Below are 57,161 nucleotides of genomic sequence, written 5' to 3' on the forward strand. Positions count from 1 at the left end.
CGCTGTTCGGGAGCGTGCTGGAGCTGCTTCCGCCCGTGCTGCTGCTGAAGCCGACGGCGGACGGTGAGTGGCTTGAAGCGATCCTGCGTCGCATGGTCAGCGAGTCCGCGCTTGAGCGTCCCGGCCAACGCGTCGCGCTCTCACGATTGACGGAAGTGCTCTTTGTCGAGGTGTTGCGAAACTGGATCAAGTCTCTCGGTCCCGGAGAAGGCGGATGGCTCGGGGCGATATCGGACCCGCATATCGGGCCCGCACTCAAGCTGATCCACGAAAACCCGGAGCGGCCCTGGGCGCTGAGCGACCTCGGCCAGCACGTGGGGCTCGGCCGCTCGGCATTCTCGGCCCGTTTCACCAGGCTCGTCGGCCAGTCCATGCATCGCTATGTCATCGGGCGACGGATGGCAGAAGCGGCGTTCCTGCTCGAAACCAGCGACGAGCCGATCGCACGAATTGCGAGCCGGGTCGGTTACGAGACGGCGGCGGCGTTTTCGAAGCTGTTCCAACGGCATCACGGACTGTCGCCTGGCCGGTACCGAGCGGCTCGACGATCTGACGGCGGAGGAAGGCAAGGGGACGTTCGGGAAGCAGAAGTTGCCGAATGACCCTGCCCCTGGTGTGATGGGCGCGGTCGCGCGCGGCACGCTGAACAACGGCGGCAAGGTCGGCGCGATCATTCCGAGATTTCTCACAAACTGGGAAACGACGATCGATGCGCTGAAGATGGCGCGTCCGATGGCGGTGTTTCGTCGATCATCGACACGATGTAGATGTCGGTGTCCTCAGACGTCATGGTGCCGAGGCACGCGTTCTAGCCACCCTTCACTGCGCCCGCGGTGAGACCGGCGACGATCTGCCGCTGCGCCAGCACCGTGAGCAGCAGCACTGGCGCGGTCACGATCAATGCCGCGGCGGCGAGTGGGCCCCAGCTCAGCTGGTCGAACGAGATCATGTTGTAGACCGCGACCGGCAGCGTGCGGGTCTCGCGCCCGGCCAGCACGATGCCGAACACGAAGTTGTTCCAGGAGAAGATCACCGCGAGGATGAAGGCGACCGCGAGTCCCGGCTTGGCGATCGGCAGCGCGACGTGGCGGAACACCTGCCAGCGCGTGGCGCCGTCGATCAGCGCGGCTTCCTCGAGCTCCAGCGGCGTGGTCTCGAAATAGCCGATCATGATCCAGATCACGATCGGCACCGTGACCACGAGATGGATGATGATCTGCGGCACCAGCGTGCCGAGCAGGCCGAGCCACTGGAACAGCAGGAACAGCGGGATCAGATAGGACAGGCCCGGCGTAATGCGCGCGATCAGGATCACGATCGCCGATTTGTGCGCGGCCATCCGCGCGATGCCGTAGCCGGCGGGCACGCCGACCAGCATTGCAAGACCCGTCGCGCTTCCGGTGACGATCAGGCTGTTCATGAAATAGGTCAGGAAGCGGTTCGAGGCGAACACGTCGGCATAGTTCTTCCAGGCGATGTTCTCCGGGATGAACACCGGCGGATAGGACGCGTTGTCGATCTCGAATTTCAGCGACAGCGAAGCCATCCAGAGGAAGAACAGGATCGCCGGCGAGACGATCACGAGCACGCTCAGCCACAGCCCGATCCGGCCCAGGATCTGACGCACGCTCATGCGCCGCTCCCGAGCTCTGATGTCCACAGCATGCGCTTGCGCAAATAAAGCAGCAGCGCCGCGAGCGCGACGATCAAGAGGAAGAATACGACTGCGATCGCGGAGCCGTAGCCGAGGTCGTAATAGACGAAGGCGACGCTGTAGAGATAGACGTTGATGGTCTCCGACGCCGAGCCGGGGCCGCCCTGCGTGATCGCGAAGATGATGTCAAAACTCTTCACCGCGTCGATCATGCGGATCATGCCGGCGATGAACAGGAACGGCATGATCAGCGGCAGGGTGATGAAGCGGAAGACCTGCCAGAAACTGGCGCCGTCGATCTGCGCGCTCTCATAGGGTTCGGTCGGGATCGCCGCGAGGCCGCCGAGCACGATCAGCATCACCAGCGGCGTCCATTGCCAGGTCTCGACCAGCACCAGCGAGGGGATCACGGTCGCCGGGTTGAACACCCAGAGCTGCGGCGGAATGCCGACCAGCGACAGCAGATAATTCAGCACGCCGAGCTGCGGGTGGAACATCATGGTCCAGACCAGCGCGATCGCCACGGGAGTGGCCATCATCGGCATGATGAAGATGCCGCGCCAGAAGCCGCGCGCGGCGAATTTCTGATGAAACACGATCGCCGCCAGCGTGCCGAACACCAGCGGCAGCAGCACCGACAGCGCGGTGTAGACCAGCGTGTGCCCGACCGCCTCGACGAAGCGCGGATCGGTCGGCAACCGCAGATAATTGGCGAGGCCTACGAAGGTGGTCGGCGAGCCCACCTTCCATTCCTGGAAACTCATCCAGATCGTGAACGCCCAGGGAAAGATGATCACCGCCAGCACCACGACCAGCGCCGGGATCACGAACGGCCAGTACGATGGCGGCCGCCATTCACGTTCCGGCGCGGAGCCCTGCACCGCGGCCGGAGTATCCTGCGTCACCACGCTCACGCTTTTTCACTGCGCTCCAGGATCGGGCGGAACTGGTCGTGCGCCTTCTTCATCTCGGTGGCGGGATCGGCGCCGGACAGCGTCGCGGTCAGCGCCGCGCCGACGATGTCGCGATATTCGGCGACCGGGATCACGACCGGCAGGCCGAGCTTCGAGATCTTCGAGGAATCGATCACCGATTGCAGCCATTCCTTGGTCTTGACGCCCTTGGCGACTTCGGGGTCGTCGACGATGGAGCTGCGGAACGGCACGCCGCCGCCGGCCTGGATCAGGCGCGTGCCCTGGCCGCGCGAGGCCACCCACTGGCAGAGCAGGTAGGCGGCTTCCTTGTTCTTGCTGGCAGCCGCGATGCCGATGCCGTCGCCATAGGTCGAGGAGAAATGGCCCTTGGGGCCACCTGGCACCACGGTGTAGCCGACCTTGCCGGGCACACGCGAGGCGGTCGGATCTTCGATCGGCGGCGCCCAGCCGGTGGCGTCGATCCACATCGCGGCGCGGCCTTGCGTGAAGGAGGCCATCGACTCCATCCAGTTGAAGCCGGCGACGCCGGGAGGCGCCGACTTTGTCAGCAGGCGCTGGTACAGCTTGGTCGCTTCGATGCCCTCGGGGCCGTCGGACAGGATGTTGCCCTTGGCGTCGAGGAATTCGCCGCCATAGTTCAGGTAGAAGTTGCTCCACATCGCCATGTTGGCGTTGCGCAGGCCGCGGCCGACGAAGCCGTAGATGCCGTCCTTCGGGTCGGTCAGCTTCTCGGCAGCGACCGCCATCTCGTCGAGCGTCTTCGGCACCTCGACGCCCTTCTTCTGGAACAGCTCCTTGTTGTAATAGAGGATGAAGTAATCGACCGACCACGGCAGCGACAGCATCTGCCCCTTGTCGTTACGCGCATATTGCAGGCCGGCCGCCGAGAAATCGCTCTCGACCAGGTCCGACGGCGTCAGGCTGGGATCCTTCAGATAGCCGGACATGTCGGCGAGCCAGCCGGCTTTCTCGAACTGCCGCTTCTGCACGTGGTAGCTGATGTGAACGAGGTCGAAGCTCGGCTTGCCCGACGACAGCTCGATCACGCATTTCTGGCGCTGCTGCTGCTCGGGGATCTGCTCGGACTCGACCTGAATGCCGGAGAGCTGGGTGAATTCCTTGATGTATTTTTGCAGATTGTCGCCGCGCGGCCCCTTGGCCAGGATCACCTCGAGCGTGGTACCGGAATATTTCTTCCAGTTCACCTCGGCGTAGGCCGGAAATCCGCTCAGCGACAACGCGCCGGCGGCGGCCGTGCCGGCCAGCATCTGGCGGCGCGAGATCAGGTGATGCGTCATGGTTCTCTCCCCTGGGACGGTTCTTGTTTGGGAGAGATACTAACCTGTGAGGCTGGTCTGCCTAGCCCCCATGCGCGGCGGCGCCGCATGGCGCAGCGCCGCGCATGGTAGATCCGCTATGCCTTGACGAAGGCGAGCAGGGTGCCGTTGGCCGCCGCCGGTGGCACGCAGATGTTGCCGCCGCTCTTCACGCCGGTTGCACCGAGCGCCTTCTCCGTCGCGGCGAGATCGGCTGCGATCACGAGACCGGCGCCGCCGCGATCGGGCAGGCCGTCCAGCGCCACGCCGGGATAACGCTTGCCGAGTTGCGCCCTGGTCAGGAATACGAAGTCGGCGCGGTCGCCGCCCGACGGCACCGCGGTCGCGCCGTCGGCCTCGGTCCTGGTCGCGATGTCGATCATCTCAGAGAGGTGCGCCGCATCGGTGGCCGGGTCCGGCGAGACGATCAGCACCTGCTCGAGCCGTTTTGCCCCATTGGCGTGGGTCATCAATTCGGGGATCCACACCGTCTCGCGGGTCTTGTGCTGGCAGGCGAAGATGCGGACGCCGCCCGGCGCCTCCGCGGTCGGCCACATGAAGGTGCGGAATTTCGCCGCGGAGACCGTGCCGCCGGGGAGCGTCACCGGGCGCTCGAAATCGGTCGGGCCGATTGGCGTGTAGCCGCGGGCGCGGATCTCTTCGGCGCCGGCCGCCGAATCGACCGCGGTGAACGCGATCCGCTCGATGCCCTCGCCGCGGCTCTCCAGCAGCGCGCGGGTCGGCGCGTTGTGCTCGGTCGGCGCCAGCACGCCGAGCAGCTCCATATAATCGGGGTCGAACATGATCGTATAATTGCCCGTTCCCATATGCGCGCTGTGGGTGCCGCGCGGCGAGAGGATGAAGCCGAGCCGCCGGTAGGTCTCGGCCGCCCTGTCGAGATCCTTCACCACGACCACGGCGTGATCGATGCCAATGATGTTCTTGAGTGCCACGTGTTGTCTTCCCCGGCTGGACTGCGGCGAAAGCTAGCCGGAACGAGCGCGGCGCCGCAACAAGAGGATGGCGCTCGCGGCGGCGCCATGCGCGAGACAGATGTGTCGGTGCGGCGCAACTGATTCGCTTTGGTGGCCGGTTTTTCGCCGCTCGGAGGCGCGCAAACCCTGTAAATTCAGGGGTCGCAAGCGACTTGACTTGGAAAAACCCTGAAAAAATCGCTGATTCGGAGGCTTTCCACAGCGATATTGCTGTGGGGAGTGCAGAAAACCCTGTTTTTTTCGGCGTTTTCAGCCATATCGTGACCGCTCCAGAATCAATGGAGCAACCATGGCTACCCAATTGTCGAAGTCGCAAGTGATCGAGAAGATCGCGACCACCACCGAACTCTCCAAGCGTGACGTCAAGAACGTCTTGGACTCACTGGTCGATGTCGGCCACAAGGAGCTGAAGAAGAGCGGGGTGTTCCTCGTCCCCGGCTTCGCCAAGTTCGTCGTGGTCAAGAAGCCTGCGACCAAGGCGCGCAAGGGCACCAACCCCTTCACCGGCGAAGAGATGATGTTCAAGGCCAAGCCGGCCCGGAAGATCGTCCGCGCCCGGCCGGTCAAGGCCGCCAAGGACGCGGTCTAAGACGAAAGAAAAGGCCTCCGGTGACGGAGGCCTTTTGCTTTCGGGCCTGCGAGTCTCCGCCTTGGATTGCTATACCACCGGCGATCGGCCGCCATCGACGTTGATGGCGGTGCCGGTGATGTAGGAGCCCTGCTCGGAGGCGAGGAAGCAGGCGAGGTTGGCGAACTCCTCCGCCGTGCCGATCCGGCCCATTGGCGTGCCCTTGGCCAGGCTCTTCGCGAATTCCTCGAAATCCGTGTTCGGCGATTGCGAGGCGTGGCGCTTGACCCACTGATCGCTCATGATCAGGCCGACCAAGAGCGCATTCACCAGGATGTTGTGCTCGCCGCCTTCATTGGCCATCACCTTGGTCAGCGCCATGCCGGCGGCGCGCGACACCGAGGTCGGTGCGGAATTGCCGGCCGGCGCCTTGGCAAAGGTGTTGAGCACGTTGATGATGCGGCCCCATTTGCGCGCCTTCATGCCGCCCCAGACCAGCCGGCTGAACCGGATCGCCGCGAACAGCTTCAGGTCGAGATCCTCCTGCCAGGCCTCGTCGCTGATGCTCTCGAAGGCCAGCGTCCGCGCCGTGCCGGCATTGTTGACGAGCACATCGATCTTGCCGAGATCGGCGATGATCCTGTCGTGTGTGGCCTTGATGTCGGCCGCCTTCGAGACGTCGCAGACATAGTCGCGCACCACCAGCCCGTCTTTGGCGAGCGCCTCGCGCGCCGCGGCGAGATCAGCGGCACCGCGGGCGAGGATCGCCACTTTGGCGCCGGACTCCGCAAACCGCCGCGCCACCGCGATCCCGATGCCCTTGCTGCCGCCGGTGACCACCGCGACGCGGTCCTTCATTGATAGTTGCATTGTCGTGCTCCCTGGCAAGGTCCCTGGGAGAGAAAGCTATCAAACCGAGAGAATGACCAACAAGGTCATGCAAAGCAGGTGTGCTGTGACAATCAGTGAGAGGTGGAGCGGACCGGACATCAGATGTCTCCGTATGGCGCAGTGAGGTGAGCAGCGCTTTTCGGCTCCCTCACCCTGAAAGGGGGAGGGTGGGGTGGGGGTTGCTCTCCACGAACGCCGGCGTTTGTGGAGGCAGGATCCCCACCCGGTCTGCGCTTGCGCGCAGTCCGACCTCCCCTTTTCAAGGGGAGGTGGAGACCGCCGCTAGTTCAAGCTCGCGCCGGCGGCAAAGCTGCGGTCGACGGCCTTGCCGACATCGAGCGCAATATCTCCGAATGCACAGGTAAGATGAGCACTGCTGTTCGGCTCCCTCACCCTGAAAGGGGGAGGGTGGGGTGGGGGGTTGCTCTCCGCGAACGCTGGCGTTTGTAGAGGCAGGATCCCCACCCGGTCTGCGCTTGCGCGCCGTCCGACCTCCCCTTTTCAAGGGGAGGTGAAGAAAGCGCGCGCCTAGTTCAAGCTCGCGCTGGCGGCAAAGCTGCGGTCGACGGCCTTGCCGACATCGAGCGTCTTGGAAAGAATCCCGTACCGCGCGGCGCGATCCGACGCCGCTTGCACTTCCTTCACCACGGCCTCATCGATCGCGATCGGGCTGGTCTTCTGCGCGGTATACGCCGCGAGCAGCACGTCCTCCGGCAGTTTGGTCAGCTCCGCCGTGCTCTTGGCATACTCCGCGAGATGGTCGAGCGACCACAGCCGCGCCCTGTTCAGCCGCTGCACCAGATCCTGCACCGCCGCGCGCTTGGTCGCGATCGCGTTGTCGGAGGCGACGATGAAGGTGATGGTCGGCGTCAGGCCCTCGCCATCGGCGACGACACGGGCCTTGTCCTTCAGCGTCGCGTAGGAGACGTAGGGCTCCCACACCGCCCAGCCGTCGATCGAGCCGGCGACCAGCGCGATCTTGGCGTCGACCGGGCCGAGCGGCGCGAAGGTCGCGTCCTCGACCCTGTTGCCGGTCTTCTCCAGCGTCGCGTCGATCAGGAACTGGCCCCAGCCGCCGCGGGTGCCGGCGAGCCGCTTGCCCTTCAGATCATCAGCGGTCTTGATCGGCGAATCCGCGCGCACCAGGATCGCCTGGGTCTTGGGGTCGGCACGCGTTCCGCCGATCGCCTTGATCGGCGCGCCGGCGGCGTAGACCGAGAGGAACGCGAGATCGCCGGTATAGCCGACATCGAGCGCGCCGGCGTTGAGCGCCTCGAGGATCGGTGCCGCCGCCGGGAATTCCGACCATTCGATCTTGTAAGGCAGGTCCTTGGCAAGCCCGGAGATCTCCAGCAGCGAGCGGTTGCCGCCCTTCTGGTCGCCGACTTTCAGCACGATCGCGTCAGCGGCGAAGGCCGCGGCCGATGTCGACAGTGTGATCGCCGCCGCAATCAGCACGGCGGCGGTGCGGCGGGTGAGGGAGTGAGAACTTGGGCGGGTGAGTTTGCGCATATCCGTTTCTTTCTGATTCATTCGCTGCTCGGCGGGAAGCGCGTCAGCGTTCGACAAGGTTGATGAGCAGATTGTGCGCCGTCAACGAAACGGAAAACTGAATTGTTGCGCTGCGCGGCAAGGATCGCCTCGTTGCGCATGGTGTTCGTAGAACGCCTCACGCGCACACTGGCGAAACGCTCAAACGTGATGCAATCGATGCCGCTGCGGCGTGTCCCGTTGCAGAAATCACGGCGAAAATCCTTTCATCGTCGCGCGTTGCGATCGTGGAGATATCAGCTGCCTCGCCGACAACATTCGAAATTCCATTTCATTGACGATGAACTTATCGCGCCGCATCATTTGCGCGTTGCCGAGAGAGCAATAGCGCCGGAGAGATCGGCTTTTTCTAGACCATGAGCTTCGAACGACGGGGCGTGCAGACGGCGACGTCTGCGCGCAGGGCGCGGAGCGTTGCCGAAATGCAGGAGTGATTGATGTCGCGAAATAACAAGACGGTGATGGATCGCCGCACCTTGCTGCGCGCGGGTGCCGCCGCAGCCCTTGCCGCGCCGATCGGGACGATGGGTGCGCAAGCTTTCTCGCCCCGTGCGGTGCGGCCTGCGATCGACCTCACGGAATTCCCGATCTGCAAGACGGCCTCCGACGCGTCGCCATTGTCGGGGGCGCCGCGCAAGCTGAAGCTGTCGTGGAACGCCGGCGCGGTCTGCCTCGCGCCGCTGCCGGTCGCGATCGACTACGGCTTCTTCCAGAAGCAGAACCTCGACGTCGAGCTCGTCAACTATTCCGGCTCGACTGACCAGCTCTTGGAGGCGATCGCCACCGGCAAGAGCGACGCCGGTCTCGGCATGGCGCTGCGCTGGCTCAAGCCGCTGGAGCAGGGTTTCGACGTCAAGATCGCCGCCGGCACCCATGGCGGCTGCATGCGGGTCTTGACCCGCGGCGATTCCGGCGTCGGCAAGCTCGCCGACCTCAAGGGCAAGGTCGTTGCGGTCGGCGACCTCGCCGGTCCCGACAAGAACTTCTTCTCGATCCAGCTTGCCAAGCTCGGCATCGACCCGGTGAGGGATGTCGACTGGCGCGCCTATCCCGGCAATCTGCTCAACGTCGCGGTCGAGAAGGGCGAGGTGCAGGCCTTCCTGTCGTCGGATCCGCTGGCCTATCTCTGGCTCAAGGATATCAAATACAAGGAGGTCGCCTCCAATCTCGACGGCGAGTACCGTGACAAGAGCTGCTGCATCGTCGGTCTGCGCGGCAGTTTGGTACGGGAAGAACCCAACGTCGCGCGCGCCATCACCCAGGCGCTGCTCGATGCCGCGATGTTCACCGCGCAGAATCCGGACAAGGCGGCGAAATCGTTCCAGCCCTATGCGCCGAAGGCGGCGAGCCTCGCCGATCTCGAGGCGATGGCGCGCTACCACACCCATCACCATCATCCGACCGGCGAGGTGCTCAAGCGCGAGCTGAAGGCTTACGCCGACGATCTGAAATCGGTTCAGGTGTTCAAGCAGAGCACCGATACGGCCAAATTCGCGGAGCGGATCTATGTCGACGTATTCAGTGTCTGACACGGCGGCCGCGCCGCGCGCCGCCTTCATCGTCTCGAACATTTCCGGCAGCTACGGTGTCGGCCTCGCGGCGAGCCTCACCTGGCTCGCTTTCGGGCTGTCATGCCTGTACTGGCCTGATCTCGGCGACTGGTCGCGCACCTCCTCGCTCGGCATCGGCGCCATCGTCGTCGCCGCCTTCATCCTGTTCGGCACGTTTGGCGCCGACTATCTCGGCAGCGCCGGCGAGGCGTTGCGCAAGCGCGCGCCGTGGCTTACTGCGCTCGGCGTCGTCTTCACATTGTGGGAAGTCGCCACCGCAAAATTTGCCTGGCTGCCGTTGCCGTTCTTTCCGCCGCCGCAGGCGATCCTCGAGGTCTACACCGACGATCTGCCGAAACTGCTCGATAGCGTGTTCGCCTCGATCAAGCTGCAGCTCGGCGGCTATATCGTCGGCGCGGCCGTCGGCTTCCTGACCGGTGTCTCGATCGGCTGGTCGCAAAGGATCGGCTACTGGGTGCATCCGGTGCTGCGCTTCATCGGCCCGTTGCCGGCGACCGCCTGGCTGCCGATCGCCTTCTTCAGCTTTCCGTCGAGCTGGAGCGCCTCGACCTTCCTGATCGCGCTCGCCACCGGCTTCCCGGTGACGGTATTGACCTGGTCGGGCGTCGCAAGCGTCAGCAGTGCCTATTACGACGTCGCGCGCACGCTCGGTGCAAAACCGTCGTTCCTGGTGCTGAAGGTCGCGATCCCCGCAGCGCTGCCGCATGTGTTCGTCGGCTTGTTCATGGGGCTTGGCTCGTCGTTTGCCGTGCTCGTCGTCGCCGAGATGATCGGCGTCAAGGCCGGGCTCGGCTGGTATTTGCAATGGGCGCAGGGCTGGGCGGCCTATGCCAACATGTACGCGGCGCTGATCGTGATGTCGCTGCTCTGCTCCGGCGCGATCACGCTGCTGTTCCGCACCCGCGACCGCCTGCTGGTCTGGCAGAAAGGCGTCGTCAAATGGTAGCGCAAGCCGCCGCTGAAGCGATTGCCTATCCGGCGGTCGGCGCCGAGCTCGATGTCGAGGGCGTCAGCCACGCCTTCGATATCGACGGCGTGGCCTTGCCGGTGCTCGACAATGTCAATCTCGCGATCGCGCCGGGCGAATTCGTTGCGCTGCTCGGCCCGTCCGGCTGCGGCAAGTCGACCTTGCTGCGGCTGGTCGCTGGGCTGGAGAAGCCGCGTGCCGGTACGTTGCGCGAGGATGACGTCCGCATCGCCGGCCCGCATCCGTCGCGTGTCGTCGTGTTCCAGGATCCGACCTTGTTTCCATGGCGTTCGGTCTGGGACAATGTCGCGCTCGGGCTGGAGGCGCAGGGCATCCTGAAGGCGCAGCGCCATCGGGTCGATGACGTCATCGAGCTGGTCGGTTTGTCCTCGTTCCGCAACGCTTATCCGCACCAGCTCTCCGGCGGCATGGCGCAGCGCGTGGCGCTGGCCCGCGCGCTGGTCAACGATCCCAAGATCCTGGTGCTCGATGAGCCGCTCGGCAAGCTCGACTCGCTGACGCGGATCGCGATGCAGGCCGAACTCGTGGCGCTGTGGCAGCGCAAGGGCTTTACCACGCTGCTCGTCACCCACGACGTCGAGGAGGCGCTGGTGCTCGCCAACCGCGTCATCGTGCTGTCGGATCGCCCGGCGCGGATCAAGGCTGACATCGCGGTGGCGCGGCCGTATCCGCGACATCGCGGCGATCCCCATCTGGCCGAACTGCGCAAGCAGATCCTCAGCCTGCTCGGACTGGAGGCGACATGGTGACGACCTTGGCCAAGGAGCTGCCGCAGGCCTACGAGCCCGAGCATATCGCGCGCGCCTTGCAGCTTGCCGACGCGATTGCCGCGCGGGCGCCCGCGTATGACCGCGACGCCAGCTTCCCGTTCGAGAACTTTGCCGATCTCTCGCGCGAGGGCCTGCTGGCCTTGACCGTCCCGGCGGCGCTCGGTGGCGTCGGGGTTGGCGCCCGCGATGCCGCGCGCGTGCTCGGCATCATCGGCAAGGCCGATCCGTCGACCGCGCTGGTGCTGTCGATGCACTACATCCAGCATCTGGTGATGGCGCGCTCTACGCGCTGGCCCGGCCGTCTCTCGCGCAAGCTCGCCAGGGAGGCGGTCGAGGGCGTGTCGCTGATCAACGCGTTGCGGGTCGAGCCGGAGCTCGGCTCGCCTGCGCGCGGCGGCTTGCCGGCGACGACGGCGCGGCGTACCGAGACCGGCTGGCGGCTCTCGGGAAAGAAGATCTATTCGACCGGCGCGCCGATCCTGAAATGGTACGCGGTCTGGGCCAAGACCGATGAGGCCGAGACGCGTGTCGGATTGTTTCTGGTGCCGGCCGGATTGCCGGGTACCCGGATCGAGGAAAGCTGGGATCACCTCGGCCTGCGCGCCAGCGGCAGCCACACCGTGATCTTCGACGACGTCGTGTTTCCGCTGGATTACGAGATCGACGTCCGCAAGCCCGACGACTGGGCGGTTCCGGATTTCACCCAGGCCACCGTGCACGCGATCTTCGTCGCCGCGATCTATGACGGCATCGCCCGCGCCGCCCGCGACTGGCTGGTCGGCTTCCTCAGGGAGCGCGTGCCCGCCAATCTCGGCGCGCCGCTCGCGACCCTGCCGCGCATGCAGGAAGTGGTCGGCGGCATCGAGGCGCGGTTAGCCGTCAATGCCCGGCTGATCGAGAGCTTTGCCGCCGATTTCGATAACGGCTTCCAGCTCTCGGCGATCGAGTCTAACATCATCAAGCTGACGGTGACCAATAATTCCGTCAAAGCGGTGGAGGACGCCTTGCAGCTGACCAGCAATCACGGTCTGTCGCGAACCAATCCGCTGGAGCGGCATTATCGCGACGTGCTGTGCGGCCGCGTCCACACCCCGCAAGACGATTCCACCCGTATCTCCGCCGGACGTCTGGCGCTGGGCGTCTGAAAAAAACAGTCAACAAACCGGAGCTTTCTGTCATGTCCGTCGAGTTCATCGGCTTCGTCACCAACAACAATTCCTCCGAGATCATCGTGCGCTCGGGTCCGATCCTCAATCCGCCCTATATCGAGACGGTCGCGAAAGCCCATGAGCTCGCCGGCTTCGACCGCGCGCTGCTGGCGTTCCATTCGACGACGCCCGACGCACTGCAGGTCGCGCAGCATGTGCTGACCATCACCAAGACGCTGAAGGTGATGATCGCACAGCGCCCGGGCTTCACGGCGCCGACGCTCTTGGCGAGGCAACTCGCGACGCTCGACCAGTTCTATGGCGGCCGCGTCTCGCTGCATGTCATCACCGGGGGCAACGCCATCGAGCTGCGCCAGGACGGCAACACACTCGACGACAAGGACGAGCGCTACGCCCGCACCGACGAGTTCCTCGACGTGGTGAGGCTGGAATGGACCAGCGAGAAGCCGTTCAACTACAGCGGAAAATACTACAACGTCGAGAACGGTTTCTCGCAGGTGAAGCCGCTGCAGAAGGGCGGCATCTACACCTTCGTCGGCGGTGGCTCGGACGCTGCGATCGAGGTCGCCGGCAAGCATGCCGATACGTTCGCGCTGTGGGGCGAATCCTACGCCCAGGTGCGCGACGTCACCGCACGGGTGCGTGCCGCCGCGGCCAAGCACGGCCGGCCGACGCCGCGCTTCAGCCTCTCGGTGCGGCCGATCCTCGCGGATACCGAGGAGAAGGCCTGGAAGAAGGCCGACGCCATCCTCGAGCGCGCCACCGCGTTGCAGGACCAGACCGGTTATCGCCGCCCCAATCACGCCACCGACGGCGCCAAGCGGCTGCTCGCGCTCGCCGACCAGGGGGCGCGCATCGACAAGCGGCTGTGGACCGAGATCGCGAAATTGACCGGCGCCAACAGCAACACCACGGCACTGGTCGGCACGCCCGAGCAGGTCGCCGAAGTGTTCGCCGACTATTACGACCTCGGCGTCAGCCATTTCCTGATCCGCGGCTTCGATCCACTGGTCGACGCCATCGACTATGGCCGTGAGCTGATCCCGCTGACGCGCAAGCTGATCGCGGCGCGCGACGAGCAGCGCGGGATTGCGGCAGAATGATCCGTCCTCTCGTCGCGGCGGCGCTCGCGCTCGCCGACGAACACAGGACCATCGACCTCTACGACCGGCAGAAGATCAACGCGGCTGATATCGTGGACAGGTCGTTTGGCGCAGCGGTCGAGACGGGCGCCGGGCTGTAGGCATTTTTTGCAAGCGTCGTCCTGGCGAAAGCCAGGACCCATTACCCCGGATGGCGGTTGTTGTACGACGCTGGGGGCCGCGATTCCGCTCACCACCAAATTCGGTGGTAATGGGTCCTGGCTTTCGCCAGGACGACGGGTGTAAAAGATTTCGGAATAATGGAAGAATACCTCTGATTTGCCCGACGTGTCAAGTTGCCGTGTCGAACGGTGTCGGTAGCACACGATATGTCCGGTTTACGTAGCACACGATCTGTCCGGTAATTCTCGTGCCCTTTGGAGGGGCATGTGATGCGCCGGACGGAAGCCCTTCAGGGTGTGCGCATGATCAAGTTTCTGGACATTTTGGGCCGGTACGAGGCTTTGGAGTTCAACCAGTTGGAAGCAGCGGAGCTTTTGGGTGTCGGTGAACGGACGTTTCGGCGGTGGTGTCAGCGCTACGAAGAGGACGGCGAGGCGGGGTTGCTGGATCGTCGGCTCGGCAAGGCTTCCGGCCGGCGGGTTCCGGTTGACTGTGCAGACGAGGTGGAAGCGCTTTATCGCACGCGCTACGCCGGCTTCACGGCGAAGCATTTTCACGAGCATCTGGTGAAGGATCATCGCTTCAATTGGAGCTACACCTGGACCAAGACCTTCCTGCAGTCGAAGGGGCTTCTGAAGAAGGCCCGCCGCCGCGGCGCACACCGACGCAAGCGTCCGCGCCGGCCGTTACCGGGGATGCTTCTGCATCAGGACGGATCGCGGCATCAATGGCTCGAAGGGCAGCCGATGTTCGATCTGATCGTGACCCTGGATGACGCGACGAGCGCAATCTATTCGGCGTTCCTCGTCGAGGAAGAAGGTACCGGCTCGACCTTCCGCGCGCTGGAGGAAGTGTTTGGCCGGCATGGCCTGCCATTGAGCCTCTACACCGATCGGGGCTCGCATTACTTTCAGACGGCGACGGCTGGCGGCGCGGTCGATCGCGTGGCGCTGACCCAGGTCGGCCGGGCGCTGGCACATCTGGGTGTCGAACATATCGCGGCTTATTCGCCGCAAGCGCGGGGCCGTTCCGAGCGTGTCTTTCAGACGCTGCAAGACCGGCTGACCAAGGAGCTGGCATTGGCCGGGATCGCCACGGTGGAGGCCGCCAATTTATTTATTCGCGAGGTCTACCTGCCGGCCCACAACGCCCGTTTTGCCGTCAAGCCCGAGCAGGACGGCAGCGCTTTCGTCGCGATTGCGGGTATCGATCTCGGCGAGATTCTTTGCGTGCAGGAGGAGAGGCAGGTCGGCAACGACAATTGCGTGTCGTTCAACCGCTTGAAGTTGCAGATCCCGGAGAGTCCTTTGCGCGCGCATTTCGTCAAGGCGCGGGTCAAGGTCCGTCAGTACCACGACGGCACCCACGCCATCTTCCACGGCCCGCGTTGTCTCGGTCGCTATGACCGCAGCGGCGCGGCCGTGGACATACCGATTGCCGCTTAAATCCGCTCGGCGGCGAGCCTGTGGACGGCATGGACAAGTCTGCGACTTGCCCACCCCGCCCACAGGAGAACAAAAGCAGACGAAGCGGACATTTGATGTGCTACCAAAACCGGCCAACTCAATTAGCTATCGACAGTTGCCGTGTCGAACGGCGGCGGCGGCACCTTTGCATGGGGTTGTTTTCGACATTTTGGCAGCGCCGCCGTCTTGTTGCCGCTAACGAAGCCGTGATCCCAAAATATCCGTTCACTCGGCGTCGGGCGCCGGCAAGGATTTTCTTCGTTTCCGGCCCGCGGAAGCCACAACATTGCTATTTTTGCCGCGCCCTTGCCGACCTCTCCCGCACCGCCAGATCAAATAAACCAACAATCGAGTCCGGGAGATCACCGTGGGCCTTCAAGAAACTCGCATCGAGTCGCTGCCGTTCGTTACCGCCGAACTCAATTACCTCGCACCGACGCCGGGCAAGCCCCGGACCTACGCTTTCGATCCGCCGCCCGGCGAACCCAGATCCACCGCGCTGCCCGAACCGCACAATGTCCCGATCTTCGACGGCCGCCTGATCGCGGACGGCTTCTCGCTGGATCGCGAGGGCTTTGCGCTGGTCAAGCATCCGACCGCGGTCAGGGATTTCTACGACGACAATGAAGTCCGCAAGGTCTACTACCCGGCGGTCGAGGCCTTCCTGAAGGCGACGCTGAAGGCCGACCGGGTCTTCATCTTCGATCACACCGTGCGCAAGCGCGTCGAGGGTGCGGCGGATATCCGCGGCGCCGGTCCGCGCCAGCCCGCGACCCGGGTCCACGTCGACCAGACCGCGGTCTCCGGCCATAACCGCGTGTTCGAGCATCTGCCCGGTGAGGCCGAGCAGTTGATCAAGGGCCGCGTCCAGGTGATCAATCTGTGGCGGCCGATCCGCGGGCCGTTGCGCGATTCACCACTGGCGATGGCCGACGGCACGACGGTGGCACCCGAGGATCTGATCGCCTCCGATTTGATCTATCGGAACCGCAGCGGCGAGACCTATTCGGTGAAGTACAATCCGAACCATCGCTGGTTCTACATCCCCGAGATGATGCCGGACGAGGCGATCCTGTTGAAGTGCTACGACTCGGCGACCGACGGCCGCACCCGCTTCGGACCGCATACGGCGTTCATCGATCCGACCACGCCGGCCGACGCCGCCCCGCGCGAAAGCATCGAGCTGCGCACGCTGGTGTTCCACAAGCAATAGACGCCACCTCACCCCGCACCAATGATCGTCATGCCCGGGGCAAGCCCGGCCATGACGGGGCGGGCTGCTCTGCGCGCATCAGCGCTGGTTGGCACCGTCCGCCCGATAGTGCTACGCCCTCCCCAAAGACGCTCGGGGGAGAGGCGATTCGTGGACGGCGTGGCGGCGACGGAAGAAGCGGGGCTCGGTTTCCGCGCCCTGGTTCTTGCACTCCTGGCATTGGCTTGCGGCCACATGCTGTCGACACTGCTGCGGACCATCCCGGCGATCAGCCTCGATCTGATGGCGCGAGATTTCGGCACTTCGCCGCAGGCGCTCGCAAGCCTCACCTCGATCTATCATTTCTCCTTTGCCGCTTCGCAGGTGCCGGTCGGCGCGGCGATGGATCGCTTTGGCGTGCGTCCGGTGTCGCTGAGCCTGTTGGCCGGAACCGTGGGCGGGACGCTGGTCTCGGCGCTTGCCACAGGTCCGGCAAGCTTTGTGTTCGGGCAACTCCTGCTCGGTGTCGCTACCTCCGGCATGCTGATGTGCCCGATGACGCTGGCGGCCAAGCAGATGTCGGCCGCAAAATTCGGCCTGTGGTCCGGCCTGATCCTGTCGATCGGCAATATCGGCATGCTGCTGTCGGCGAGCCCGCTCGCCTTCGTGGTCGATCAGTTCGGCTGGCGCGCCGGGTTCTGGGTCTCGGCCGGATTCGGCGTCGCGGTGCTGTTCGCGGTATTCGCGCTGGTGCCGCGGCAACCGGCCGCGCATGCCGACGATTCCTCGCCACTGCAGCAGATGGGTGAGGTGCTGCGGCTCGGCCTGTCGCGCGGCCTGCGCGGGCTGATCGCGCTGTCGCTGGTCTCGCTCGGCGCCTCGCTGGTGTTGCGCGGCCTCTGGGGCGGGCCGTGGCTGATGGACGTCAAATCGCTGAGCCGCATCGAGGCCGGCAATGTCCTCGGCGTGTTCACACTGGCGCAGATCATCGGCCCGATCTGCGTCGGCATGCTCGATCGCAGGTTCGGACATCGCCGCACCATGGTGGCGGTCGCGCATATGCTTGCCGCGCTGCTGCTCGCGCTGATGGCAGCCGGAGCGCCGCATTTCCCGGTCTCGAACCTGTTCGGCGTCGCCGTGATGCCGTCGCAATACGACCTTCTGCTGCTGATCCTGATTGGCCTTGCCACCTCGGCGCAACCGCTGATCTTCGGCATGACGCGGCAACTGGTCGATGCCCAGAACACCGGCAAGGCGCTGTCGGCCGTCAACCTCGCCTTCTTCCTCGGCGCCGCGCTGATGCAGTCGACCACCGCCGGCGTCGCGGCGCTGTTCGGCCTGCCCGCCGTGCTGCTGTTCATGGCGGCTGCGCTGCTGATCGGGACCGCGCTGTTCCTGATCTATACGCGAAGCTAGATGGTCCGCGCCTGCTTGCGGATCTCGTTGGCCAGCGGTCTCAGGGAGTCCGCGGCCTTCGGTCCCACAAGGCTATAGCCCATGCCGCCATCGGCCCAGGCGAAACCCGCGACACCGCCGCTCGTATGCGGCGCCATCGGCGCGTTCTGATCCGTCGCCATCGGGCGCGTCAGCATCACCAGCCGGTCGCCATGGTCGTCGTCATACATGAACATCGCCGCGGGGCCGTGCGCGGTCGGCACCACGCGACCGCCCATGAAGCGGTAGCCGGACTGCGACAGGTCCGGCAGCTTGACCGGCTGACGCAGCCGGCTCGAGACCCACGCGGCGAGCTCGGTCGAGTCGCGCAGCTCGACCGGGCGGCTGCGATCGGAAGCGTAGACATGGTAGGAATCGCTTGCTTCCTGCGCGAGCGCGGCCAGTCCGCCGGCCGGTGGCAGCGTTTCACCGCGGATCACCCATCCACTGACGCCGCCGATCGCGAGCATCAGCATCGCCGCGATCGCCCAGCGGATTGAGGAGGGGCGCCGGCGCCGGCTCTCGATGATCCTGGACAGGTTGAGCTGCGGCGGCAGCGGCTCTTCCGCGATCGGCGCCAACGCCGAACGCAACAGGCGACGCTGCTCGGAATAATCGGCGATGCGCTTTGCGACATCCGGATGGCCCTCGAGATAGGCAGCGACCTCGGCCTCGCGTTCTGGCTCGAGGGCCCGATCGACGTAGGCGTGCAGATCGTCTTCCGCGATCGGGCGATTGCTCATGAATTGCTCCGCAACTGCACGACATTGCTTGGCTGGATTCCGGCGGACCTTTCGAGCTCCTGCTGCAATCTCTCGCGCGCCCGCGACAAGCGCGACATCACGGTGCCGACGGGAATGTTGAGGACGTTGGCCGCCTCGGCATAGCTCAGGTCCTCGACGGCAACCAGCAGCAGCACCGCGCGCTGCTCGTCGGGCAGCCTGGAAAGCTTCCCCATCACGTCCTGATACATCAGCTTCTGTTCCTGCTCCGCATTCTGCCCGATCGCGTGTTCGGGCGCCTCGTCGATGGTGACATGCTGGCCACGCGTTGCCGCGCGGCGGAACTGGTTGACCGCGAGATTGTGCAGGATCGCAAACAGCCACGGCCGTGGATTGCCGTCCTCGCGCCGCTGGTGCCAATGCCCAACGGCGCGCTCGAGGCAGTCCTGCACCAGATCGTCGGCGGCCGCGTGGTTGCGGACCAGCGCGCGCGCATAGCGGCGCAACGCTGGAATCACCGGCTCGATCTGGCGCAGCATGTCGCTCATGGGGCCTGAACCTGGACGACCGCGCCGAGCTTCGATGGCTCTCCGGCCGCGATCACGAGATAGCGCTTTTCGGCCTTCACCGAGCTTTGCACGATCTGCCGGATCGGACCAGCGGCGTTGACGATCGCAGACCCCGCAGGGTTGGTCATGAACGCCGCGAGCGGCTCCACCATGCCGCCGCCGTCGGCATGCTCGGCGAGCCCCAGCACGTAGCGCTGCTTCGGCTCGAGGCCGGTGACGGAGGCCTGCACGATCTGGATCAGGCCCTGGTCGAACAGCGAGACGCTGGTCGGCGACGTCGCGCCCTTGACCTCCTGTTTCGGCGCGAGCGCGAGGTGCGCGACCTGGCCGGCGACGCCGAGGCTTTGCAGGTTCGTCCGGTCGTCCGGATTGGGCGCGGCCTCAGGCACATAGGCGATCGCCTGCGGCGCCTGGCCGATCGGGATGTTTGATATCACCTTGTTGGTCGCGGTGTCGATCGCAGCCAGCGCGTCGGCATTCTCGAGGCCGACATAGATCCGTGTGCCGTCGCCGGACGGCCAGATGCCGTGCGGGAGATTGCCCACGGGAATGGTGGCGACTTGCGAGAAGTCGTCGGTCCTGAACACCTTGACCTGGTTGGTGCCGCCGATCGTCACATAGGCGAAGGTGCCCTTGGGGGTCCTCGCGAAGTTGACGTGGTTGGTGATCGGCCCGGTGTCGATGGTCTTGATCGGATTGAACGGCGGCTTGGCGTTGAACACCTGGGTCTTGCCGATATCCTTCAGCGTGAACCAGACCTGCTCGCCATCGGGCGTCGCCGCGATGTTCGGGCAGAACGGGCTTTCCTGCTTCACCTTTGCGACGATCTGGTGGTCGGCAACCGAGACGACATCGGTCTCCGGATTGAACGACGAGCAGATGTAGCCGTATTTGCCGTCGGGTGAGAAGATCTGCATGCCCGGCCCGGGTGGCACCTCGATGCGTGTCGTTTCCTTGAAGCTCTGCGCGTCGATCACCGAGATGTAGTTCTCGCCGCGCACGGTGACCCAGACCTCCTTGCCGTCGGGGGTGAAGAACGCCTCATGCGGCGAACGCCCGACATAGGTGACGTGCTTGACCGTGTTGGTCGTCGTATCGATGAAGCTCACCGAGTTCGAGCCGATCGAGACGATGGCAAGGGTGCGGTGGTCGGGGGAATAGCCCATGCCGTGCACCAGCACCTGGCCCTTGTAGAGCGGGCTGAAATTGCCCGGCTGCGGGTCGCCGAGCCTGATCACGCCGAGCAGTTTGTTGTCGACGGGATCGGTGACCGACACCGTGTTCGAGAACTGCTCCGCGGCATAGACGCGGTCGTGATGGCTGATCGGGATATCGGCCGCGGATGCGGCGCCGGGCGCCTGTCCGGCGAAGGCGGTGGTCGACATCGCGACCACGGTCGAGGCCAACAGGGCCTTACGGAATTGACGGTTCATCACTTGCTCTCCTGCATCTTCATCTCGTGGGACATGTTCATGTGATCGTGCGCGGGCGGTGCCGCCGGAGCGGCTTGCGTCGGGGCCGGCGCGGAGGCGGTGACCGGCTCGCCGATCGCGAGCTTCATGGCGTCGATCTCCTGCTGCTGCTCGACGATGATCTCCTGCGCGATGCGGCGCAGCTGCTCGTTCTTGCCGTAGCGCAGCTCGATCACGGCCATGTCGATCGCGCCCTGATGGTGCGGCGTCATCATCGCGACGAAATCGCGATCGACGTCGCCGACAGGCTTCGCGGCCATGTCGTTCATCATCTTGGTCATCGCGGTTTCGTTCTCGGCGAGGAAGGCGCTTTCCTCGGCGGAAGTCGGCGCGTTTTGAGCCGGATGATGCTCGTCATGTGCCAGCACCACCGAGGGTGCGGCAAAGGCGAGCAGCACGCGCATGCCGAGCAGCGCGAGGCCGGGTCGGATCAATCGAAAATTCATTGTGTCCACCTGGTCGAAGGGAGCCGGCCCGGGGCCGGCTTGCATGGGTGGGACGCAGTGAGGCGTGTTCTATTCCGTCGCGGTGATCACGACTTGCTGATCGATGGAATCGCCGGCTCGGGCTGATACGGGCCGGTTTGCGATCCGGAGACCTCTGGCTATAAAAGAAGAATCCCGGTTCCGATCGGCCGCATCGCGGCCGCCACCCTGCGCGATCGACGCGCCAACAAGGCAAAAATGTCCCCCAGGATCGATCCGATCACCCGTTCCGTCGTCCAGCATCGCCTGACGTCGATCGTGCGGGAAATGGGCGAAGCCATGCTTCGCACCTCCTATTCGCAAATCCTCAACTCCAGCCGCGATTTTTCGCTCGGCATCTGCGACACAAGCGGACGGCTGATCGCGCAGGCCGATCACATCCCGGTCCATGTCGGCGCGCTGCCTTGGGCAACACTGGCGGTCGAGGAGCGGTTCAAGGATGTTGCGCCGGGCGACGTCATCCTGCTCAACGATCCCTATCAGGGTGGCAGCCATCTGCCTGACCTGACCGCGTTCGTGCCTGTGTTCGACGGCGGCAAGCGGCTGCTCTGGACCATCGTGCGCGCACATCAGAGCGACATCGGCGGCGCCACCCACGGCGCCTACAATCCCGCCGCCACCGAGATCTATCAGGAAGGCATCCGCATTCCGCCGATTAAATTGTATGAAGCGGGCAAGCCGCGCGAAGACCTGCTCGACCTGTTGGCGCTGAACATCCGCAACCCCCGGGAATTCCGCGGCGACCTCGCGGCGATGCTTGGCGCCGCGCATCTCGGCGAGCGGCGGGTGTCGAAATTATTCAGCGAGTTCGGCGCCGAGACCGTCGAGGCCGCGATCGAGGCGATTCTCGACGCCACCGAGCAGCAGACCCGCGCCGTGGTCTCGACCTGGAAGGACGGTGTGTTCCATGGCGAGGCGCTGCTCGATGATGACGGCCACGGCCGCACCGACATCAAGATCGCGGCCAAGGTGACCAAGAAGGGCAGTGACATCGAGGTCGATCTCACTGGCTCCGATCCGCAGTCGACCAGTTTTGTCAATTCATCGCATGCCAACATGCAGGCCGCGGTCGCGATGGCATTCGCCTATCTGATCGACGCCGACATCCCGAAGAACACCGGCGCGCTGCGGCCGCTGAAGGTGGTGGCCAAGCAAGGCACCATCGTCTGGGCCGATCCCGGCCGCCCCGTGACGCTGTGCACCAGCCATCCCTCCAACGAGATCGTCGAAGCGATCATCAAGGCGATGTCGGCATCGTGCCCGGATCGCGTGATGGGCGGCTGGGGCCGTCGCTTCCGCATCGCGATCCAGGGCGAGGACCCGCGCAACGGCCGCAACTTCATCTGGCACATGTTCCAGGCGCGGCCCGGCGGCGGCGCCTCGCCGGGAGGTGATGGCTATTCGTCGATCGGCGAATGGCACTCGGTCGGCGGGCTCAAATTCGGCAGCATCGAGGTCGCCGAGGTGCGCTTTCCCCTGTATTTCCGCCAGCATGAATTCCGCCCGAATTCCGGCGGCGATGGCCAGCATCGCGGCGGCCTCGGCGTCGCGCTCGACATGATGCTGGAGACGGCGAAGCCGGCGAAAGGCAACACCGCCGGCGACGGCGCGCGGCACGGCCCCTGCGGCATGCTCGGCGGAAAAGATGGCGAGCCGCATCACTATCGGCTGCTGTCGGAAGGCCGCGCGCCGCGGGTGCTGAAGACCAAGGAGGTCGGCATCGAGCTCCGCCCCGGCGACTGCCTGGAAGTTCGTTCTTCCGGCGGCGGCGGCTGGGGACCGCCTGAGAAACGTTCCGCGGAGGCGCGCTCGCGCGACGTAGCGCAGGGTCTGGTTTCGAAAGCGGTATAGGGCAGCATGTACACGATTGGCGTAGACGTCGGCGGCACCTACACCGACCTGGTTGCCACGGATCAATCCGGGCGTACCGTGTTCGCGAAATCACCCTCCACGCCGGCCGATCAGTCGATCGGCGTGATGGCGGGATTGGAGGAACTGGCGCGCCGTCTCGGCGTGACGCGCGCCGCGATGCTGGCCGCGACCGATCGGCTGGTGCACGGCACGACGGTTGCGACCAACGCGCTCTTGGAGCGCAAGGGTGCAAGAGTCGCGCTGCTCACCACCGAAGGCCATCGCGACGTGGTCGAGATGCGCGAGGGACTGAAGCCGGATCGCTACGATCTGCGCACGCCGCCGCCGGAGCCGCTGGTGCCGCGCGAGCGCCGTTTTGGTGTCCGCGAGCGGCTGAAGGCCGACGGCAGCGCGGCCATTCCGCTCGATGATGGCGCGCTCGGCGATCTCATCGCCGAGGTGAGGCGGTCCGGCGCGAGTTCGATCGCGGTCTGCTTCCTGCACGCCTATCTCAATCCGGCGCACGAGATGGCCGCAGTCGAACGGCTGACGAAGGAGCTGCCTGAAGTCAGCATCTCGCGCTCCAGTGACGTGCTGCCGCAGATCAAGGAATATGAACGGGTCTCGACCACGATCGTGAACGCCTATGTTCAGCCTACGGTGCAGCGCTATCTCACCAATCTGGAGATGAGCCTCACTGAGGCCGGCTTTGCCGGCTCGCTGTTCGTCGTGCTGTCGCATGGCGGCATGGCACCGGTGGAGGAGGCCTCGCGGCTTGCCGCGGGCACGGTGCTATCGGGGCCGGCCGGCGGCATTTCCGGGAGCCGCCGCTGCGCGGATCTCCTCGGCATTCCCGATCTGGTGCCGTTCGACATGGGCGGCACCTCGACCGACATTTCCCTCATTGCCGACGGCCAGGCCTCGCTCTCCGCCGATGGCATGCTGGCCGGCCAGCGCATCGCGTTGCGCAGCCTCGATATCGCCAGCATCGCTGCCGGCGGCGGCTCGATCGCCAGTGTCGATGGCGGCCGCACGCTGCGGGTGGGACCGGAAAGCGCGGGCTCGGTGCCGGGCCCCGCCTGCTACGGCAATGGCGGCCTGGCTGCCACCGTCACCGACGCCAATGTCGTGCTCGGCTATCTCGATGCGAGTGCCTTCATGGGCGGCGCGCGGCCGCTCGATCGTGCGGCGTCGGAAGCCGCGGTTGATCGGATCGCGCAAGCGCTCGAGCTGTCGCGGATCGAGGCAGCCGCCGGCATCTACAAGATGATCAACCTGAAGATGGCCGACGGCATCCGCCTGATGACATTGCGCCGCGGCGTCGATCCGCGAAAGTTCGCGCTGCTGAGCTTTGGCGGCGCCGCCGGCATGCACGCCGCCGAAGTCGCGCGCGAGCTCGAGATCAGGCGCATCATCGTGCCGACGGTCGCCTCGGTGCTGTCGGCCTGGGGCATGCTGACCAGCGACCTGCGCTACGAGGTCAGCCGCACCCATTATGGTGCGGGCCGGATTTCCGCCGACGAGGTCCGGACGCTGTTCGCGGCCCTGGAGGAACAGGCCGCCGGCCGGCTGCGGTCCTGGTTCAAGGGCGAACTCGCGATCGAGCGTTCGGCCGAGATGCGCTATGGCGAGCAGGTGTTCGAGATCGACGTGCCGCTCGGCGACCTCGATCTCGGCGCCGCAGATCTGGTCGCGCAAATCGAGGACCGCTTCCATCGCCGTCACGAGGAGTTGTACACCTATGCCTCGCGCGGGCAGGAGGTGGTGTTCGTCAACGCCCGCGTCGCCGCGGTCGGCAAGGTTGCCCCGCAGGGCAGCGATGTCGGTGCGGTCACGTCGACCGCCCCATGCGCGCCGCGCGGCAAGCGGCAGGCCTGGCTCGGTGCCTGGCGCGAGGTGCCGGTCTATGCGCTCGACGATCTCAGGCCGGGCCATACGCTCGCCGGTCCTGCGATCATCGAAGCGGAGACCACGACGGTGCTGGTCGACACTGGCGACCGGGTCACGGTCAATCCGCTGGGCTGGCTCGACATAACATTGCGCTGAGGCGGAACTCTGCCATCAACATTTCATTTTTCCGGCGTTGCCTTGGGCGATAAGGTCGGATCGCGCGGGAGGAGCGCCGGCACGCGCCGGCGTTTGTGGCGATGTTGATGCAAACAAGACAACAAACGACGCTTTCGATCATCCTCGTCTTCGCCGCGCTGCTGGCAGCTGCGCCTTTGCGCGCGCAACAGGCCGCGGAGGCCGCCACCGGCGAAATCCGTGTCGGCAATGTCATGCCCTACACCGGTCCGCTCGCGGCATTCGCGACCATCGGGCGTGCGGAAGCCGCCTATTTCGACATGATCAACGAGCGCGGCGGCATCAATGGCCGCAAGATCAAGTTCGTCTCGGTCGATGACAGCTCCAATCCGAACACCGCGATGGAGCAGACCCGCGATCTCGTCGAGAAGCAGAACGTGGCGCTGATGTTCGGCTCGTTCGGCACGCCGAGCAATCTCGCCGTGCGAAAATACCTCAACGAGAAGAAGATCCCGCAGCTGTTCGTCGCCTCCGGCGACGAGGAGTGGGCACATCCGAAGACCTACCCCTGGACCATGGGCTGGCAACCGACCTTCCGCGCCGAGGGGCGGATCTACGCCAACTACATCCAGGCCGCCTATCCCGGCCGCAAGATCGCGGTGCTCTGGCAGAACGACCAGTTCGGCCGCGACCTGTTCCGCGGATTGCAGGAAGGGCTCGGCGACACCGCCGGCATGATCGTCGCCGATCTCGCCTTCGACGCCTCCGAGACCAGGATCGAGAACGAGCTCAGCATCCTGAAGAACTCCGGCGCCGAGATACTGGTGTTCGACGGCGCGCCGGCGATCGCGGCGCGCGCGATCCGCGTCGTCGCCGAGATGGACTGGCACCCGGTGTTCATCCTCGACAATGCGTCGGCCTCGATCGCCAGCGCCTTGCAGCCGGCAGGCCTTCAGAATTCGCTCGGCGTGATCTCGACCTCGTTCCTCAAGGACGCCGGCGACGCCTCCTGGCGGAACGATCCGCAGATCAAGGCGTGGGACGCCTTCATGGACCGATACTTCCCCGATGGCGACAAGGACGACATCTACGCCGTGTTCGGCTACGCCGCGGCCGACACCCTGTTCCAGGTGCTTCGGCAATGCGGCGCCGATTTCTCGCGCGACAACATCATGCGGCAGGCGGCATCGCTGAAGGACTACCACAGCCCGATCGCGCTGCCGGGGATCGTGATCAACACCGGCCCGCAGGATTTCCGTCCGATCAAGCAGATGCGGCTGGTGCAGTTCGACGGCAATGCCTGGCAGCCGATCGGCGACGTGATCGAGAGCGCATTCACGCCGGTGCGGGAGGATAATTAGGGGCGCAATGTGTGGGTTATGCGTCGTCCCGGCGAAGGCCGGGACCCATTACCCCGAATGACAATTGTTGCGCCATGCTGGGGCCACAGCCTGCCTCAACGACGCAATCCTGTGTTATGGGTCCCGGCCTTCGCCGGGACGACGATGGGGTTGGCGGCGTCGCCATAACCGCTACTTCTTCGACCCATAGTTCAACAGCCCGCCCTTGTTCTTCGGCGGATGCGCGCGCAGGCCTTCCTCGTTCGGCTCGGTGCCCCAGCCCGGGCGATCCGGGATCACGAGATGGCCGTCGACGAATTCGGGTACATGGGTGAACAGCTCGTGGTCCCAGGCCAGCCGGTCGATGTCGGTCTCCATGATCCGCAGATTCGGCACCGCCGCGCAGAAATGCGCATTCATCATGCTGCAGAGGTGGCCGTAGAAATTATGCGGCGCGACGTTGACCTCGAAATGTTCGGCGGCGGCCGCGATCTTCATCGACTGCCACACCCCGTTCCACGGCGTGTCGATGATCGCGACGTCCATCGCCTGCTCGCTGAAATAGGGCAGGAATTCGCGCAGGCCCAGGAGCGTCTCGCAGGAAGAGATCGGATGCGGGCTCTGGCGGCGGATGTAGCCGAGCGCTTGCGGGTTGAAGGTGTCGATCTCGACCCAGAACATGTCCATGTCGGCGATGGCGCGCAGGATCTTCAGGTAGCCCTCGGTCTTGGCGTTGAAGTTGAGGTCGAGTAGCAGATCTACATCCGGCCCCGCGCCGTCGCGGATCGCCTCCAGATGCATGCAGAGATTGCGCAGCACTGCACGATCGACATTGATCTCCGGCATGAACGGCGAGCCGAAGCCGGGGCGCCAGCCCTGTGGCTTGCCGTCGGCGTAGACGAAGATGTTGGTCTTCATCGCCGAGAACTTCTTCTCGCGCACCTCAGCCCCGATCGCCTTGACCCCGTCGAGATCGGTGATGGCGGGCTTGTACCAATCCGGATGATTGATGCGCCAGGTCGCGCAATGCGACCAGTAGACCCGGACACGATCGCGGATCTTGCCGCCGAGCAGCTCATAGCAGGGCACGCCGAGCGCCTTGGCCTTGACGTCGAGCAGCGCGTTCTCGATCGCGCCGAGCGCCAGCGCGACCACGCCGCCGGCAGCCGGCCGTGTCGCCGCGAACAACTCGACATAGATCCGCTCATGCTCGAACGCATTCTTGCCGACCACCCGCGCCGACAGCCGTTCGATTGCCGCGGTGACGCCGGGCGCGCCAAAGCCCTCATCATATTCGCTCCAGCCGACCAGTCCGTCCGCGGTCGTCACCTTGACGAAGTGATAGTTTCGCCAGCCGGCATCGCAGGCGAGCGTTTCGACGCTTTTGATCGTGGTGGCCTTGGTCATGGTTTCCGCCCGGTCCGTTGTTCGTTGAGGAAGTAGAATAGCGCATCGGCGCGCGGGTCAATCTGCATAGCGTGCAGGCCCGCGCGCAAATTCCGCAAGCCGGAAGGTCGCGGCGCCGGCAGAGAAGCCCTTGCGTCGCGGCCGCGATCCGACCATGAAGGATCGTTGAGCCAAACCGGAACCGCCGATGTCCTTCACAAAATTGCTGATTGCCAACCGCGGCGAGATCGCGATCCGCATCGCCCGTGCCGCGAGCGAGAGCGGCATCGCCACGGTCGCGATCTATCCGGCCGATGACGCCGCGTCGCTGCATGTCCGCGCAGCCGACGAAGCCCGCGAGATCCCCGGCCACGGCGCACGGGCCTATCTCGACATCGAGGAGGTGGTCGCAGCCGCCAAGGCCGCGGGCTGCGATGCGCTGCATCCGGGTTATGGCTTCCTCAGCGAGAACGCAGGCCTTGCGCGGCGCTGCGCTGCGGAGAAGATCGTTTTTGTCGGTCCGTCGCCGGAGGCGCTCGATCTGTTCGGCGACAAGGCCAGGGCGAAGGCGCTGGCGAAGACATGCGGCGTGCCGATCATTGCCGGCAGCTCGGGCACAACCTCGCTTGACGAGGCGAAGGCCTTCTTCGCTTCGCTCGGTGCCAACGCTGCCGTGATGATCAAGGCGATTGCCGGAGGCGGCGGCCGAGGCATGCGCGTGGTCGACGACGCAGGGAAGCTCGCGGAGGCCTATGCGCGCTGCCAGTCGGAGACCAAGGCCGCGTTCGGCAACGACGCTGTTTATGTCGAGCGGCTGATCCGCAAGGCACGCCATATCGAGGTGCAGATCATCGGCGATCGTCATGGCGCGATCTCTCATCTCTGGGAACGCGAATGCACCATCCAGCGCCGCAACCAGAAACTGATCGAGGTGGCGCCGAGCCCATCGCTGAACGATGCCTTGCGTGCGCGCATCATCGAGGCCGCGAAGCAGCTCGCCAGCGCCGCGCGCTACAACAATCTCGGCACCTTCGAATTCCTGGTCGATGACGAGGCGGACGATGGCGAGGGCGCCTTCGCCTTCATCGAGGCCAATCCGCGGTTGCAGGTCGAGCACACCGTCACCGAAGCGGTGCTCGGCGTCGACCTGGTACGCGCACAGCTTGCGGTGGCGGCCGGCGCGACGCTTTCCTCGCTTGGGCTGGCGCAATCGGCCGTGCCGTTGCCGCGCGGCTACGCGATGCAGCTCCGCGTCAATATGGAGGTGATGGACGAGACCGGCGCCACCAGGCCGACCGGCGGCACGCTCAGCGTGTTCGACCTGCCGTCCGGACCCGGCGTCCGCGTCGATACTTTCGGCTATTCCGGCTATCGCACCAGTGCCGCGTTCGACTCGCTGCTGGCAAAAGTCATCGTGCATTCGCCGAGCCCAAAATGGCCTGACGTGGTGCATAAGGCGGCGCGCGCCTTGCGGGAATTCCGCATCGGCGGCGTTGCCACCAACATCCCGTTGCTCGGCGCGGTGCTCGCGCATCAGAGCTTTGTCCGGAACAAGATCAACACGAGCTTCATCGATACCCATGTTGCAGCGCTGGTTGGCGCAGCCAGCGAGCATGTCGCGCCATTGATCGCGGTGAGTGAGGCGGCCGCATCCAGGGCCGCTGCGGAGGCGGCGCCGGAAGGATCGCTCCCGGTGCCGGCGCCGCTGCAGGGCACGATTGTCGAGATCGAGGTCGCGGAGGGTGATCTGGTCCGTCCGGGCCAGCAGATCGCCGTGCTGGAATCCATGAAGATGGAGCATCTGGTCATCGCACCGCAGGGCGGCCGGGTGACGAAGATCGCGGGCGGGCCTGGCGTCACGCTGATGCATGGCGAGCCGATCCTGTTCCTGGAGCCGGCCGAGGTCGACGGCCACACCGCGGAGCAGGAGGCCGCAATCGACCTCGATCACATCCGGCCTGACCTTGCCGAGCTCGTCGCGCGCAAGGCGATCACCCTGGACGAGAACCGCCCGGCCTCGGTCGAGCGCCGCCGCAAGACCAACCAGCGCACCGCGCGCGAGAACGTCGCTCATCTGGTCGACGACGGCTCGTTCGTCGAATACGGCTCGCTCGCGATCGCAGCCCAACGCCGCCGCCGTAAGGTCGAAGACCTCATCAAGAACACGCCGGCCGACGGCCTGATCGCCGGCGTCGCAACCGTCAATGCGAAAGACTTCGGCCCCGAAGGCGCGCGCTGCATGGTGATTGCGTACGACTACACCGTGCTGGCGGGCACCCAGGGCCACATGAACCACAAGAAGATCGACCGCATGCTCACGCTGGCGGAACAGTGGCGGCTTCCGCTGGTGTTCTACGCCGAGGGCGGCGGCGGCCGTCCCGGCGATACCGATCGGCTCGGGATGACCGGGCTCGACGGTCCGTCCTTCGTGCAGTTCGCAAAGCTTTCCGGCCTGGTGCCCGTGATCGGCATCGTTTCCGGCTATTGCTTCGCCGGCAACGCCGCGATGCTCGGCGTCTGCGACGTCATCATCGCGACCAAAAATGCCTCGATCGGCATGGGCGGACCCGCGATGATCGAGGGCGGCGGGCTTGGCGTCTATCATGCGGCCGAGGTCGGCCCTGTCAGTTTCCAGTCACCGAACGGCGTGATCGACATCCTGGTCGAGGACGAAGCCGAGGCGACCACGATGGCGCAGAAATACCTCGCCTACTTCCAGGGCGCGGTGCAGGGCTGGAAAGCGCCGGACCAGCGGCTGCTGCGCCGCGCGATCCCGGAGAATCGGCTGCGCGTCTACGACATCCGCAACGTCATCGATCTCCTCGCCGACGAGGGCTCGGTGCTGGAGCTCCGCCGCGAGTTCGGCGTCGGCATGATCACCGCCTTGATCCGCATCGAGGGCAAGCCATTCGGCCTGATCGCCAACAATCCAAAACATCTCGGCGGCGCGATCGATGCCGCGGCCGGCGACAAGGCGGCGCGCTTCATGCAGCTCTGCGACGCCTTCGACATCCCGCTGATCTCGCTGTGCGACACGCCGGGCTTCATGGTTGGCCCCGAGGCCGAAAAGACCGCGATCGTGCGCCACGTCGCGCGCATGTTCGTGACCGGCGCGAGCCTGACCGTGCCGTTGTTCGGCATCGTGCTGCGCAAGGGCTACGGCCTCGGCGCACAATCGATGATCGGCGGCGGCTTCCACGCCTCGTTCTTCACGGTGGCCTGGCCGACCGGCGAATTCGGCGGCATGGGCCTGGAAGGCTACGTCCGCCTCGGCTTCCGCAAGGAGATGGAGGCGATCGAGGATCCGGTCGAGCGGGAGAAATATTTCCAGACCAAGGTCGCCGAACTCTACGCCAACGGCAAGGCGGTCTCGATCGCCTCCGTGCTCGAGATCGACGAGGTGATCGACCCCGCCGAGACCAGGCACTGGATCATGAGCGGCCTGCGCTCGGTGCCGAAGCCCGAGCCGCGCACGACGCGCAAGCGGCCGTGCATCGATGCGTGGTGAGGTGACGGCGCAACATACTCCGTGTCGTCCCGGCGAAGGCCGGGACCCATAACCACCGAAGGTGATTGTTCGGCGACGCTGGGGCCACAGCTTTCCTCAACGACTAAGACCTGTGGTTATGGGTCCCGGCCTTCGCCGGGACGACGGCGGTGATGCGGTCCGCGTTTCGCGTCAATACGAACGTTACCCCACCCTCAACTCCACATACCCCTTCGCCGCAACCGCGTCGCATCTTGCCCGATACGCCGGCGCGCTGCCGCTGTAGCGGGCGACGATGCGGGTTTGCTTGCCGTCGACGTTGCGGTTGATGCCGGTCATCCAGGAGTCGATCTCGTTGGAGAGCAGGCCGACGCCGAGCGCCTTGACGTGATCTGTCCAGTCAGCGGTGCCCTCCGGCGTCGCGTCGAGGAAGGTCAGGCCCTTCGCTTGGGCAAACCGCATCAGGCCGGTGACCCAGTCGACGCTGTATTCGATGCTGCGCGGGATGTTGCCGAGTGCGGTGTGCGGGCCCATCAGCATCATCATGTTGGGGAAGCCGTCGACCATCAGTCCGAGATAGGTTTCCGGGCCGTGTTGCCACTTCTCCTTCAATCGCGTGCCGCGCGCGCCTCTGAAGTCGATCTTGTCGAAGCTGCCGGTGATGGCGTCGAACCCGGTGGCATAGATGATGATGTCGAACGCGTAGTCCTTCTCGCTGGTTCGGATACCCTCGGGCGTGACCCGTTCGATCGGCGTCTCCTTGAGATCGACCAGCTCGACATTGTCGCGGTTGTAGACCTCGTAATAGAAGGTCTCGAGCGGCACGCGCCGCGTGCCAAAGCCGTGATTCCTGGGGATCAGCTTTTCCGCGACCGCCTGGTCCTTGACGCGCTCGCGGATTTTTCGGGCCACGAAATCGCTGATCGTGGCGTTCGCCTTGCGGTCGATCAGGATGTCCTTGAAATTGCCCTGCCAGATGCCGAAGCCGCGTTCGCCATATAGCCGCTCGTAATTCGCCTCGCGCTCCTCGTCGGAGACCTCGAATGCGCCGCGGGTATCGGGCGTATGGACGAAGCAAGCAAAGGTCTCCTGGCAGCGCGCGAACATCTCGGGATAGCCGGCCTTGATCCTGGCCTGCATCTCCGCGTCGATCTTGCCGTTGTGCAGCGGCGCGGCCCAGTTCGGCGTGCGCTGGAACACGGTGAGGTGCCCAACCTCGCTCGCGATGGTCTGGATGGTCTGGATCCCGGTCGCGCCGGTGCCGATCACCGCGACGCGCTTGCCGGCAAAATCCACTTTCTGCTTCGGCCAGCGCGCGGTGTGGAAGGACTGGCCCTTGAAGCTGTCGAGGCCCTCGATGCGCGGCAAGGTCGGCGTCGACAGCGGCCCGATCGCGGTGATCAGGAAGCGGCAACTGTGGCGCGCGCCGCTTTCAAGCGTGACCTCCCAGCTCCGCGTCGCGTCCTGGTAGCTTGCGGCGGTGACGCGGCTCTCGAACTGGATATCGCGGCGCAGATCGAACTTGTCGGCGACAAAATTGCAGTAGCGCAAGGTTTCCGGCTGGCCGGCGAAATGCTCGGACCACTCCCATTCCTGCAGCAATTCCTTCGAGAAGGAGTAGCCGTAGGAATAGCTTTCGGAATCGAAACGCGCGCCGGGATACCTGTTCCAGTACCAGGTGCCGCCGACGCCGGTGCCGGCCTCGAACACGCGCGTCCTGAGGCCGAGCTCGCGCAGCCGGTAGAGCTGGTACATGCCAGACAACCCGGCGCCGATGATGATGACGTCGTAGTCCGGCGCAGCCGTCTCGATCTGATCCTGGCGCGGTGCGGCCACCTGTCGTTGCTCCCCGGTCTGTTGATTTCCGACAAGGCTAGCCGGAATGCCGGTGCAGACCAAACGTTGAAAAGCGGGGCTGGTATCGCAATTTGCGGGGTGCGCGGCGATTGGTCGCCGAATCGCCAATGCCGGCTCTCGGCTGACTTTACTCCGCGTCCGGATTCACCTTATCGTCGCGAAGACCATTCGTGACGCCTGCCGGGACGACGGGCGCGCTCGCCGAGAACAAGAACAACAAGGAATCCGAATGAACGATCCCGTTGACGTCCTGATCATCGGCGCCGGCGCCTCGGGCGCGGCGGTGGCCTGGAGCCTCGCCGATACCAAGATGCACATCCTTTGCCTGGATCAGGGCGGCTGGATGAATCCCGCCGAATATCCGAGCACCGGCCGCGACTGGGAAGCCAAATTCTTCGGCGAGTGGTCGTCGAGCCCGAACATCCGCCGCCGGCCCGAGGACTATCCGATCAACGACGACCACTCGCCGATCAAGGTGGTCAATTTCAACGCCGTCGGCGGCTCGACCGTGATGTACACCGCGCACTGGCCGCGGCTGCATCCCTCCGACTTCAAGGTGAAGACGCTCGATGGCGTCGCCGACGACTGGCCGATCGATTATGACGCGCTGACGCCGTTCTTCGAGGAGAACGACCGCATCATGGGCACGTCGGGACTGTCGGGCGATCCGCTGTCGCCACTGTCGCATCCGCCGATGCCGCCGCAGCCGTTCGGGTTGTCGGGCCCGATCGTGGCCAAGGCGATGAACAAGCTCGGCTGGCACTGGTGGCCGTCCGACACCACGGTCGCGACGACCGACTATGAGGGCAGGGCACGCTGCATCAATCTCGGCCACTGCACGCCGGCTTGCGCGCAAGGCGCGAAGTCCTCGACCGATATCACCTATTGGCCGCAGGCGATCCGCGCCGGCGTCGAGGTCAAGACCCATTGCCGGGTGCGCGAGATCCTGACCAACGAGCACGGCATGGCCTCCGGCGTCGTCTATTACGACAAGGACGGCGTCGAGCAGTTTCAGCCGGCCGAAGTCGTGATCATCGCCTGTAACGGCGTCGGCACGCCGCGGCTGCTCTTGAACTCGGTGTCGGGCAAATTCCCGAACGGGCTGGCCAATTCGTCCGGCCTCGTCGGCAAGAACCTGATGTTCCACCCGTACGCGCAGATCTATGGCTATGTGGAGGAGCCGACCGACTCCAACCGCGCGCCACCGACCTGCCTGTGGAGCAAGGAATGGTACGACACCGACCTGTCGCGCGGCTTCGTGCGCGGCTACGGCGTCCAGTTCGTGCGCGGTGCCGGGCCGGTGTTCGAGGCCGTCACGAGCGAGCAGAAGGGCATTTTGCCCTGGGGCGCCGATCATCACCGCGTCTTCCGCAAGCTGAACGGTCACCGCATCGGCTTCTCTGCGATCTGCGAGGATCTGCCGGAGGAGCACAACCGGGTCACACTCGATCCCGTGCTGAAGGACGGCCACGGCATCCCCGCACCGCGGATCGACTACACGATCAGCGAGAACAGCCGCAAGATGATGGATCATGCGCTGGCGCGCGGCCGCGAGATGCTCGAAGCGGCCGGCGCCACTGACCTCTGCACCAACGCGCCGATTCCGTGGGGTGGCTGGCATCTGCTCGGTACCGCGCGGATGGGCACCGATCCATCGCGCTCGGTCGTCAACGAATGGGGCCGCTCGCACGACGTGAAAAACCTCTTCATCGTCGACGGCAGCATCTTCGTCACCTCCGGCGGCGTCAACCCGACCTCCACCATCCAGGCCCTTGCGCTCTACATCGCCGATCAGATGAAGAGCCGCCTCGCCAATCTGTTCGACTGAGATTGCCAAAGGTTGACAATGTCCGAAGCCAACGAACTGACTGCCGCCCAGCGCGCCGACCTCCGCACCGTCGCCGCGATGATCGTTCCCGAAAGCTCCGAGTACAAGGTGCCCGGCGCCGACGATCCCGCTGTTCAGGCCGACATGCTGGCGACGCTCGGCCGCGACACCGCGCTGGTGCGGCAGGCGCTCGACCATCTGGCGAAGCTCGCCGGCAGGCCGCTCGCCGAGCTCGACGATGCGAAGCGCGACGCGGTGGCGCAGGAGTTTCGCACCGGCGGCGGCGCGGCGGCGGCGACGCTCGTTCGCGTCGTGCTGCAATGCTACTACCGCGACGACCGCGTGCTGCGCTCGCTCGGGCTCGAGCTGCGCGCGCCGTTTCCAAAGGGTTATGTGCTGCCGGAGGGGGACTGGTCGCTGCTCGATCCGGTCAAGGCGCGTGGCGGCGCGCTGCGGCGGGCACCATAGCCAGGCCGGGCCTAACCACTTGCAGGGGCAGGAACCGGTCACCATCTGAGGGGACCAAAGGATTCTCGCCATGCTGGATTTTACCTCAGTTACCGCCGTCGACACGCCGTCGACGCGGACGGCCGATGCTGCCCCGGACGACCGGGCCTTGCTGGACGCCTATTCCAATGCCGTCATCGACGTCACCGAACGCGTCGGCCCCGCCGTGGTCCGGGTCGAGACCGGGCCGAAGGTGCGCAATGCGCGCGAGCGCGGTGGCATGGGCTCGGGCATTGTGATCTCGCCCGACGGCTTCGTGCTGACCAACCATCATGTGGTTGGCTCCTCGAAGGAGATCCGGCTGCGCGACACCGAAGGCTTCGTCACCGACGCCCATGTGCTCGGCGTCGATCCCGATACCGATCTGGCGCTGCTGCGCGCAGATGGCGCACGCGACCTGCCCTACGCCTCGCTCGGCAACTCCAAGTCGCTGCGGCGCGGCCAGCTCGTGGTCGCGATCGGCAATCCGCTGGGCTTTGAGTCGACGGTCACCGCCGGCGTGGTGTCGGCGCTCGGTCGCTCGATCCGCTCGGTCAGCGGGCGCACCATCGAGGACGTGATCCAGACCGATGCGGCGCTCAACCCCGGCAATTCCGGCGGGCCGCTGGTGTCGTCGCGGGGAGAGGTGATCGGCATCAACACCGCGATCATCAACGGCGCGCAGGGCATCTGCTTTGCGGTCGCCAGCAACACCGCGCAGTTCGTGCTGTCGGAGATCATCCGCCATGGCTATGTCCGTCGTGCCTATATCGGCGTCGCCGGCCAGACCGCGCCGGTGCCAAGGCGCCATGCGGTGCTCGCCGGCGTCGAGAACAAGATGGGCGCGCTGCTGATGCAGATCGAGCCGGACAGCCCGGCGTCGCGCGCGGCGTTGTTGCCGGGCGATGTCGCGGTCAGGCTCGACGGCGTCGAGATCAACGGCGTCGACGATCTGATCCGCGCGCTGGATCACAGCCGGATCGACCGCACGCTGTCGATGGACGTGCTGCGGCTCGGCCGCCTGCGCGCGATCGAGATCCATCCGATCGAGCGGAAGCCGGCGAAGCAGTGATCGGGACGATGCCGCACATGCGGTGCACCCTCTCCCCTTGTGGGAGAGGGTGGCGCAATCGAGCGGAGCGAGATGAAGCCGGGTGAGCGGTCTCTTTCCGCGAGCTCATCTGTGGAGAGAGACCCCTCATCCGGCGCTTCGCGCCACCTTCTCCCACAAGGGGAGAAGGGGAGTGGAGTCCGCGGCAGACTACCGCAGCGCCGCCAGCAGCTCGTCGGGCTGCTCCACCATCATCATGTGCCCCGCACCGGCGAGCACGATCGTCCGCGCATTCGGCGTCGCTGCGGCGAGCGCCTTGCCGGCCTTGGCAGGCGTCATCATGTCGCGCTCGCCGATGACGAACGTCGCCGGCACCTTGACCGCGGCCGCAGCAGCGAGCGCGTTCTGATACGCATTGCAGGCGTTGAGGTCGTTGTAGAGCACGCCCGGCCGCGCCTCCTGCAGCACCCGCTGCGCGCCCTGGTGCATCCACAGGCCCGGCGCGAGGCTGCCGCCGAGCTCGGCCTTGAAGCCGAGGCCCCAGATCGAGACCATGTCGATCGCGGCGGGATCGTTGGCCTCGGCGGCCTTCAGGAGATCGGGACCGACCGTCATCGTCGCGGCGGTGCCGATCAGCGCGAGACCGGACACCTTGTCTGGATGCCGCGCCGAGGTTTCGAGCGCGATCAGCGAGCCCATGGAGTGCCCGATCAGCCGGGCCTTCGAGGCGCCAGCGGCGGTGATGAGTGCCGCAGTCCAGTCGGCCATCTCGGCGATATCATGCAGCGGCTTGCCGGACGAGCGGCCGTGACCGGGCAGATCGGGCGCCAGCACCGCAAAGCCATGATGGGCGAACCAGCGGCTGTGCAGCGCCCAGGTCGAAGAGTCGAAGCCGGCGCCGTGCAGCATCACCACCGTGGCGAGCTGCGCATCGAACGGCTTGCCGCCGGTGGCGATGAAGGTGTCGATCCCGTTGACGGACAGCTGCATGGCTCAAGCCCTTTGCGAGGCGCGCAGCGCCTGGGCGAGATCGTCGATGATGTCCTGCGCGGCTTCGATGCCGACCGACAGCCGTACCAGCTCTTCGCCGATGCCGGCGGCCTTGAGCTGGTCGGTGTCCATCTGCTGATGCGTGGTCGAGGCAGGATGGATCACCAATGTCTTGGCATCGCCGACATTGGCGAGATGGCTGATCAGTTTCAGGGACTCGATGAATTTCTTGCCGGCAGCGCGGCCGCCCTTGATGCCGAAGCTGACGATCGATCCGGCGCCGCGCGGCAGCAGCTTCTTGGCGAGCGCGTAGTCCGGATGCGTCTCCAGCGACGGATGCAGCACCCAGTCGACCGCCTTGTTCGCGGCGAGGGCGTCCAGCACCGCATGGGTGTTGCTGACATGGCGGTCCATGCGGACGCCGAGCGTCTCGATGCCCTGCAACAGCTGGAACGCGTTGGTCGGCGACAGGCAGGCGCCGAAATCGCGCAGGCCCTCGGTGCGGGCGCGCATGATGAAGGCGGCCTTGCCGAACTGCTCGTCGAAGACGATGCCGTGATAGCCGGCGTAAGGCTCGGTCAACTGCGGGAATTTGCCCGACGCACGCCAGTCGAACCGGCCGCCATCGACGATGACGCCCCCGATCGCGATGCCGTGGCCGCCGATCCATTTGGTGGCCGAGTTCATCGTGATGTCGGCGCCGAGCTCGATCGGCTGGCTCAGATAGGGCGTGGCAAAGGTGTTGTCGATCAGCAGCGGAATCTTCGCGTCATGCGCGATTCCAGCAACCGCGGGGATATCCAGCACCTCGAGGCCGGGATTGCCGATGGTCTCGCCGATCACGAGCCGCGTGTTCGGCTTGATCGCGGCGCGGAACTCATCGAGCGCACGCGGTTTGACGAAGCTCGTGGTGATGCCGAAGCGCGGCAGCGTGTGCGCCAGCAGGTTGATGGTGCCGCCATAGAGCGACGCGGAGGCGACGATATGGTCGCCGGCATTGAGCAGCGTCGCGATCGCCAGATGCATCGCGGCCATGCCGCTGGCGATGCAGATAGCGCCGACGCCGCATTCGAGCGCGGCGATGCGCTCCTCCAGCACTGATGTCGTCGGGTTGGAGATGCGGGTGTAGATGTGGCCGGTGCGTTCCAGATTGAACAGCGCCGCGGCGTGATCGGCATCCTGGAAGACGTAGGACGTGGTCTGATAGATCGGTACCGCGCGGGCGCCGGTTGTGGGATCGGGGCGCTGGCCGGCGTGCAGGCTCAGGGTTTCGAAGGCAGGCGGCTTGGGTGCAGGCATGCGAAACTCGTCAGGTCAGTCGATGAAGGGATCAAGCCGCCAGCTTAAACGTGAACTGCGGTGCGAACGCGGCCGGCATTGCCGAACACGCGCAAATAGCGCTCGACTTCGGCCGGGTTGCCGGTCGCCTTCTCCGGATTGTCGGAGAGCTTTACGGCGGGGCGGCCGTCGACCGACGTCACCTTGCAGACGATCGAGATCGGATCGAGCTCGGTCGAGCCGTCGGGCGCGCAGCCGACGAAATCATTGGTGAGGTTGGTGCCCCAGCCGAAGCTGACGCGGACGCGGCCCTTGAAGTGATGGAACGTCTCCTCGATCGAGCCGACATCCATCGCGTCGGAGAACACCAGCAGCTTCTCCCGGGGATCGCGACCCTTCTCCTTCCACCATTTGATGATGTCTTCGCCGGCCGAGATCGGCGGCGCGCTGTCGGGACGAAAGCCGGTCCAGTCGGCGACCCAGTCCGGCGCATCGCGCAGGAACGGCTTGGTGCCGAAAGCGTCGGGCAGCGCGATCAGCAGGTTGCCGCCGTAGGTGTGGCGCCACTGGTCGAGGATGCGATAGGGCGCCCAGCGCAGCTCCTCGTCGGAATTGGCGAGCGCCGCGGCCACCATCGGCAGCTCATGCGCGTTGGTGCCGATCGCCTCGAGGTCGTTGTCCATCGCGAGCAGCACGTTCGACGTGCCCGTGAAGGATGGCCCGAGGCCTTCCTTGACTGCCTCGACGCACCAGCGCTGCCACAGGAAACCGTGGCGGCGACGCGTGCCGAAATCGGACAGCCGCAGGCCGTCCAGCTTGCGCAGCCGCTCGACCTTGGCCCACAGCTTGGCCTTGGCGCGGGCATAGATCACGTCGAGCGCGAAGCGGCCGTAGTCCTTGGTCGCCGCGCGCGAGCGCAATTCGTTGAGGATCCCGAGTGCCGGAATCTCCCACATCGTGGTGTGGGTCCAGGGCCCGTGGAAATGCAGCTCATACTGGCCGTCGACCTTGTGCAGCTCGTATTCGGGCAGGCGGAAGGCGGCGAGCCAGTTGATGAAGTCGGGCGAGAACATCTGGGTCTTGCCGTAGAACGTGTTGCCGGCGAGCCAGATCAGCTCGTTCTTGCTGAAGCGGATGGTGCGGGCGTGGTCGAGCTGGGCACGCAGCTCGCCCTCGTCGATGACCTCGGCGAGCTTGATGTGGGTCGACCGGTTGATCACCGAAAAGGTGGTGCGCGTGTCCGGATAGCATTCCCGGATCATCTGCTGCATCAGCAGCTTGTAGAAATCGGTATCCAGCAGGCTGCGCACGATCGGGTCGAGCCGCCAGCCGTGGTTGTAGGTCCGGGTTGCAATATCGGTCAACGTCATGCGGGAACTCTAGCGTGCCGGATGCCGCCCGCCCAGTGGGTTTTGAGCGGAACATGGCAGGTCAGCGCGCGATATCCTGGCGGATACGGCCGACGGTTGCGGCAACATCGGTCCAGCCGGGCTTGTCGGGCGCGAATTGCCGCCGGAGGAACGAAACGAGCTCAGTGACCTGGCCATCGCTCATGCTGTCCTTGAACGCAGGCATATAGCCGAGATCGGTGACCGCGGGCCTGGCGATGCCGTGCAGGATCACCTGGATCAGATTGTCGGGGGCTTCGCTGTGCAGATTGCTGTTGAGCGCCAGCGACGGCCGGCTGCCGAACAGCGGCGGACCACCGACCTCGTGGCACACCGCGCAGGCGCCCTGGTAGATCCGCGCACCCGCCGATGCGGCCGTGGTCGCGGCGGTCGCGGCTTCGAGCTTCCCGGCCAGAGCATCGTGGGCCGCCCGATCGTCGGCTTCGTTGAACGAGGCGAGATAGACCGCCATCGCGCGGATGTCCTGGTCGGGCAGGGCGGCGAGCTCGTTGACGACCGGCGCCATCGGCCCCGCGGCGACGCCGTGATAGCGGGACTCGCCCGTGCGCAAATAGGCGTAAAGCTCGTTCTCGCTCCAGGGGATCGGCGCCTTCGACAGCGAGGTCAGCGCCGGCGCCTCCCAGCCTTCGGCCAAGCCGCCGGCGAGATAGGCGCCCTGCCGTTCGGCGCCGAGCGCGTTGCGTGGCGAATGGCAGGCGCTGCAATGGCCGAGCCCTTCCACCAAATAGGCGCCGCGATTCCAGATCTCCGACCTCGAGGCATCAGGCTGGAATGGTCCAGGCTGATGGAACAGCGCATTCCATCCCGCCAGCAGCGGCCGCAGGTTGAACGGGAAGGCCAGCGTGTTCGGCGGCGTCTCTGCGTGTACCGGCGTCTGCGCCATCAGATAGGCGTAGAGCGCCTGCAGGTCGGCTTCGCTGGTCCGGGCGAAATGCGTGTAAGGAAATGCCGGGTAAAGATGGCGCCCATCGCGATGGATGCCCTCGCGCATCGCGCGCTCGAAGGCGGGATAGGACCACACGCCGATCCCGGTATCGATGTCGGGCGTGATGTTGGTGGTGTAGATCGTGCCGAACGGCGTTTCGAGCGGCCGGCCGCCGGCATTGACGACGCCATGCTCGGACGTGTGGCAGACCGCGCAGGCGCCGAGCGCCGCGAGCGCCCTGCCGCGGGCGATGGTGGCGGCCGAATAAACCGATGCATCCGGCCGTGCGATCGGCGCAATCGCGCGCCAGGGCAGGATCGCTGCGCCGACACCGATCGCGGCGGCGCACAGCGCGGCCAGGCCCGCGAGCATGCCGCCGCGCTTTACGAACGGATTGTGCCATCTATCACTTGGCACTGTTGGCGCAGGGGACGGAAGCGGCGTCGCCGGCTGCTCGCCGCGCAAACCCTTCAGGATTCGCTCCGGCGTGAACGGCAATTCGCGGAAGCGCACGCCGGTCGCATCATAGATGGCGTTGGCGATCGCGGCCGCGCTCGGCACCGAGGCGGATTCGCCGACGCCGAGCGGCGGCTGGTCCTGCCGCGGCAGCATCAGGACGTCGATCTCCGGCAGGTCGGGGAATTGGATGATGGGATAGGCGCCCCATTCCCGCGCCGTCACCGCGCCGCGCTCGAACGAGACCTCCTCCATCAGCGCCCGGCTGGTCGACTGGATGACGTTGCCCTCGATCTGGTGCCGCACGCCCTCCGGATTGATCATCAATCCGGAATCCTGCCCGGCGACGACGCGCGTCACGCTGACATCGCCGGTCGCCTTGTTCACCGCGACGTCGGCGATCCAGGCCGACCACGCCGCGCCATAACCGGGAAACTTGCTGTGGACGTAGAGCGCATAGGCAAAGCCGCGGCCGCGGACGATGTCGCCTTCGGCCTCCGGCTCCCGCCGCACGGGACGGGGACTCCAGCCGGCGCGCTCGGCGACCGCGTTGACGAGATCGATCGCACGCTTGTCTTTCAGATAGCGCAGCCGGTATTCGATCGGGTCGATCTCGGCCTCAGTGGCGAGCTCGTCGATGTAGGATTCGTGCGCAAAGGTGTTCGGCAGCGCCGACACGCCGCGAAACCAGGAGGCGCGCACGATCGGCGGCATGTCGTTGGCGACCACGCGCATGTTGTCGTAGTCATAGGGCGGGATCGCGGTGCGGTCGCCCATCTCGATTACGGCCGCTTCAGGTGAGATCCGCCCTGTGAGCAGCAGCGCCAGGGTCGGCGCGCCGTTCGAGGGATAGCGCGTGGAGAAGTCGTAAGCAGCGACGCTGCCGTCGGCGTTGAGCCCGCCATTGACGTCCATCAGCTGCGCGGTGCCCTTCGGCTCCCAGGCATGCTCCTGCTCGCGGGTGAGCTGGACGCGCACGGGGCGGCCGACCGCGCGCGACAGCAGCAGCGCATCGGCGCAGACGTCGTCGGCGCAGTTGCGGCCGTAGCAGCCGGCGGCCTCCATCCTGATGATGTCGATCTCGGTCTCCGGCCGTTCGATCAATAGCGCCAGATCGCCGCGCAAAATGTGCGGGTTCTGCGTGCCGGACCAGATGCGGATCGCGCCGTCGCTGTAATCGGCGACCGCGCAGGACGGGCCGACCGAGCCGTGCATCTGGTACGGCCAAACATAGGTCCGCTGCATCGGCTTGGCCGCCGCCGCGATCGCCGCATCGACATCGCCCTTGTCGATCAGTTGCCGCGGCGTCGACGGATTGGCGCGCAGCGCCCGCTCGATATCGCTGAGATCGGTCAACGCCGGCCCCGGCTTCCAGCTTAGCTTGAGCTGCGCCGCGGCCTTGATCGCGTTCTCCTCGCGTTCGGCCACGACGCCGACGAAATCGCCGATCCGCACCACCGCGACGAGACCCGGAATATCGCGCACCGAGGCTTCGTCCACGGCGAGCAGGCTGGTGCCGACAAACGGGCCGGCATCGACGCCGGCATAGGGCGGACGGACCACACGGCCGTGCAGCATGCCGGGCACGCGAACATCGTGGACATAGACCAGCTCGCCAGTGGCCTTCGCCGGCAGGTCGATGCGCGGCTGGGATTTGCCGACGATCGCGTAGGCGTTCACCGCCTTGACCGGAACGTCGTCGGCAAGCTCGAGCCGGATGGTCTCGTCTGCGATCAGCTCGCCATAGCTGACGCTGCGATTGTCATGGCCGCGGATCAGGCCGTCCTCGACCGTGAGATCGCCGACCGGCAGCTCCAGTCGTTCTGCCGCGCGCGCCACCAGAAAATGCCGCGCTTGCGCTGAGGCCTTGCGCAGCGGCACGGCGGTGACCTGGATGGTCTCGCTCGCGATCGTGGCGCCCTGGTTCGGCACCACGGCGGTGTCACCGAGGATCACGACGACGCGGGCAAAGGAGACGTCGAGTTCTTCGGCGACGATCTGCCCGAGCGCGGTGCGGATGCCGGTGCCGAGATCGACATGGCCATTATAGGCATTGACCGCGCCGTCGGCGGTGATGGTGATGAAGGTCTCGAACGCGCCTTCCGCGCCGAGCACGGCGGGGCGGACGACCGACAGCGAGCCGCGCGGGCTTTGCTCCGAACCTGCCATCAATCGCGCGCCTCGAGCGCGTGGCCGGCCGCGCGCATCGCCGCACGGATGATTTCGATGTGCGCGCCGCAGCGACAGAGATTGTAGCGCAGCGCTTCCTTCACCTCGTGCTCGGACGGCGTTGGATTGCGCGTCAGCAGCGCCTTGGTGGTGATGATCATGCCGTTGAGGCAATAGCCGCATTGCGCGGCCTGCTCGCGGATGAAGGCGTCCTGCACCGGATCGGGATGCTCGCGGCTGCCGAGGCCTTCCAGCGTCACGATACTGCGGTTAGCGCAACCCTCGATCGGAACGACGCAGGAGCGCGCGGCGACGCCATCGATCAGCACGGCGCAAGCACCGCATTCGCCGAGCCCGCAGCCATATTTCGGTCCGTTCAATGCGAGATCGTTGCGCAGCACGTAAAGCAATGCGGTGTCGGGAGCGGCATCGACATCATGGTTCCTGCCGTTCACGGTCAGGCGCATCGCCCTGGTTCTCCCTCGTGTTTGCGCTGCAACGTCGGCGTCAATTCGCAGGGCGAGGATAACGTTTGTATACAAACGTGCAAGCGGCGGCATGCCGCGCTGCAGCGCGTGCCCGCTTTATGAACAGGCTGCGCAAGCGAATGGCAGCTTTTGATTGCAAAGGCCGCTTGACAGGATTTGGGTCCGCGCGCAGGATCATTCGTATACGAACGATATGAGCGGGCGGCCGGATGCGCAGTATGATCGACCGCCGCCACAAGTCCAGGCTGGGTCACGATGGCTGACACTATGACCGTCGCCGCCGGCGACAAGATCCGCTGCGATGCCTGCCCGGTGATGTGCTACATCAAGCCGGGCGCCGCGGGCGCCTGCGACCGCTATGCCAATCATGACGGCACGCTGGTGCGGGTCGATCCGCACGTCGTGCTGGAGCGCACGGTGTCGCATGGCGGCAGACTGGTGCCGTTCCAGGCGAGCGGCGATTGGGACGGCAAGCTCGTCCACCAGCCCGACATCTTCGTCACCGCGATCGGCGCGGGCACCACCTATCCGGACTACAAGCCGGCGCCCTTCATCGTGTCGTCGGAGGTCGACGGCGTCGACATGGTCACGGTGGTCACCGAGGGCATCTTCTCCTATTGCGGCGTCAAGGTGAAGATCGACACCGACCGCTATCTCGGCCCCGAAACGGCCGTGGTGCGCGCCGATGGTGAGGCGGTCGGCCACGTCACGACAAGCGAATACGGCTCGCAGATGCTCTCGCTCGGCGGCGTGCACCATCTGACGGGCGGCTCGAAGAAGGAGGGCCGCGTCACCTGCGACACGCTGATGGATCTCTCCAACTGCAAGGCCGTGGAGCTTGTCATCGACGGCGGCGCCACCGTGGTGGTGCAGGCGGGCAGGGCGCCGATCGTCAACGGCGCAGCGGAAGAGCGGATGCGGGTCGGCTGCGGCTCGGCGACCATCGGCATGTTCGCCAAGCAGTGGCACGGCAAGGTCGACGAGGTCGTGGTGGTCGACGATCACATCACCGGCGTGCTGAGTGAGCACCAGGCCGGCAAGCTGCTCGATATCGCCGACACCGGCATCAAGATGAAGGGCCGGCGCTCGACACCCGGCCGCTATTTCCAGGTCGCGGAGCCCGGCACGGGCTGGGGCGGTACCAACATCTCGGACCCGCTGTCGATCCTCGGCCCCTTCAACGCGAAGGAGGCGCGCGCCGGGCTGACCATGTTGATGGTCTCAACCACGGGCGAGCATGCCTCCTATTACGTGCTCGACGAGGCGCTGCGGCCGGTCGAGACCGAGATGCCGGCGGACCTGAAATTCTCGGTCGAGCGCATCCAGGAGAATTGCGAGCCGGCGCTGTGCACCGTGCTGTTCATGGGCGGCGCGGGCGGTTCGCTGCGCGCCGGCGTCACCGACAATCCGGTGCGGCTGACCCGCTCGGTGAAGGATGCGCTGACCCGGGTGACCTCTGGCGGCGCGCCGGTTTACGTCTGGCCTGGCGGCGGCATCACCTTCATGGTCGACGTGACGCAGATGCCGGCCGGCGCCTTCGGCTATGTGCCGACGCCGGCGCTGGTGGCGCCGATCGAGTTCACGATGCGGCTGTCGGACTACGCGGCGCTCGGCGGCCATATGGACTACGTCCGGCCGCTGTCCTCGCTGCGGGACAGCGCCGAGATCCGGCCGATGCCGTACATTCCCGGGCGGCGCGCATGAGCCGGCTGCCGCAAATCGCGCTTCTTCCTGATGGCAAGCGGCTGCATTTGCAGGACGGTCCGATTGATCTGGTCATTGAAGCCACGGGCAGGGACGCAGATGTTCGTGCCGCCTACGAGGCCGCGGCGCAGCGCTTCACCGGCTTGCTCGATGATCTCTGTGCGGAGCTGCCGCTGTTGCGCAGCACGGCCGATCCACGGCACTGCGCGCTGAAGGGCGCGGTCGCGCGGCGCATGCATGCCGCGGTCGCGCCGTTTGCGGGCGATTGCTTCATCACGCCGATGGCCGCCGTCGCAGGTTCGGTGGCCGAGGAAATCCTGGGCGCGATGCTCAAGGCGGCAATGCTCGACCGCGCCTATGTCAACAATGGCGGCGACATCGCGCTGTATCTCGCCGCCGGCGAACAGTTCAGCGTCGGCCTGATGGACCGGCCGGACCGTCATGGCGTGATGCGCACCATAACCGTCGATGCCAACATGCCGGTGCGCGGCATCGCCACCAGCGGCCGCCACGGCCGCAGTTTTTCGCTCGGCATTGCCGATGCCGTCACCGTGCTGGCGCGCACCGCGTCGCAGGCCGATGCCGCCGCGACCGTCATCGCCAATGCCGTCGATCTGCCCGGCCATCCCGGCATCGTCCGGCTTCCGGCCAATGAATTGCAGCCGGACAGCGATCTCGGGGCGCGCCTGGTCACCCGCGATGTCGGTCCCCTGGCAGAACACGAGATCGAACAGGCGCTCGAGACCGGGGCGGCGCGGGCGCGCATGCTCCTGACGTCGGGATTGATCGAGGGCGCGGCATTGCGTCTACTGGGCGAAACGCGGTTGGTCGGTGCAACTGGGCACGAGGCGCCGGCATCGCACGCGTTTCAAACAACAAGACTAGAAAAGCATGCCGCAGGCATGACCGGGAGCGAGGCCAGATGAGCGCCGTCATTCGCAAGATCGTCACCGTGGTCGAGGAAACCCATCTGGAGATGGGCAAGACCATCGCGCCGCCGACCCGGCGCGCCGCCGCGATCGCCGTGATCGAAAATCCCTTCGCCGGACGCTATGTCGAGGACCTCTCGCCGCTGATCGCGATCGGCGAGGAACTCGGCGAGTTGCTCTCCAGGCGGGCAGTCGCCGCGCTCGGCATCGACGGCGCCAGGGCGCAGAGCTACGGCAAGGCCGCCGTCGTTGGCGAAAATGGCGAGCTGGAGCACGCGGCCGCGATCTTGCATCCGAAGATGGGCGCGCCGGTGCGCAAAGTGCTGAGCAAGGGCGCGGCGCTGATCCCGTCGTCGAAGAAGCGCTCGGGTCCCGGCACCACGCTGGACATTCCGCTCGGCCACAAGGACGCGGCTTTCGTGCGCAGCCATTTCGACGGCATGGAGGTGCAGATCAACGACGCGCCGCGCGCCAACGAAATCATGGTCGCGGTCGCGGTTACCGACAGCGGCCGGCCGTTGCCGCGGGTCGGTGGGCTGACGGTATCTGAGGTCAAGGGCGAAGACGGATTGCGATAATCTCTTTGAAGGCAAACTGGAGGTACGGGATGCGTGGTTATTTCGTAGGGGTGGGATTGGCGATTGCGGTCGCGGGCATGGCCGGCAGCGCCATGACAAGACAGGCCTTGGCACAGAGCGGTGAGATCAAGATCGGCGAGATCAACTCTTATTCGCTGCTGCCGGCATTCACCGAGCCCTACCGCAAGGGCTGGCAGCTCGCGGTGGAGGAGATCAATGCGGCCGGCGGCATCAACGGCAAGAAGCTCGTCGTCGTCTCCAAGGATGACGGCGGCAAGCCGGCGGACGCGCAGACCGCGGCGAACGAACTGGTCTCGAGCGAGAACGTCGCGATGCTCACGGGCACGTTCCTGTCCAACATCGGCCTCGCCGTCAGCGACTTCGCCAACCAGAAGAAGGTGTTCTTCCTCGCCGCCGAGCCTTTGACCGACGCCATCACCTGGTCGAAGGGTAACCGCTACACCTTCCGCCTGCGTCCCTCCAACTACATGCAGGCCGCGATGCTGGTGGAGGAGGCCGCAAAGCTTCCCGCAAAGCGCTGGGCGACGATCGCGCCGAACTATGAATACGGCCAGTCGGCGGTCGCGGTGTTCAAGAAGTTGATGTCGGAGAAGCGGCCCGACATCCAGTGGGTCGACGAGCAGTGGCCGCCGCAGGGCAAGATCGATGCGGGCCCGGTGGTGCAGGCGGTTGCCGCGGCCAACCCGGAAGCCATCCTGAACGTCGAGTTCGGCGCCGACCTGGTCAAACTCGTGCGCGAAGGCAACACGCGTGGTCTGTTCAAGGACCGCAAGGTGGTGAGCTTCCTCACGGGTGAGCCGGAATACCTCGATCCGCTGAAGGACGAGACGCCGGAGGGCTGGATCGTCACCGGCTATCCCTGGTACTCGATCAAGACGCCCGAGCACGAGACGTTCCTGAAGGCCTATCAAGCCAAGTACAACGACTATCCGCGGCTCGGCTCGATCGTCGGCTACGAGACCATCAAGTCGGCGGCCGCGATCCTCGCCAAGGCCAATTCGACCGATCCGGAAAAACTGATTGCGGCCGCCGAAGGCATTTCGGTGCCGTCGCCGTTCGGCGAGATCACCTTCCGCAAGATCGATCACCAGTCGACGCTGGGGGCCTTCGTCGGCAAGACCGCGCTGAAGGACGGCAAGGGCATCATGGTCGACACGTCCTATCGCAAGGGTTCGGACTATCTGCCCGGCGACGCCGAAGTCGAGAAGATGCGGCCGAAGGACTAAGAACCTCCCCCTCTCCCCGTTCTTACGGGGAGAGGGTTGGGGTGAGGGGCGCTTTCCACGAGTTCAGCTTGTGGAGAGTCCCCCTCACCCGAATTCAAGCTGGCGCTTGAATTCGACCTCTCCCCGCAGGCGGGGCGAGGTGAACGACAACTCCAACGCGGACCGCCTATGGCCTTCTACATCGTCCAGTTCCTGACCGGTCTTGCCAGCGCGGCGTCGCTGTTCCTGGTCGCGTCCGGCCTGTCGATCATCTTCGGCGTGACGCGGATCGTGAATTTCGCCCATGGCGCGTTCTATATGCTCGGCGCCTATGTCGCGTTCACGCTGACCGAGCGCCTCTCCGGGACGCTCGGCTTCTGGGGCGGAATCGTCGCCGCGGCCCTGATCGTCGCTGCGATCGGCGTGCTGGTCGAGATGGTGCTGCTGCGCCGGATCTATCATTCGCCGGAGCTGTTCCAACTGCTTGCGACGTTCGGCCTGACGCTGATGGTCGAGGATCTCGTGGTCCTGATCTGGGGCCCGGACGATCTGGTCGGCCGCCGCGCGCCGGGATTTAGGGGCGCGATCGATTTCTTCGGCCAGAACATTCCAAGCTACGACCTGCTTCTGATCGCACTCGGACCGGTCGTGCTCGGCGTTTTGTGGCTCTTGTTCCAGCGCACCCGCTGGGGCGTGCTGGTGCGCGCGGCGACGCAAGACCGTGACATGGTCGCAGCGCTCGGCGTCAACCAGAAATGGCTGTTCACCAGCGTGTTCGCGCTCGGCGTCTTCCTTGCCGCGCTCGGCGGCGCGCTGCAGATCCCGCGCGATGCCGTCAATCATGCGATGGATCTGCGCGTCATCGTCGAGGTCTTCGTCGTGGTGGTGATCGGCGGCCTTGGCAGCATCATCGGCGCCTTCGTCGCGGCGGTGCTGGTGTCGGAGCTCAACGCGTTCGGCATCCTGATCTTCCCGAAGATCTCGATCATCCTGGTGTTCCTGGTGATGGCGGTGGTCTTGATCGTCCGTCCCTGGGGTCTGTTCGGCAAGCCGGAGGCGCCGGCGCGCCGCACGCCGGGCCTCACCGTCAATCCGTGGCGGCCGCTGACCTCGAACGAGCGGTTTGCGGCGCTCGCCGCGCTGATCGTCGCCGGCGCGCTGCCGTTGTTCGCCGGCAATTACGTCCTCACCGTCGGCTCGGAGATCGCAATCTTCGTGATCTTCGCGATCAGCCTGCATTTCCTGATGTCGGTCGGCGGGCTCGCCTCGTTCGGCCATGCCGCCTATTTCGGCCTCGGCACCTATGGCGTGGCGCTGCTCGCCAAGATGGCCGGCCTGCCGATGATCGCCTGCCTGCTGCTCGGCCCATTGTTGGGGTTGTTGGGGGCAGCCGTGTTCGGCTTCTTCGCGGTGCAGCTCTCCGGCGTCTATTTCGCGATGCTGACGTTGGCCTTCGCGCAGATCGTCTGGTCGATCGCGTTTCAGTGGGTCTCGGTGACCGGCGGCGACAACGGCATTCTGGGCGTCTGGCCGGAGAAATGGGCGGCGAGCCCGTCGCATTTCTACTGGCTCTCGCTTGGCGTTGCCGCGCTCGCGGTCGTAATCCTGCGCATCATCGTGTTCTCGCCGTTCGGTTTTGCGTTGCGCGCGACGCGCGACTCGCCGCTGCGCAGCGAAGCCATCGGCATCAACGGCAAGCGCATCCAGTGGACCGCCTTCGTGATCGCGGGCACCGTCGCCGGCCTCGCCGGCGCGCTGTTCGCCTATCTGAAGGGCAGCGTCTTCCCCGACAATATGGGCATCTCGCTGTCGGTCGATGCGCTGGTCATGGTGCTGCTCGGCGGGGTCGAGACGGTGTCGGGCGCGGTGGTCGGCGCCATCGTCTACAAGGCACTCAACATCTGGCTGGTCAGCCAGACCGACTGGTCGAAACTCGTGCTCGGTGCCTTCGTCGTGCTGATCGTGGTGGCATTCCCGAAGGGTATCGTCGGCACGATCGAAGCGTTGATGCATCGCCGCCGCAAATCCGGATCGTCGTCGTCACCGCTGCTCACCTCCCGTGTCGAGACTGCCGAATGAGCATGGTTCCCACATTGCTGTCGGTCGAGGGGCTGACCAAATCCTATGGCGGCGTGCATGCCATGCGCGGCGTCTCGTTCGAGCTGCGCTCAGGCGAGATCCTGGCGCTGATCGGGCCGAACGGTGCGGGCAAGAGCACCTGCTTCAACGTGCTCAACGGCCAGATTGTGCCGGACTCCGGCCGTGTGCGCGTGCTGGGCGAGGACACCACCGGCAAGAAGCCGCGCGCGATCTGGCGTATGGGCGTCGGGCGCACCTTCCAGATCACGGCCACGTTCCCGACCATGACGGTGCGCGAGAACGTGCAAGTTGCGCTGGTCTCGCATGGTGGCCAGCTGTTCAACCTGTGGACCTCGACCGCGGCTTACGCGCGCGACGAGGCCGGACGACTGCTCGATCTGGTCGGCATGGGCGCCTATGCCGAGCGGCCCTGCGGCGAGCTCGCCTATGGCGACCTCAAGCGGCTCGAGCTTGCGATCGCGCTCGCCAACCAGCCGAAGCTGCTGCTGATGGACGAGCCGACCGCCGGCATGGCGCCGCGCGAGCGCGTCGAGCTGATGCGCCTGACGGCACGGATCGCCCGTGAGCAATCGATTGGCGTGCTCTTCACCGAGCACGACATGGACGTGGTGTTCGAGCATGCCGACCGCATCCTGGTGCTCAACCGCGGCAGCCTGATCGCCGAGGGCTCGCCGGCCGAGGTTCGCGGCAATGCCGAGGTGCGCGCGATCTATCTCGGCGACGGCCTGCTCTATGACGCACGGCACCGCGAGGGAGCGCCGGCATGAAGCTCACGGTGAAGGACCTCAACAGCTTCTACGGCCCCGCGCATATCCTGTTCGACATTGCCCTCGAAGTCGGTGAGGGCGAGGTGGTGGCGCTGCTCGGGCGCAATGGTGCCGGCAAGTCGACCACGTTCCGCTCGATCGTCGGCCTGGTCGAGAACCGCTCCGGCCGCATCGTGTTCGAGGGCAGGGACGTCTCGCGCGAGCCGACACACGCGATCGTGCGCGGCGGCCTCGGCTATGTGCCGGAGGAGCGGCGTATCTTCACCGACCTGACGGTCGAGGAAAATCTCGAGGTCGGCCGCCAGCCGAAACGATCAGGCGCGCCGCAATGGGACCGCGACAAACTGTTCAAGCTGTTCCCCAACCTCGGCGAGATGCGCGGACGGCCCGGCGGCCGCATGAGCGGCGGCGAGCAGCAGATGCTGACGATCGCGCGCACGCTGATGGGCAATCCGTCGCTGGTGCTGCTGGATGAACCCTCCGAGGGGCTGTCGCCAAAGATCGTCGAGCAGATGGTCGACGCGATCCTGAAAATGAAGAAGGAAGGCGTCTCTATCGTGGTCTCCGAGCAGAATTTGCATTTTGCCCGGCTGATCTCGGATCGCGCCTATATCATCGAGCGCGGCCGGATCTGCTTCGGCGGCACCATGGCCGAACTCGATGCGCGTCCGGACATCCGCGACGCGCATCTGTCGCTGTAGGGACGGACGGGACCATGGCGAAGAGCGCGGTACAGAAGCGAAGCGCGAAGGCGGCGAAGCCGCTTTACGTGCTGGACGAGCAGATCGGTTTCATCCTGCGCCAGGTGTCGCAGCGCCACGCCGTGATCTTCGCCCGCGAGATCGGCATCAATCTGACGCCGACGCAGTGGGCCGCGCTGTCGAAACTGTCCGAGGTCGGCCCATGCTCGCAGAACCAGCTGGGACGGCTGACCTCGATGGATGTCGCGACCATCAAGGGCGTGATCGACCGCCTCACCGCGCGCGGGCTGACGGAGACTGCACCCGATCCCGACGACGGCCGCCGGCTGATGGTGAGCCTGACGCGCGCCGGCGTGCAGATGGCCGAGAAAGCCGCGCCGAATGCGCTGACGATCTCGAAGGAAACGCTGGCCCCGCTCGACGCCAAGGAGCGCGAGACGCTGATGGCGCTGCTGGGCAGGTTGCGCTAGCACAAATCCATCACCGTCGTCCTGAGCTACGAAAGTCGCCACACGCTCCACCGTCGTCCCGGCGAAGGCCGGGACCCATACTCCGCAGCGGATGTAGTGGGCGGGACTCGTCGTTCCACCGGCGCGCAACAATGATCTTCGGTGGTTATGGGTCCCGGCCTTCGCCGGGACGACGCTGAATGTTTGGTGCGGCTCGCCTTCCGCAAGCTACTTCGCCACGATCTCCGGCACCTTGCCCGCAGGCGGCGTATTGCGGCTGCGCTGGGTGCGGACGATGCCGTCGATGATGGTCATGCCGATGCCGGGGAGGTCGCCGAGCTGCACGCTCTCCAGGATGTTCTTGCCCGGCGAGTGCTGCGCCTTGTCCATCAGCACGAAATCGGCGGAGCGGCCGACCTCGATCAGGCCGCAATCGAGCTCGCGCATCCGCGCGGTGTTGCCGGTGGCGAGGCAGAATGCGAGCTCCGCCGGCAGGTCGCCGAGCGAAGACAAGAGCGACACCATCCGCAAGATGCCGAGCGGCTGCACGCCGGAGCCGGCCGGGGCGTCGGTGCCGAGGATGACGCGATGCAGGTCGCCCATCTCGCGCGCGGTGCGCAAGGTGAACAGCGCGGAGCGCTCGTTGCCGTTGTGCACCAATTCCAGCCCGCGCTTGCAGCCCTCGCAGATGCAGCGGATCTGGTCGTCGGGTAGCGCCGTGTGACCGCCGTTGATGTGGCCGACCACGTCGGTGTCGGCTTCGAGCACCACGTCCTTGTCGATCAGGCCGGAGCCGGGGATGGAGGGCCCGCCGGTGTGGATCGTGCTCTGAATGCCGTATTTGCGCGCCCAGCCGACCATCTTGCGCGCCGTCGGGCCGTCCTTGACGCCGCCGAGCCCGACTTCGCCGAGCAGCTTGACGCCAGCCGCCGCCATTTCCTTGAAATCGTCCTCGACCATCTCGCATTCGATCACCGGCGCGCCGGCATGCACCTTCACGCCGCCGGGCCGCAGCGTCCAGAACGCCCGCTGCGCGAAGATCGCCATCGCCTTCAGCCCGACCACGTCGCGCGGTCGGCCGGGCATGTGCACCTCGCCGGCTGATATCATGGTGGTGACGCCGCCGTGCAGATAGCTGTCGATCCAGTTGATCTGGTTCTGCCGCGGCGTCCAGTCGCCGGCGACGGGGTGGACGTGGCTGTCGATCAGGCCGGGCGCGACCGTGGTGCCGTTGGCGTCGACGATGGTCGTCGCGCCGTCGGTATTGACGTCCTTGAGGCGGCCGATCGCAGTGATCTTGCCGTTCTCGGCTGTGATGGTGTCGGCGTCCAGGATCGGCTTCTCCAGGGCCCCCGACAGCAACAGCCCGATATTGCGGATCACCAGCTTGCTGGGGCCGGTGGCCTGGGGCGCGTCATGAGCCATGGGATGGTTTCCTTCCGATTCTGCCGAAATTGCCCGCGAATTTGAGCCCGCCTTGACTTTCCGATCAAGCCGGATTATTCGTTTGTATACGAATGATCGTATACAAACGATCCGGCCGGTCAACGGGTTTCGAGCCCTTCCCGCCGCAGCACAGATCAGGGATTGGTGCGATGAGCAATTTCAACCAGGAAAGCGTCCTCAGCGTTCATCACTGGACCGACACGCTGTTCTCCTTCAAGACCACCCGCAATCCCTCGTTCCGCTTCCGCAATGGCGAGTTCACCATGATCGGGCTCAAGGTCGGCGAGAAGCCGCTGCTGCGCGCCTACAGCGTCGCCAGCGCCAATTACGAGGACACGCTCGAATTCTTCTCGATCAAGGTTCCCGACGGCCCGCTGACCTCGCGCCTCCAGCATCTCAAGCAAGGCGACGAGATCATCGTCAGCCGCAAGGCCACCGGCACGCTCGTCATCGACAACCTCGAGGACGGCCGCAACCTCTATCTGGTCGGAACCGGCACCGGGCTCGCGCCGTTCCTCAGCGTGATCAAGGATCCCGAGACCTACGACCGCTTCGAGAAGGTCGTGCTGCTGCATGGCTGCCGCAAGGTGAGGGAGCTCGCCTATGGCGAGATGATCACCGAGACGCTGCCGAAGGACGAATTGATCGGCGACCTCGTGCGCGAGCAGCTGATCTATTACCCGACCGTGACCCGCGATCCTTTCCGCAACCGCGGCCGCATCACCGACCTCATCACATCGGGGAAGCTGTTCGCCGATATCGGCCTGCCGGCGCTCGACGCCGCGCATGACCGCGTCATGATCTGCGGCTCGCCGGCGCTGGTCGCCGACACCCGCACGCTGCTCAATGGCCGCGGTTTCGTCGAAGGTAACCACGGCGAGCCGGCGCAGTTCGTGGTCGAGAAGGCGTTCGCCGAGCGCTAGGGCCTGACCGCCGGCGTCTCGATGGGCATGCCGCGCGCCCGTGTCATCAGATAGAGCTCCAGCTCGACCAGCTCCGGCGAGCCATAGTCGTATGGCTGCGCGCGGATGCCGGTGATGCAGGCGCGCAAGCGCCGCTGCAACGATCCGAGCGATTGCCATTCCAGCCGGTAGAGCGGGTAGCCCGTCGGCTGTCCCTGCGTGATCGGGGAACCGGCGAGCTTCTTGTCCCAATTATCATCATGGCAATTGGCGCAGGCGAGATTGAGCTGGCCTTGCCGCTGGGTGAACAGCTGATGCCCCTTCGCGATGAACGGCGTGAGCTCCGGATCGTCGCCGGTCTCGATCGGCATGCCCCGCGATTGCTCCGCGACATAGGCCGTCAGCGCCAATAGCTCGCGGCTCTCATAGGCAAATGGCGTCGCGTGCTGATGGTTGCTGCGGCAGAGGTTGATGCGGCCTTCGAGATCGAGCGGCTTGCCGAGCGTTTGCTCGAACGCCGGATAGTGCGCCGCGACGCCCTTCATGCCGGCGCGCGCGTCGCCATGGCAATCGGCGCAAGCCTTGTCCGCGGCGCCGGCCCTGCGTTTCCACAGCGCTTCGCCGTCGAGCACAAAGAGCATACCGGGATTGGCGGTATCCTCGTCCTGCATGGCCCTGCTGTCCGGGCCCATGAAGCTGGAACCGGAGCGGCGCTCGGCCTGCGGGATTTCAGTGGCAAGCGCCGCGCTTGCGACCGCCGTCAAAACCACGATGCAGCCGAAAAGCTTCATTCGACCGTGATCGAAGCCTGTGCGGTCTCCGAAAATCCCTTGTCGCCGATCCATTCGAACTCGAACTTGCCGCTCTCCGTCACCGTCGTGAAGAAGGTGATGAACGGGTTGGCCGCAATCGCCGGATAGAGATCGGCGCGAAAGATCTCCGCGCCTTTGAAGCGGCAGCTAAAGCTCGTGATGATGTCGCGCGGCACCACGTCGCCGGAGGCGGTGTGGCGATAGCCGGTCTCCATGATGTGCGACATCAGCGTCTTGATCTCGATGATGTCGCCGCGTTTGGCCTTCGCCGGCACGTTGATCAGGGCCGACGGCATCAGATCGCCTCCTCGGTGCAGGCGGCGAGCGTCACCACGACGTCTGCGGTCGCCGACCAGAAGGTGTCGTCGGAGAGCCGGGCGATCGCGGTCACCTTCTGGCTGTCGGCCAGCCTGATGCGAGTCGAGACCTGGGCGCGGCCGGCACGCGGGTTCAGATAGAAATTGCCGACGTTCGGCTGCGGGTTCTTCTCGTTGAAGACGTGGATGCTCTTGACGTGGTCGTCCGCCGTCATTGGGCTGGCGACGCTGACCGTCAGCGGCACGGTGTTGCCGTTCTCGACCAGCGGCGGGATCTCGAGCTTGACCTTGCCGGTCCGCACATTGGCTTCGCCGACGACATTGCGGATCGCGGCCGATAGCATCGCCGGCGTCGCTTCGGCCGGCCGCATGATCACGACCGGGATAGCGCCCGCCACGACGGCGCCACCGGTCAGGCCCAGGAACGTCCGGCGCGTGCTGTGATCGGAATTCGCCATGTCTTATCCTAGTTCCGCAACGTCACCAGATAGGCCACGATATCCTCGATCTGCTCCGCCGACAGGATCGGCTTGCCGCGCCATGCGGTGCCGACGCGCGTCAGCCCATCGAGACGATAGTAGGACGGCATGATCGTCGCCGCATTGAGCCGCGACGCATCCACCAGCCGGAGCCGCAACTGCCCCTCCGACCAGCGGCTGCCGCTGCCGGCGAGGTTCGGCGCGAGGTCGCCCTGGAAGGCCTGTTCGGGAAATGGGCCGCTGTGGCAGAGGATGCAAGTGGAGGAACGCTCGACGACCAGCGCGCGGCCGCGGCTTGCGTCGCCTTTGGTTCCCGTCAGGGAATCCGCGATCGCATCGCCGGCCACCGCATAGGGACGCAGGCCCTCCGCCGCTGCCATCGCGCAGGTTGCGAACGAGGCCGCGGCGAGCAGCGTCACCAGGAAGGGTCTAGCCAAAGGCGTCCCCCGTGATCGTCTTGAACCAGTCCAGCGCCCGTTCGGCCTCGCGCCGGCGCATCTCGGGCGAGGCGTCGACCGGGCTCGTGGTCACCTCCGCCTCGGCGTATTGATCCTCCTTCGGCTGATAGATGCCCTTCAGCGAGAACGCATAGCCCGGTGCCACCGTGTTGTAGCAGGCACCGTCGAGCCGCGGCGTCTCGGGCGGTTTGCCCGCGAGCGCATTCACGATCGCCGCCGCGCAGGCACGGCCCTGCGCGGCCGCGGCGGAGGCG

At 65.6% G+C, this 57,161-nt stretch carries 50 protein-coding genes (2 of these 50 cut by a window edge); 27 read left to right on the plus strand and 23 right to left on the minus strand.

Translation table 11 applies throughout. The annotated features are described in order from the left end of the window. Window positions 1-602: the 3' portion of an AraC family transcriptional regulator gene (locus IC762_RS10050; RefSeq protein ID WP_195788640.1), read on the plus strand. The gene continues 361 nt to the left of window position 1, outside the view; only the last 602 of its 963 coding nucleotides appear in the window; its start codon lies beyond the left edge, outside the window; the stop codon is at window positions 600-602. A 206-nt stretch (window positions 603-808) separates the two neighbouring features. On the opposite strand, the gene IC762_RS10055 is transcribed toward IC762_RS10050, so the two are convergent. From IC762_RS10055 to IC762_RS10070, 4 genes are all read right to left on the minus strand, one after another. Then, window positions 809-1,633: a carbohydrate ABC transporter permease gene (locus tag IC762_RS10055; RefSeq protein ID WP_195788641.1), complete on the minus strand. Its 825-nt coding sequence runs from the start codon at window positions 1,631-1,633 to the stop codon at window positions 809-811. Beyond that, window positions 1,630-2,568, minus strand: coding sequence for a carbohydrate ABC transporter permease (locus IC762_RS10060; RefSeq protein WP_195788642.1), 939 nt, complete (start codon window positions 2,566-2,568; stop codon window positions 1,630-1,632). Before IC762_RS10060 ends, IC762_RS10055 begins: the two co-directional genes overlap by 4 nt. Next, complete coding sequence (locus IC762_RS10065; RefSeq protein WP_195788643.1) at window positions 2,565-3,887, minus strand: ABC transporter substrate-binding protein; 1,323 nt, start codon at window positions 3,885-3,887, stop codon at window positions 2,565-2,567. Before IC762_RS10065 ends, IC762_RS10060 begins: the two co-directional genes overlap by 4 nt. A 116-nt stretch (window positions 3,888-4,003) precedes the next feature. Then, window positions 4,004-4,858, minus strand: a complete 855-nt coding sequence (locus IC762_RS10070; RefSeq protein ID WP_195788644.1) for a VOC family protein — start codon at window positions 4,856-4,858, stop codon at window positions 4,004-4,006. Between the two features lie 331 nt (window positions 4,859-5,189). Between IC762_RS10070 and IC762_RS10075 the strand changes: the two genes are divergently transcribed. Continuing rightward, on the plus strand, window positions 5,190-5,489 hold the full coding sequence (locus IC762_RS10075) for an HU family DNA-binding protein (RefSeq protein WP_139481669.1): 300 nt from the start codon (window positions 5,190-5,192) through the stop codon (window positions 5,487-5,489). A gap of 69 nt (window positions 5,490-5,558) precedes the next feature. Here IC762_RS10075 and IC762_RS10080 read toward each other — a convergent pair whose 3' ends face one another. After that, window positions 5,559-6,338 carry an SDR family oxidoreductase gene (locus IC762_RS10080; protein WP_195788645.1) on the minus strand — a complete coding sequence of 260 codons (780 nt, stop codon included), beginning with the start codon at window positions 6,336-6,338 and terminating at the stop codon, window positions 5,559-5,561. A gap of 549 nt (window positions 6,339-6,887) precedes the next feature. Then, window positions 6,888-7,871: an ABC transporter substrate-binding protein gene (locus IC762_RS10085; RefSeq protein WP_195788646.1), complete on the minus strand. Its 984-nt coding sequence runs from the start codon at window positions 7,869-7,871 to the stop codon at window positions 6,888-6,890. Between the two features lie 476 nt (window positions 7,872-8,347). Here IC762_RS10085 and IC762_RS10090 point away from each other — a divergent pair, with 476 nt between their 5' ends. From IC762_RS10090 to IC762_RS10130, 9 genes are all read left to right on the plus strand, one after another. Then, the gene (locus IC762_RS10090; RefSeq protein WP_195788647.1) at window positions 8,348-9,439 is read left to right on the plus strand and encodes an ABC transporter substrate-binding protein; all 1,092 of its coding nucleotides are present in this window, start codon (window positions 8,348-8,350) and stop codon (window positions 9,437-9,439) included. Further along, window positions 9,417-10,427, plus strand: coding sequence for an ABC transporter permease (locus IC762_RS10095; protein ID WP_195788648.1), 1,011 nt, complete (start codon window positions 9,417-9,419; stop codon window positions 10,425-10,427). Before IC762_RS10090 ends, IC762_RS10095 begins: the two co-directional genes overlap by 23 nt. Then, window positions 10,421-11,218 carry an ABC transporter ATP-binding protein gene (locus tag IC762_RS10100; protein WP_195788649.1) on the plus strand — a complete coding sequence of 266 codons (798 nt, stop codon included), beginning with the start codon at window positions 10,421-10,423 and terminating at the stop codon, window positions 11,216-11,218. Before IC762_RS10095 ends, IC762_RS10100 begins: the two co-directional genes overlap by 7 nt. Then, window positions 11,212-12,384, plus strand: a complete 1,173-nt coding sequence (locus IC762_RS10105) for an acyl-CoA dehydrogenase family protein (RefSeq protein ID WP_195788650.1) — start codon at window positions 11,212-11,214, stop codon at window positions 12,382-12,384. The genes IC762_RS10100 and IC762_RS10105 overlap by 7 nt, the downstream gene beginning before the upstream one ends. A 32-nt stretch (window positions 12,385-12,416) precedes the next feature. Continuing rightward, complete coding sequence (locus tag IC762_RS10110) at window positions 12,417-13,511, plus strand: LLM class flavin-dependent oxidoreductase (RefSeq protein WP_195788651.1); 1,095 nt, start codon at window positions 12,417-12,419, stop codon at window positions 13,509-13,511. Continuing rightward, the gene (locus IC762_RS10115; RefSeq protein WP_195788652.1) at window positions 13,508-13,651 is read left to right on the plus strand and encodes a hypothetical protein; all 144 of its coding nucleotides are present in this window, start codon (window positions 13,508-13,510) and stop codon (window positions 13,649-13,651) included. Before IC762_RS10110 ends, IC762_RS10115 begins: the two co-directional genes overlap by 4 nt. A gap of 324 nt (window positions 13,652-13,975) precedes the next feature. Continuing rightward, window positions 13,976-15,118 carry an ISNCY family transposase gene (locus tag IC762_RS10120; RefSeq protein ID WP_210338433.1) on the plus strand — a complete coding sequence of 381 codons (1,143 nt, stop codon included), beginning with the start codon at window positions 13,976-13,978 and terminating at the stop codon, window positions 15,116-15,118. 388 nt (window positions 15,119-15,506) lie between these two features. Next, entirely contained in the window at window positions 15,507-16,352 is an 846-nt protein-coding gene (locus IC762_RS10125) for a CmcJ/NvfI family oxidoreductase (RefSeq protein ID WP_195788654.1), read from the plus strand. Window positions 16,353-16,511: 159 nt separating this feature from the next. Next, a complete protein-coding gene (locus IC762_RS10130) occupies window positions 16,512-17,747 on the plus strand; it encodes an MFS transporter (RefSeq protein WP_246801633.1) in 1,236 nt (411 codons plus the stop codon). Here IC762_RS10130 and IC762_RS10135 read toward each other — a convergent pair. The 4 genes from IC762_RS10135 to IC762_RS10150 are packed head-to-tail and all read right to left on the minus strand — an operon-like array spanning window position 17,744 to window position 20,974. Then, complete coding sequence (locus IC762_RS10135) at window positions 17,744-18,508, minus strand: anti-sigma factor family protein (protein WP_195788656.1); 765 nt, start codon at window positions 18,506-18,508, stop codon at window positions 17,744-17,746. The genes IC762_RS10130 and IC762_RS10135 overlap by 4 nt on opposite strands. After that, window positions 18,505-19,035 carry an RNA polymerase sigma factor gene (locus IC762_RS10140; RefSeq protein WP_195788657.1) on the minus strand — a complete coding sequence of 177 codons (531 nt, stop codon included), beginning with the start codon at window positions 19,033-19,035 and terminating at the stop codon, window positions 18,505-18,507. The genes IC762_RS10135 and IC762_RS10140 overlap by 4 nt, the downstream gene beginning before the upstream one ends. Then, window positions 19,032-20,489, minus strand: coding sequence for a YncE family protein (locus tag IC762_RS10145; protein ID WP_195788658.1), 1,458 nt, complete (start codon window positions 20,487-20,489; stop codon window positions 19,032-19,034). Before IC762_RS10145 ends, IC762_RS10140 begins: the two co-directional genes overlap by 4 nt. Continuing rightward, entirely contained in the window at window positions 20,489-20,974 is a 486-nt protein-coding gene (locus IC762_RS10150) for a DUF305 domain-containing protein (protein ID WP_195788659.1), read from the minus strand. The genes IC762_RS10145 and IC762_RS10150 overlap by 1 nt, the downstream gene beginning before the upstream one ends. A 237-nt stretch (window positions 20,975-21,211) precedes the next feature. On the opposite strand from IC762_RS10150, the gene IC762_RS10155 reads away from it, so the two are divergent. From IC762_RS10155 to IC762_RS10165, 3 genes are all read left to right on the plus strand, one after another. Further along, a complete protein-coding gene (locus IC762_RS10155) occupies window positions 21,212-22,864 on the plus strand; it encodes a hydantoinase B/oxoprolinase family protein (RefSeq protein WP_195788660.1) in 1,653 nt (550 codons plus the stop codon). Window positions 22,865-22,870: 6 nt separating this feature from the next. Then, window positions 22,871-24,910, plus strand: coding sequence for a hydantoinase/oxoprolinase family protein (locus IC762_RS10160; protein WP_195788661.1), 2,040 nt, complete (start codon window positions 22,871-22,873; stop codon window positions 24,908-24,910). A gap of 107 nt (window positions 24,911-25,017) precedes the next feature. Next, window positions 25,018-26,250: an ABC transporter substrate-binding protein gene (locus IC762_RS10165; protein ID WP_195788662.1), complete on the plus strand. Its 1,233-nt coding sequence runs from the start codon at window positions 25,018-25,020 to the stop codon at window positions 26,248-26,250. Window positions 26,251-26,421: 171 nt separating this feature from the next. Here the strand turns inward: IC762_RS10165 and IC762_RS10170 are convergent, their stop codons facing one another. Continuing rightward, complete coding sequence (locus IC762_RS10170) at window positions 26,422-27,636, minus strand: mandelate racemase/muconate lactonizing enzyme family protein (RefSeq protein ID WP_195788663.1); 1,215 nt, start codon at window positions 27,634-27,636, stop codon at window positions 26,422-26,424. Window positions 27,637-27,823: 187 nt separating this feature from the next. On the opposite strand from IC762_RS10170, the gene IC762_RS10175 reads away from it, so the two are divergent. Beyond that, window positions 27,824-31,123: a carboxyl transferase domain-containing protein gene (locus tag IC762_RS10175; RefSeq protein WP_195788664.1), complete on the plus strand. Its 3,300-nt coding sequence runs from the start codon at window positions 27,824-27,826 to the stop codon at window positions 31,121-31,123. Between the two features lie 183 nt (window positions 31,124-31,306). Here the strand turns inward: IC762_RS10175 and IC762_RS10180 are convergent, their stop codons facing one another. Continuing rightward, a complete protein-coding gene (locus IC762_RS10180) occupies window positions 31,307-32,938 on the minus strand; it encodes a flavin-containing monooxygenase (protein WP_195788665.1) in 1,632 nt (543 codons plus the stop codon). Between the two features lie 250 nt (window positions 32,939-33,188). Here IC762_RS10180 and IC762_RS10185 point away from each other — a divergent pair, with 250 nt between their 5' ends. The 3 genes from IC762_RS10185 (at window position 33,189) to IC762_RS10195 (ending at window position 36,345) form a co-directional block, all read left to right on the plus strand. Further along, complete coding sequence (locus IC762_RS10185) at window positions 33,189-34,787, plus strand: GMC family oxidoreductase (RefSeq protein ID WP_195788666.1); 1,599 nt, start codon at window positions 33,189-33,191, stop codon at window positions 34,785-34,787. Between the two features lie 18 nt (window positions 34,788-34,805). Beyond that, window positions 34,806-35,255: a hypothetical protein gene (locus IC762_RS10190; RefSeq protein WP_195788667.1), complete on the plus strand. Its 450-nt coding sequence runs from the start codon at window positions 34,806-34,808 to the stop codon at window positions 35,253-35,255. 70 nt (window positions 35,256-35,325) lie between these two features. Further along, the gene (locus IC762_RS10195) at window positions 35,326-36,345 is read left to right on the plus strand and encodes a S1C family serine protease (RefSeq protein ID WP_195788668.1); all 1,020 of its coding nucleotides are present in this window, start codon (window positions 35,326-35,328) and stop codon (window positions 36,343-36,345) included. Window positions 36,346-36,534: 189 nt separating this feature from the next. Here IC762_RS10195 and IC762_RS10200 read toward each other — a convergent pair whose 3' ends face one another. From IC762_RS10200 to IC762_RS10220, 5 genes are all read right to left on the minus strand, one after another. Continuing rightward, window positions 36,535-37,314, minus strand: coding sequence for an alpha/beta fold hydrolase (locus IC762_RS10200; protein ID WP_195788669.1), 780 nt, complete (start codon window positions 37,312-37,314; stop codon window positions 36,535-36,537). Between the two features lie 3 nt (window positions 37,315-37,317). Further along, window positions 37,318-38,613, minus strand: a complete 1,296-nt coding sequence (locus IC762_RS10205) for an O-acetylhomoserine aminocarboxypropyltransferase (protein WP_195788670.1) — start codon at window positions 38,611-38,613, stop codon at window positions 37,318-37,320. A gap of 44 nt (window positions 38,614-38,657) precedes the next feature. Then, window positions 38,658-39,962 (minus strand): nicotinate phosphoribosyltransferase, encoded by a 1,305-nt coding sequence (gene pncB, locus IC762_RS10210; RefSeq protein ID WP_195788671.1) that lies wholly within the window; start codon window positions 39,960-39,962, stop codon window positions 38,658-38,660. 61 nt (window positions 39,963-40,023) lie between these two features. Next, entirely contained in the window at window positions 40,024-43,551 is a 3,528-nt protein-coding gene (locus IC762_RS10215) for a molybdopterin cofactor-binding domain-containing protein (protein ID WP_195788672.1), read from the minus strand. Next, window positions 43,551-44,018, minus strand: a complete 468-nt coding sequence (locus tag IC762_RS10220; protein ID WP_195788673.1) for a (2Fe-2S)-binding protein — start codon at window positions 44,016-44,018, stop codon at window positions 43,551-43,553. Before IC762_RS10220 ends, IC762_RS10215 begins: the two co-directional genes overlap by 1 nt. A gap of 276 nt (window positions 44,019-44,294) precedes the next feature. Here IC762_RS10220 and IC762_RS10225 point away from each other — a divergent pair, with 276 nt between their 5' ends. From IC762_RS10225 to IC762_RS10260, 8 genes are all read left to right on the plus strand, one after another. After that, on the plus strand, window positions 44,295-45,743 hold the full coding sequence (locus IC762_RS10225) for a 6-hydroxynicotinate reductase (RefSeq protein WP_195788674.1): 1,449 nt from the start codon (window positions 44,295-44,297) through the stop codon (window positions 45,741-45,743). Further along, window positions 45,740-46,669: a UPF0280 family protein gene (locus IC762_RS10230; RefSeq protein ID WP_195788675.1), complete on the plus strand. Its 930-nt coding sequence runs from the start codon at window positions 45,740-45,742 to the stop codon at window positions 46,667-46,669. Before IC762_RS10225 ends, IC762_RS10230 begins: the two co-directional genes overlap by 4 nt. Beyond that, window positions 46,666-47,250 (plus strand): amino acid synthesis family protein, encoded by a 585-nt coding sequence (locus IC762_RS10235; protein WP_195788676.1) that lies wholly within the window; start codon window positions 46,666-46,668, stop codon window positions 47,248-47,250. The genes IC762_RS10230 and IC762_RS10235 overlap by 4 nt, the downstream gene beginning before the upstream one ends. A 29-nt stretch (window positions 47,251-47,279) precedes the next feature. Beyond that, a complete protein-coding gene (locus IC762_RS10240) occupies window positions 47,280-48,497 on the plus strand; it encodes an ABC transporter substrate-binding protein (protein ID WP_195788677.1) in 1,218 nt (405 codons plus the stop codon). A gap of 168 nt (window positions 48,498-48,665) precedes the next feature. Next, window positions 48,666-50,555, plus strand: a complete 1,890-nt coding sequence (locus IC762_RS10245) for an ABC transporter permease (RefSeq protein WP_195788678.1) — start codon at window positions 48,666-48,668, stop codon at window positions 50,553-50,555. Then, window positions 50,552-51,343 carry an ABC transporter ATP-binding protein gene (locus IC762_RS10250; RefSeq protein ID WP_195788679.1) on the plus strand — a complete coding sequence of 264 codons (792 nt, stop codon included), beginning with the start codon at window positions 50,552-50,554 and terminating at the stop codon, window positions 51,341-51,343. Before IC762_RS10245 ends, IC762_RS10250 begins: the two co-directional genes overlap by 4 nt. Further along, complete coding sequence (locus IC762_RS10255; RefSeq protein WP_195788680.1) at window positions 51,340-52,044, plus strand: ABC transporter ATP-binding protein; 705 nt, start codon at window positions 51,340-51,342, stop codon at window positions 52,042-52,044. Before IC762_RS10250 ends, IC762_RS10255 begins: the two co-directional genes overlap by 4 nt. 14 nt (window positions 52,045-52,058) lie before the next feature. Continuing rightward, window positions 52,059-52,514 (plus strand): MarR family winged helix-turn-helix transcriptional regulator, encoded by a 456-nt coding sequence (locus IC762_RS10260; protein WP_195788681.1) that lies wholly within the window; start codon window positions 52,059-52,061, stop codon window positions 52,512-52,514. Window positions 52,515-52,721: 207 nt separating this feature from the next. Here IC762_RS10260 and IC762_RS10265 read toward each other — a convergent pair whose 3' ends face one another. Further along, window positions 52,722-53,918: an amidohydrolase family protein gene (locus IC762_RS10265; RefSeq protein ID WP_195788682.1), complete on the minus strand. Its 1,197-nt coding sequence runs from the start codon at window positions 53,916-53,918 to the stop codon at window positions 52,722-52,724. A 170-nt stretch (window positions 53,919-54,088) separates the two neighbouring features. Here IC762_RS10265 and IC762_RS10270 point away from each other — a divergent pair, with 170 nt between their 5' ends. After that, complete coding sequence (locus IC762_RS10270) at window positions 54,089-54,862, plus strand: ferredoxin--NADP reductase (protein ID WP_195788683.1); 774 nt, start codon at window positions 54,089-54,091, stop codon at window positions 54,860-54,862. Here the strand turns inward: IC762_RS10270 and soxA are convergent. The 5 genes in view from soxA to IC762_RS10295 are tightly spaced (at most 49 nt apart) and all read right to left on the minus strand, a layout consistent with a single transcriptional unit that may run on beyond the window. Continuing rightward, on the minus strand, window positions 54,859-55,632 hold the full coding sequence (gene soxA / locus IC762_RS10275) for a sulfur oxidation c-type cytochrome SoxA (protein ID WP_195788684.1): 774 nt from the start codon (window positions 55,630-55,632) through the stop codon (window positions 54,859-54,861). The two genes, IC762_RS10270 and soxA, sit on opposite strands and share 4 nt — an antisense overlap. Beyond that, the gene (soxZ, locus tag IC762_RS10280) at window positions 55,629-55,949 is read right to left on the minus strand and encodes a thiosulfate oxidation carrier complex protein SoxZ (protein ID WP_195788685.1); all 321 of its coding nucleotides are present in this window, start codon (window positions 55,947-55,949) and stop codon (window positions 55,629-55,631) included. Before soxZ ends, soxA begins: the two co-directional genes overlap by 4 nt. After that, a complete protein-coding gene (locus IC762_RS10285; RefSeq protein WP_195788686.1) occupies window positions 55,949-56,428 on the minus strand; it encodes a SoxY-related AACIE arm protein in 480 nt (159 codons plus the stop codon). Before IC762_RS10285 ends, soxZ begins: the two co-directional genes overlap by 1 nt. Before the next feature lie 8 nt (window positions 56,429-56,436). Next, a complete protein-coding gene (soxX, locus tag IC762_RS10290) occupies window positions 56,437-56,829 on the minus strand; it encodes a sulfur oxidation c-type cytochrome SoxX (protein ID WP_195790079.1) in 393 nt (130 codons plus the stop codon). 49 nt (window positions 56,830-56,878) lie between these two features. After that, on the minus strand, window positions 56,879-57,161 hold the 3' end of the coding sequence (locus IC762_RS10295; protein ID WP_195788687.1) for an NAD(P)/FAD-dependent oxidoreductase. Its footprint extends 989 nt past the window's final position; only the last 283 of its 1,272 coding nucleotides appear in the window; its start codon lies beyond the right edge, outside the window; the stop codon is at window positions 56,879-56,881.

Source organism: Bradyrhizobium genosp. L (genome assembly GCF_015624485.1).
Classification (GTDB): Bacteria; Pseudomonadota; Alphaproteobacteria; order Rhizobiales; family Xanthobacteraceae; genus Bradyrhizobium.

Excerpts from the sequence above, each read along its gene's own strand:
- IC762_RS10055 (WP_195788641.1), bottom strand. The coding sequence starts at position 1,633 with ATGAGCGTGCGTCAGATCCTGGGCCGGATCGGGCTGTGGCTGAGCGTG.
- IC762_RS10065 (WP_195788643.1), bottom strand. The coding sequence starts at position 3,887 with ATGACGCATCACCTGATCTCGCGCCGCCAGATGCTGGCCGGCACGGCC.
- IC762_RS10075 (WP_139481669.1), top strand. The coding sequence starts at position 5,190 with ATGGCTACCCAATTGTCGAAGTCGCAAGTGATCGAGAAGATCGCGACC.
- IC762_RS10080 (WP_195788645.1), bottom strand. The coding sequence starts at position 6,338 with ATGCAACTATCAATGAAGGACCGCGTCGCGGTGGTCACCGGCGGCAGC.
- IC762_RS10085 (WP_195788646.1), bottom strand. The coding sequence starts at position 7,871 with ATGCGCAAACTCACCCGCCCAAGTTCTCACTCCCTCACCCGCCGCACC.
- IC762_RS10090 (WP_195788647.1), top strand. The coding sequence starts at position 8,348 with ATGTCGCGAAATAACAAGACGGTGATGGATCGCCGCACCTTGCTGCGC.
- IC762_RS10095 (WP_195788648.1), top strand. The coding sequence starts at position 9,417 with ATGTCGACGTATTCAGTGTCTGACACGGCGGCCGCGCCGCGCGCCGCC.
- IC762_RS10100 (WP_195788649.1), top strand. The coding sequence starts at position 10,421 with ATGGTAGCGCAAGCCGCCGCTGAAGCGATTGCCTATCCGGCGGTCGGC.
- IC762_RS10105 (WP_195788650.1), top strand. The coding sequence starts at position 11,212 with ATGGTGACGACCTTGGCCAAGGAGCTGCCGCAGGCCTACGAGCCCGAG.
- IC762_RS10110 (WP_195788651.1), top strand. The coding sequence starts at position 12,417 with ATGTCCGTCGAGTTCATCGGCTTCGTCACCAACAACAATTCCTCCGAG.
- IC762_RS10115 (WP_195788652.1), top strand. The coding sequence starts at position 13,508 with ATGATCCGTCCTCTCGTCGCGGCGGCGCTCGCGCTCGCCGACGAACAC.
- IC762_RS10120 (WP_210338433.1), top strand. The coding sequence starts at position 13,976 with ATGATCAAGTTTCTGGACATTTTGGGCCGGTACGAGGCTTTGGAGTTC.
- IC762_RS10135 (WP_195788656.1), bottom strand. The coding sequence starts at position 18,508 with ATGAGCAATCGCCCGATCGCGGAAGACGATCTGCACGCCTACGTCGAT.
- IC762_RS10140 (WP_195788657.1), bottom strand. The coding sequence starts at position 19,035 with ATGAGCGACATGCTGCGCCAGATCGAGCCGGTGATTCCAGCGTTGCGC.
- IC762_RS10145 (WP_195788658.1), bottom strand. The coding sequence starts at position 20,489 with ATGAACCGTCAATTCCGTAAGGCCCTGTTGGCCTCGACCGTGGTCGCG.
- IC762_RS10150 (WP_195788659.1), bottom strand. The coding sequence starts at position 20,974 with ATGAATTTTCGATTGATCCGACCCGGCCTCGCGCTGCTCGGCATGCGC.
- IC762_RS10155 (WP_195788660.1), top strand. The coding sequence starts at position 21,212 with ATGTCCCCCAGGATCGATCCGATCACCCGTTCCGTCGTCCAGCATCGC.
- IC762_RS10160 (WP_195788661.1), top strand. The coding sequence starts at position 22,871 with ATGTACACGATTGGCGTAGACGTCGGCGGCACCTACACCGACCTGGTT.
- IC762_RS10165 (WP_195788662.1), top strand. The coding sequence starts at position 25,018 with ATGCAAACAAGACAACAAACGACGCTTTCGATCATCCTCGTCTTCGCC.
- IC762_RS10170 (WP_195788663.1), bottom strand. The coding sequence starts at position 27,636 with ATGACCAAGGCCACCACGATCAAAAGCGTCGAAACGCTCGCCTGCGAT.
- IC762_RS10175 (WP_195788664.1), top strand. The coding sequence starts at position 27,824 with ATGTCCTTCACAAAATTGCTGATTGCCAACCGCGGCGAGATCGCGATC.
- IC762_RS10185 (WP_195788666.1), top strand. The coding sequence starts at position 33,189 with ATGAACGATCCCGTTGACGTCCTGATCATCGGCGCCGGCGCCTCGGGC.
- IC762_RS10190 (WP_195788667.1), top strand. The coding sequence starts at position 34,806 with ATGTCCGAAGCCAACGAACTGACTGCCGCCCAGCGCGCCGACCTCCGC.
- IC762_RS10195 (WP_195788668.1), top strand. The coding sequence starts at position 35,326 with ATGCTGGATTTTACCTCAGTTACCGCCGTCGACACGCCGTCGACGCGG.
- IC762_RS10200 (WP_195788669.1), bottom strand. The coding sequence starts at position 37,314 with ATGCAGCTGTCCGTCAACGGGATCGACACCTTCATCGCCACCGGCGGC.
- IC762_RS10205 (WP_195788670.1), bottom strand. The coding sequence starts at position 38,613 with ATGCCTGCACCCAAGCCGCCTGCCTTCGAAACCCTGAGCCTGCACGCC.
- pncB (WP_195788671.1), bottom strand. The coding sequence starts at position 39,962 with ATGACGTTGACCGATATTGCAACCCGGACCTACAACCACGGCTGGCGG.
- IC762_RS10215 (WP_195788672.1), bottom strand. The coding sequence starts at position 43,551 with ATGGCAGGTTCGGAGCAAAGCCCGCGCGGCTCGCTGTCGGTCGTCCGC.
- IC762_RS10220 (WP_195788673.1), bottom strand. The coding sequence starts at position 44,018 with ATGCGCCTGACCGTGAACGGCAGGAACCATGATGTCGATGCCGCTCCC.
- IC762_RS10225 (WP_195788674.1), top strand. The coding sequence starts at position 44,295 with ATGGCTGACACTATGACCGTCGCCGCCGGCGACAAGATCCGCTGCGAT.
- IC762_RS10230 (WP_195788675.1), top strand. The coding sequence starts at position 45,740 with ATGAGCCGGCTGCCGCAAATCGCGCTTCTTCCTGATGGCAAGCGGCTG.
- IC762_RS10235 (WP_195788676.1), top strand. The coding sequence starts at position 46,666 with ATGAGCGCCGTCATTCGCAAGATCGTCACCGTGGTCGAGGAAACCCAT.
- IC762_RS10240 (WP_195788677.1), top strand. The coding sequence starts at position 47,280 with ATGCGTGGTTATTTCGTAGGGGTGGGATTGGCGATTGCGGTCGCGGGC.
- IC762_RS10245 (WP_195788678.1), top strand. The coding sequence starts at position 48,666 with ATGGCCTTCTACATCGTCCAGTTCCTGACCGGTCTTGCCAGCGCGGCG.
- IC762_RS10250 (WP_195788679.1), top strand. The coding sequence starts at position 50,552 with ATGAGCATGGTTCCCACATTGCTGTCGGTCGAGGGGCTGACCAAATCC.
- IC762_RS10255 (WP_195788680.1), top strand. The coding sequence starts at position 51,340 with ATGAAGCTCACGGTGAAGGACCTCAACAGCTTCTACGGCCCCGCGCAT.
- IC762_RS10260 (WP_195788681.1), top strand. The coding sequence starts at position 52,059 with ATGGCGAAGAGCGCGGTACAGAAGCGAAGCGCGAAGGCGGCGAAGCCG.
- IC762_RS10265 (WP_195788682.1), bottom strand. The coding sequence starts at position 53,918 with ATGGCTCATGACGCGCCCCAGGCCACCGGCCCCAGCAAGCTGGTGATC.
- IC762_RS10270 (WP_195788683.1), top strand. The coding sequence starts at position 54,089 with ATGAGCAATTTCAACCAGGAAAGCGTCCTCAGCGTTCATCACTGGACC.
- soxA (WP_195788684.1), bottom strand. The coding sequence starts at position 55,632 with ATGAAGCTTTTCGGCTGCATCGTGGTTTTGACGGCGGTCGCAAGCGCG.
- soxZ (WP_195788685.1), bottom strand. The coding sequence starts at position 55,949 with ATGCCGTCGGCCCTGATCAACGTGCCGGCGAAGGCCAAACGCGGCGAC.
- IC762_RS10285 (WP_195788686.1), bottom strand. The coding sequence starts at position 56,428 with ATGGCGAATTCCGATCACAGCACGCGCCGGACGTTCCTGGGCCTGACC.
- soxX (WP_195790079.1), bottom strand. The coding sequence starts at position 56,829 with ATGGCAGCGGCGGAGGGCCTGCGTCCCTATGCGGTGGCCGGCGATGCG.